51 protein-coding genes and 1 riboswitch (1 of these 52 cut by a window edge) are annotated in these 55,528 nt (G+C 65.0%); of the genes, 24 read left to right on the top strand and 27 right to left on the bottom strand.

All coding sequences use genetic code 11. The annotated features are described in order from the left end of the window. A protein-coding gene (gene ppa, locus ACIQ3B_RS06145) for an inorganic diphosphatase (protein WP_397400665.1) crosses the window boundary here: on the top strand, nucleotides 1-44 show its end. The gene continues 490 nt to the left of window position 1, outside the view; the window shows 44 of its 534 coding nt (coding positions 491-534); the start codon falls outside the window, past its left edge; its stop codon occupies nucleotides 42-44. Here the strand turns inward: ppa and trmB are convergent. The 7 genes from trmB to miaB form a co-directional block, all read right to left on the bottom strand. Next, nucleotides 41-715 carry a tRNA (guanosine(46)-N7)-methyltransferase TrmB gene (gene trmB / locus ACIQ3B_RS06140; protein ID WP_397400663.1) on the bottom strand — a complete coding sequence of 225 codons (675 nt, stop codon included), beginning with the start codon at nucleotides 713-715 and terminating at the stop codon, nucleotides 41-43. The two genes, ppa and trmB, sit on opposite strands and share 4 nt — an antisense overlap. A gap of 156 nt (nucleotides 716-871) precedes the next feature. Beyond that, the gene (gene metK, locus ACIQ3B_RS06135; RefSeq protein ID WP_397400661.1) at nucleotides 872-2,092 is read right to left on the bottom strand and encodes a methionine adenosyltransferase; all 1,221 of its coding nucleotides are present in this window, start codon (nucleotides 2,090-2,092) and stop codon (nucleotides 872-874) included. 80 nt (nucleotides 2,093-2,172) lie between these two features. Beyond that, on the bottom strand, nucleotides 2,173-3,771 hold the full coding sequence (lnt, locus tag ACIQ3B_RS06130) for an apolipoprotein N-acyltransferase (RefSeq protein WP_397400659.1): 1,599 nt from the start codon (nucleotides 3,769-3,771) through the stop codon (nucleotides 2,173-2,175). A 7-nt stretch (nucleotides 3,772-3,778) separates the two neighbouring features. After that, complete coding sequence (locus ACIQ3B_RS06125; protein WP_397400657.1) at nucleotides 3,779-4,672, bottom strand: hemolysin family protein; 894 nt, start codon at nucleotides 4,670-4,672, stop codon at nucleotides 3,779-3,781. Next, the gene (gene ybeY / locus ACIQ3B_RS06120; protein WP_397400655.1) at nucleotides 4,659-5,135 is read right to left on the bottom strand and encodes an rRNA maturation RNase YbeY; all 477 of its coding nucleotides are present in this window, start codon (nucleotides 5,133-5,135) and stop codon (nucleotides 4,659-4,661) included. Before ybeY ends, ACIQ3B_RS06125 begins: the two co-directional genes overlap by 14 nt. Continuing rightward, the gene (locus ACIQ3B_RS06115; RefSeq protein WP_397400653.1) at nucleotides 5,132-6,094 is read right to left on the bottom strand and encodes a PhoH family protein; all 963 of its coding nucleotides are present in this window, start codon (nucleotides 6,092-6,094) and stop codon (nucleotides 5,132-5,134) included. Before ACIQ3B_RS06115 ends, ybeY begins: the two co-directional genes overlap by 4 nt. After that, nucleotides 6,091-7,449: a tRNA (N6-isopentenyl adenosine(37)-C2)-methylthiotransferase MiaB gene (miaB, locus tag ACIQ3B_RS06110; RefSeq protein ID WP_397400651.1), complete on the bottom strand. Its 1,359-nt coding sequence runs from the start codon at nucleotides 7,447-7,449 to the stop codon at nucleotides 6,091-6,093. Before miaB ends, ACIQ3B_RS06115 begins: the two co-directional genes overlap by 4 nt. 129 nt (nucleotides 7,450-7,578) lie before the next feature. On the opposite strand from miaB, the gene ACIQ3B_RS06105 reads away from it, so the two are divergent. The 3 genes from ACIQ3B_RS06105 (at nucleotide 7,579) to ACIQ3B_RS06095 (ending at nucleotide 10,150) form a co-directional block, all read left to right on the top strand. Then, entirely contained in the window at nucleotides 7,579-8,445 is an 867-nt protein-coding gene (locus ACIQ3B_RS06105) for an acyl-CoA thioesterase (protein ID WP_397400649.1), read from the top strand. A 206-nt stretch (nucleotides 8,446-8,651) separates the two neighbouring features. Next, a complete protein-coding gene (locus tag ACIQ3B_RS06100) occupies nucleotides 8,652-9,710 on the top strand; it encodes a hypothetical protein (protein WP_397400647.1) in 1,059 nt (352 codons plus the stop codon). Beyond that, a complete protein-coding gene (locus ACIQ3B_RS06095; RefSeq protein WP_397400645.1) occupies nucleotides 9,707-10,150 on the top strand; it encodes a hypothetical protein in 444 nt (147 codons plus the stop codon). The genes ACIQ3B_RS06100 and ACIQ3B_RS06095 overlap by 4 nt, the downstream gene beginning before the upstream one ends. A 50-nt stretch (nucleotides 10,151-10,200) precedes the next feature. On the opposite strand, the gene rimM is transcribed toward ACIQ3B_RS06095, so the two are convergent. From rimM to ACIQ3B_RS06070, 5 genes are all read right to left on the bottom strand, one after another. Continuing rightward, nucleotides 10,201-10,707, bottom strand: a complete 507-nt coding sequence (gene rimM, locus ACIQ3B_RS06090) for a ribosome maturation factor RimM (protein ID WP_397400643.1) — start codon at nucleotides 10,705-10,707, stop codon at nucleotides 10,201-10,203. A gap of 11 nt (nucleotides 10,708-10,718) precedes the next feature. Further along, complete coding sequence (rpsP, locus tag ACIQ3B_RS06085) at nucleotides 10,719-11,321, bottom strand: 30S ribosomal protein S16 (protein ID WP_397400641.1); 603 nt, start codon at nucleotides 11,319-11,321, stop codon at nucleotides 10,719-10,721. A 23-nt stretch (nucleotides 11,322-11,344) separates the two neighbouring features. Then, nucleotides 11,345-12,859 (bottom strand): signal recognition particle protein, encoded by a 1,515-nt coding sequence (ffh, locus tag ACIQ3B_RS06080; protein WP_397400639.1) that lies wholly within the window; start codon nucleotides 12,857-12,859, stop codon nucleotides 11,345-11,347. A 232-nt stretch (nucleotides 12,860-13,091) separates the two neighbouring features. After that, nucleotides 13,092-13,499, bottom strand: a complete 408-nt coding sequence (locus ACIQ3B_RS06075; protein ID WP_397400637.1) for a metallopeptidase family protein — start codon at nucleotides 13,497-13,499, stop codon at nucleotides 13,092-13,094. Then, nucleotides 13,492-14,058, bottom strand: coding sequence for a hypothetical protein (locus ACIQ3B_RS06070; protein WP_397400635.1), 567 nt, complete (start codon nucleotides 14,056-14,058; stop codon nucleotides 13,492-13,494). The genes ACIQ3B_RS06075 and ACIQ3B_RS06070 overlap by 8 nt, the downstream gene beginning before the upstream one ends. 103 nt (nucleotides 14,059-14,161) lie before the next feature. On the opposite strand from ACIQ3B_RS06070, the gene ACIQ3B_RS06065 reads away from it, so the two are divergent. Then, nucleotides 14,162-16,480, top strand: coding sequence for an ATP-binding protein (locus ACIQ3B_RS06065; protein WP_397400633.1), 2,319 nt, complete (start codon nucleotides 14,162-14,164; stop codon nucleotides 16,478-16,480). A 127-nt stretch (nucleotides 16,481-16,607) separates the two neighbouring features. On the opposite strand, the gene ACIQ3B_RS06060 is transcribed toward ACIQ3B_RS06065, so the two are convergent. Further along, nucleotides 16,608-17,378, bottom strand: a complete 771-nt coding sequence (locus ACIQ3B_RS06060; protein ID WP_397400631.1) for an SDR family NAD(P)-dependent oxidoreductase — start codon at nucleotides 17,376-17,378, stop codon at nucleotides 16,608-16,610. Between the two features lie 182 nt (nucleotides 17,379-17,560). Here ACIQ3B_RS06060 and ACIQ3B_RS06055 point away from each other — a divergent pair, with 182 nt between their 5' ends. The 4 genes from ACIQ3B_RS06055 to ACIQ3B_RS06040 all read left to right on the top strand — a co-directional run bounded on the left by ACIQ3B_RS06055 (nucleotide 17,561) and on the right by ACIQ3B_RS06040 (nucleotide 22,130). Continuing rightward, the gene (locus ACIQ3B_RS06055; RefSeq protein ID WP_397400629.1) at nucleotides 17,561-18,259 is read left to right on the top strand and encodes a DUF4386 family protein; all 699 of its coding nucleotides are present in this window, start codon (nucleotides 17,561-17,563) and stop codon (nucleotides 18,257-18,259) included. Nucleotides 18,260-18,314: 55 nt separating this feature from the next. Further along, nucleotides 18,315-18,538, top strand: a riboswitch (cobalamin riboswitch). Between the two features lie 174 nt (nucleotides 18,539-18,712). Continuing rightward, entirely contained in the window at nucleotides 18,713-20,632 is a 1,920-nt protein-coding gene (locus tag ACIQ3B_RS06050; RefSeq protein WP_397400627.1) for a TonB-dependent receptor plug domain-containing protein, read from the top strand. Further along, nucleotides 20,632-21,213, top strand: a complete 582-nt coding sequence (locus ACIQ3B_RS06045; RefSeq protein WP_397400625.1) for a hypothetical protein — start codon at nucleotides 20,632-20,634, stop codon at nucleotides 21,211-21,213. Before ACIQ3B_RS06050 ends, ACIQ3B_RS06045 begins: the two co-directional genes overlap by 1 nt. Beyond that, nucleotides 21,210-22,130, top strand: a complete 921-nt coding sequence (locus ACIQ3B_RS06040) for a cobalamin-binding protein (RefSeq protein WP_397400624.1) — start codon at nucleotides 21,210-21,212, stop codon at nucleotides 22,128-22,130. The genes ACIQ3B_RS06045 and ACIQ3B_RS06040 overlap by 4 nt, the downstream gene beginning before the upstream one ends. On the opposite strand, the gene ACIQ3B_RS06035 is transcribed toward ACIQ3B_RS06040, so the two are convergent. From ACIQ3B_RS06035 to ACIQ3B_RS05995, 9 genes are all read right to left on the bottom strand, one after another. Further along, nucleotides 22,127-23,395 carry an alpha/beta hydrolase family protein gene (locus ACIQ3B_RS06035; protein WP_397400622.1) on the bottom strand — a complete coding sequence of 423 codons (1,269 nt, stop codon included), beginning with the start codon at nucleotides 23,393-23,395 and terminating at the stop codon, nucleotides 22,127-22,129. The genes ACIQ3B_RS06040 and ACIQ3B_RS06035 overlap by 4 nt on opposite strands. Nucleotides 23,396-23,569: 174 nt before the next feature. Further along, nucleotides 23,570-23,731 (bottom strand): hypothetical protein, encoded by a 162-nt coding sequence (locus tag ACIQ3B_RS06030; protein WP_397400620.1) that lies wholly within the window; start codon nucleotides 23,729-23,731, stop codon nucleotides 23,570-23,572. Nucleotides 23,732-23,830: 99 nt separating this feature from the next. Further along, the gene (locus ACIQ3B_RS06025; protein ID WP_397400618.1) at nucleotides 23,831-24,151 is read right to left on the bottom strand and encodes a 2Fe-2S iron-sulfur cluster-binding protein; all 321 of its coding nucleotides are present in this window, start codon (nucleotides 24,149-24,151) and stop codon (nucleotides 23,831-23,833) included. Nucleotides 24,152-24,171: 20 nt separating this feature from the next. Beyond that, entirely contained in the window at nucleotides 24,172-25,395 is a 1,224-nt protein-coding gene (locus ACIQ3B_RS06020) for an NAD(P)/FAD-dependent oxidoreductase (protein WP_397400616.1), read from the bottom strand. 521 nt (nucleotides 25,396-25,916) lie between these two features. Beyond that, nucleotides 25,917-27,950 (bottom strand): TonB-dependent receptor, encoded by a 2,034-nt coding sequence (locus tag ACIQ3B_RS06015; RefSeq protein WP_397400614.1) that lies wholly within the window; start codon nucleotides 27,948-27,950, stop codon nucleotides 25,917-25,919. 370 nt (nucleotides 27,951-28,320) lie between these two features. After that, a complete protein-coding gene (locus ACIQ3B_RS06010; RefSeq protein WP_397400612.1) occupies nucleotides 28,321-29,271 on the bottom strand; it encodes a FecR family protein in 951 nt (316 codons plus the stop codon). Between the two features lie 130 nt (nucleotides 29,272-29,401). Then, nucleotides 29,402-29,947, bottom strand: a complete 546-nt coding sequence (locus ACIQ3B_RS06005; protein ID WP_397400611.1) for an RNA polymerase sigma factor — start codon at nucleotides 29,945-29,947, stop codon at nucleotides 29,402-29,404. A gap of 114 nt (nucleotides 29,948-30,061) precedes the next feature. Further along, the gene (mhpT, locus tag ACIQ3B_RS06000; RefSeq protein WP_397400609.1) at nucleotides 30,062-31,255 is read right to left on the bottom strand and encodes a 3-(3-hydroxy-phenyl)propionate transporter MhpT; all 1,194 of its coding nucleotides are present in this window, start codon (nucleotides 31,253-31,255) and stop codon (nucleotides 30,062-30,064) included. Nucleotides 31,256-31,533: 278 nt separating this feature from the next. Then, nucleotides 31,534-33,168, bottom strand: coding sequence for a peptide ABC transporter substrate-binding protein (locus ACIQ3B_RS05995; protein ID WP_397400607.1), 1,635 nt, complete (start codon nucleotides 33,166-33,168; stop codon nucleotides 31,534-31,536). 160 nt (nucleotides 33,169-33,328) lie between these two features. Here ACIQ3B_RS05995 and ACIQ3B_RS05990 point away from each other — a divergent pair, with 160 nt between their 5' ends. Both ACIQ3B_RS05990 and ACIQ3B_RS05985 read left to right on the top strand, forming a co-directional pair. Further along, nucleotides 33,329-34,519 carry an ImmA/IrrE family metallo-endopeptidase gene (locus ACIQ3B_RS05990; RefSeq protein ID WP_397400605.1) on the top strand — a complete coding sequence of 397 codons (1,191 nt, stop codon included), beginning with the start codon at nucleotides 33,329-33,331 and terminating at the stop codon, nucleotides 34,517-34,519. Beyond that, nucleotides 34,519-34,995, top strand: a complete 477-nt coding sequence (locus ACIQ3B_RS05985; protein ID WP_397400603.1) for a DUF4411 family protein — start codon at nucleotides 34,519-34,521, stop codon at nucleotides 34,993-34,995. Before ACIQ3B_RS05990 ends, ACIQ3B_RS05985 begins: the two co-directional genes overlap by 1 nt. Nucleotides 34,996-35,294: 299 nt before the next feature. On the opposite strand, the gene ACIQ3B_RS05980 is transcribed toward ACIQ3B_RS05985, so the two are convergent. After that, nucleotides 35,295-36,035, bottom strand: coding sequence for a hypothetical protein (locus tag ACIQ3B_RS05980; RefSeq protein ID WP_397400601.1), 741 nt, complete (start codon nucleotides 36,033-36,035; stop codon nucleotides 35,295-35,297). Nucleotides 36,036-36,097: 62 nt separating this feature from the next. Then, the gene (locus tag ACIQ3B_RS05975; protein ID WP_397400599.1) at nucleotides 36,098-36,532 is read right to left on the bottom strand and encodes a Dps family protein; all 435 of its coding nucleotides are present in this window, start codon (nucleotides 36,530-36,532) and stop codon (nucleotides 36,098-36,100) included. Between the two features lie 181 nt (nucleotides 36,533-36,713). Between ACIQ3B_RS05975 and ACIQ3B_RS05970 the strand changes: the two genes are divergently transcribed. Beyond that, nucleotides 36,714-36,917, top strand: a complete 204-nt coding sequence (locus tag ACIQ3B_RS05970; RefSeq protein ID WP_397400597.1) for a hypothetical protein — start codon at nucleotides 36,714-36,716, stop codon at nucleotides 36,915-36,917. Between the two features lie 33 nt (nucleotides 36,918-36,950). After that, on the top strand, nucleotides 36,951-37,727 hold the full coding sequence (locus tag ACIQ3B_RS05965; RefSeq protein ID WP_397400596.1) for an alpha/beta fold hydrolase: 777 nt from the start codon (nucleotides 36,951-36,953) through the stop codon (nucleotides 37,725-37,727). Between the two features lie 10 nt (nucleotides 37,728-37,737). Here the strand turns inward: ACIQ3B_RS05965 and ACIQ3B_RS05960 are convergent, their stop codons facing one another. Beyond that, on the bottom strand, nucleotides 37,738-38,175 hold the full coding sequence (locus tag ACIQ3B_RS05960; protein WP_397400594.1) for a PleD family two-component system response regulator: 438 nt from the start codon (nucleotides 38,173-38,175) through the stop codon (nucleotides 37,738-37,740). Between the two features lie 283 nt (nucleotides 38,176-38,458). On the opposite strand from ACIQ3B_RS05960, the gene ACIQ3B_RS05955 reads away from it, so the two are divergent. From ACIQ3B_RS05955 to ACIQ3B_RS05940, 4 genes are all read left to right on the top strand, one after another. Continuing rightward, nucleotides 38,459-38,875, top strand: a complete 417-nt coding sequence (locus tag ACIQ3B_RS05955) for a rubrerythrin family protein (protein WP_397400592.1) — start codon at nucleotides 38,459-38,461, stop codon at nucleotides 38,873-38,875. A gap of 111 nt (nucleotides 38,876-38,986) precedes the next feature. Beyond that, nucleotides 38,987-40,357 carry a (Fe-S)-binding protein gene (locus ACIQ3B_RS05950; RefSeq protein WP_397400590.1) on the top strand — a complete coding sequence of 457 codons (1,371 nt, stop codon included), beginning with the start codon at nucleotides 38,987-38,989 and terminating at the stop codon, nucleotides 40,355-40,357. A 17-nt stretch (nucleotides 40,358-40,374) separates the two neighbouring features. Beyond that, entirely contained in the window at nucleotides 40,375-40,950 is a 576-nt protein-coding gene (locus tag ACIQ3B_RS05945; protein WP_397400588.1) for a DUF3501 family protein, read from the top strand. 31 nt (nucleotides 40,951-40,981) lie between these two features. Then, on the top strand, nucleotides 40,982-41,590 hold the full coding sequence (locus ACIQ3B_RS05940) for a YceI family protein (RefSeq protein WP_397400586.1): 609 nt from the start codon (nucleotides 40,982-40,984) through the stop codon (nucleotides 41,588-41,590). 64 nt (nucleotides 41,591-41,654) lie between these two features. Here ACIQ3B_RS05940 and ACIQ3B_RS05935 read toward each other — a convergent pair whose 3' ends face one another. Beyond that, nucleotides 41,655-43,742 carry a 3-hydroxyacyl-CoA dehydrogenase NAD-binding domain-containing protein gene (locus tag ACIQ3B_RS05935; protein WP_397400584.1) on the bottom strand — a complete coding sequence of 696 codons (2,088 nt, stop codon included), beginning with the start codon at nucleotides 43,740-43,742 and terminating at the stop codon, nucleotides 41,655-41,657. 177 nt (nucleotides 43,743-43,919) lie between these two features. On the opposite strand from ACIQ3B_RS05935, the gene ACIQ3B_RS05930 reads away from it, so the two are divergent. From ACIQ3B_RS05930 to ACIQ3B_RS05905, 6 genes are all read left to right on the top strand, one after another. After that, nucleotides 43,920-44,699, top strand: coding sequence for an SDR family oxidoreductase (locus tag ACIQ3B_RS05930; RefSeq protein WP_397400582.1), 780 nt, complete (start codon nucleotides 43,920-43,922; stop codon nucleotides 44,697-44,699). 441 nt (nucleotides 44,700-45,140) lie between these two features. Then, nucleotides 45,141-50,675, top strand: coding sequence for a DUF3320 domain-containing protein (locus ACIQ3B_RS05925; protein ID WP_397400580.1), 5,535 nt, complete (start codon nucleotides 45,141-45,143; stop codon nucleotides 50,673-50,675). Between the two features lie 133 nt (nucleotides 50,676-50,808). Next, the gene (locus ACIQ3B_RS05920; protein WP_397400578.1) at nucleotides 50,809-53,010 is read left to right on the top strand and encodes a hypothetical protein; all 2,202 of its coding nucleotides are present in this window, start codon (nucleotides 50,809-50,811) and stop codon (nucleotides 53,008-53,010) included. A gap of 51 nt (nucleotides 53,011-53,061) precedes the next feature. Then, complete coding sequence (locus ACIQ3B_RS05915) at nucleotides 53,062-53,784, top strand: YdbH domain-containing protein (protein WP_397400576.1); 723 nt, start codon at nucleotides 53,062-53,064, stop codon at nucleotides 53,782-53,784. 53 nt (nucleotides 53,785-53,837) lie between these two features. Continuing rightward, the gene (locus tag ACIQ3B_RS05910; RefSeq protein ID WP_397400574.1) at nucleotides 53,838-54,017 is read left to right on the top strand and encodes a YnbE family lipoprotein; all 180 of its coding nucleotides are present in this window, start codon (nucleotides 53,838-53,840) and stop codon (nucleotides 54,015-54,017) included. 12 nt (nucleotides 54,018-54,029) lie between these two features. Further along, nucleotides 54,030-54,389 (top strand): YdbL family protein, encoded by a 360-nt coding sequence (locus tag ACIQ3B_RS05905; RefSeq protein ID WP_397400572.1) that lies wholly within the window; start codon nucleotides 54,030-54,032, stop codon nucleotides 54,387-54,389. A gap of 48 nt (nucleotides 54,390-54,437) precedes the next feature. Here ACIQ3B_RS05905 and ACIQ3B_RS05900 read toward each other — a convergent pair whose 3' ends face one another. Continuing rightward, nucleotides 54,438-55,079 (bottom strand): SOUL family heme-binding protein, encoded by a 642-nt coding sequence (locus tag ACIQ3B_RS05900; protein ID WP_397400570.1) that lies wholly within the window; start codon nucleotides 55,077-55,079, stop codon nucleotides 54,438-54,440. 115 nt (nucleotides 55,080-55,194) lie between these two features. On the opposite strand from ACIQ3B_RS05900, the gene ACIQ3B_RS05895 reads away from it, so the two are divergent. Then, nucleotides 55,195-55,395, top strand: coding sequence for a hypothetical protein (locus ACIQ3B_RS05895; protein WP_397400568.1), 201 nt, complete (start codon nucleotides 55,195-55,197; stop codon nucleotides 55,393-55,395). The last annotated feature ends 133 nt before the right edge of the window (nucleotides 55,396-55,528 follow it).

The following is a 55,528-nucleotide window of genomic DNA, read 5'->3' as shown; positions in this document are numbered from 1 at the left end:
AGCTGATCCGTCAGTCCATCGAGCGCTACAAGGCAGCAGGCTAGGTTTTCAGGAAATCCAGGAACACTGGCGCACAATCGCCCAGGCGCTTTTCCTCATAGCGGGTGGTTATGTGGTCGGCGGGCGGTCTGCGCCAGTCGCTGGCCTGATCGGCGGTCCAGACAAAGGCGGGGTTGGCAGAAATGACCTCCAGCGCCCAGTCCACATAGTGGGCGACGTCACTGGCGAACCGCAGCCGTCCGCCCCGCTTCAGCAGGCGCGCGAAGTCCGCGACTGTATCGGTCTGAACCAGACGGCGCTTGTGGTGCCGGGCTTTGGGCCAGGGGTCCGGGAACAGGATGAACACGCGATCCAGGCAGGCGTCGGGTAACCGCGCGATCAGCTCGCGGACATCGCCATCCTGGAGGCGCACGTTGTTCAGCACTTGCTCATCGATGTGACGCACGGCGCTGGCCACGCCGTTCAGGAAGGGTTCTGCGCCCAGGATCAACACGTCCGGCGAACGCGCGGCCTGGGCGGCCATGTGCTCACCGCCGCCGAACCCGATTTCCAGCCAGACCTCGCGGGCGTCAGGTTTCAGCGCCTGAAGGTTGACGGTCCCCGCCGGTATTCGAAGGCCCGGCAGGCGGCTTTCCACCAGAGCGGCCTGTCGCGGCTTGATGGGGCGCGACTTCAGCCGTCCATAGGATCGAAGCAGAGGGTGGGCGTCGGACATGGCGCCGTCTAGCTCATCACGCCGACGGCGTGAACAGCCAGAGTCCGACAGCACCTGAAAGTCCCGGCCAGGTCAGGATCACGACAGCCGCGGCGACCAGGCCGCATGGGCGCCGCGTTTCAGCGGCTGCGCCCACGCGCCCAGGCTCATGGTGGGTTACGCCAGCGCCTTCAGGGCATCGACCAGATCGGTCTTTTCCCAGGAGAAACCACCTTCGTTGTCCGGCTGGCGTCCGAAGTGGCCATAGGCCGCCGAGCGCGCGTAGATCGGACGGTTCAGCTTCAGGTGTTCGCGGATCGCGCGCGGAGTTGCGCCGCCGATCATACCCGGCAGGGCCAGTTCCAGCTTCGCCGGATCAATCTCGCCCGTGTCGTGCAGGTCGACATAGAAGCTCAAGGGGTTGGCCACACCGATCGCGTAGCTGATCTGGATGGTGCATTTGCGCGCGAGGCCAGCGGCCACGACATTCTTGGCCAGGTAGCGACAGGCATAGGCCGCCGAGCGGTCAACCTTGGTAGGATCCTTGCCTGAGAACGCGCCGCCGCCGTGCGGCGAGGCGCCGCCGTAGGTGTCGACGATGATCTTGCGGCCGGTCAGGCCGGCGTCGCCGTCCGGCCCGCCAATCTCGAAGCGGCCGGTGGGGTTGACGTGCCACTTGGTCTTCTTGGTGATCAAGCCGGCAGGGATCACGCTCTCGACGTAGGGGCGGATTACCGCCTCCAGGCGCTTGGGGGTGGCCATGTGCGTGCCGATGCGCTTCTTGTGCTGGGTGGAGACCACGATCTGCAGGATCTCGACCGGGCGGCCGTCCTCGTAGCGAACGGTGACCTGGCTCTTGGCGTCCGGCTCCAGTACCGGGCACTCGCCCGAGTGCCGTACATCAGCCAGCTTCTTGAGGATGTCGTGGCTGTATTGCAGCGTGGCCGGCATCAAGGCCGGGGTCTCGTCGCAGGCGTAGCCGAACATGATGCCCTGGTCGCCGGCGCCCTCGTCCTTCTTTTCGGTGGCATCGACACCCTGGGCGATATGGGCGGACTGCTCATGCAGGTGGCAGGCGTACTTGGCCTTGTTCCAGTGGAAGCCTTTCTGCTCGTAGCCGATGTCCTTGATCGCGGCGCGAACCTTGGGCTCGAGCGACTTCACGATCTCCTTGGTGAAAGCCTTGTTCTCGGACTTGGACCCGCCCGGTTTACTCGCGCGGACTTCCCCGGCCAGGACAATGCGGTTGGTGGTCACCAGGGTTTCGCAAGCGACCCGGGCTTCGGGGTCGGCGCTCAGGAAGGCGTCGACGACGGTGTCGGAGATCCGGTCGGCGACCTTGTCGGGGTGTCCCTCGGACACGCTTTCACTCGTGAAGATGTAGTTGGAACGGCTCAAGGGGTCGGGCTCCGGAATCTGGGGGAACAGGAATGCTGGCAGGAACCAATTTGGCGCAAGCCTATAAAGAAATCCTTATATCATGCCAAGGGCGAGCCTGAACCCAGGTCGGGACGCGCCGATCGACGACGTCGGCGGCCTGCAAGCCCGGCGCCAATCGACAGCACCACCATTCCAAAAAAGAGACCGTCGCCAATGCGGCTATAAAGGGTGGGCACCGCCGGCGCAGGCAGGCGCGCATCGATCACGCCGGCTCGACCCAACTCCAGGCTCAACCCGGGAAGAAGCCGGCCATGAGCATCAATGACCGCCGATACTCCGGTTGGCGTGGATCGAACCATAGGCAGGCCCTGTTCGATGGCCCGATAGCTTGCAATGTTGAGATGTTGCCAGGGGCCGCTGGTGGCGCCGAACCAGGCATCGTTCGAGATGTTGAGTATCCAGGCGGGTCTGGTTGCGCCGGACCCTAGCCCGGGAAACAACGCTTCATAGCAGATCAGGGGCTGCATCGCCGGGATCCCCGGGATCAGAAGCGGGCGCGGCCGGGGACCCGGCGTAAAATCCTCCGGCATGCGAACGAGGCTGCGAATGCCCAGGCGCCCTGCCAGATCACCCAGCGGCAGAAACTCGCCAAACGGCACCAGTCGATGTTTGTCATAGTAGCCAGTGACCCGAAGCGCTTCCCCATCACGCTGAAACGCCATCAGAGTGTTGAAGTAGCGATAACCCCCGTCCGCCGTCGGCTCGACGCGGTTTGCGCCCATCACCAGGCGCTGGCCTGGCTTGAGGGCGTCGCGCAGGCGAGGAGCATATGGCGATTCCGGCCCGATCAAGTCGTTGATAACCGCTGGCAGGGCGCCCTCGGGCCAGATGATCAGGTCCGGGACACCGGACGCCGGGCGCTGGGACAGGTCGACATAGTCCTGGAAGACCTGATCGAGGTTCTCGGCTCTCCACTTTTCCTTCTGGTCGATATCGGCCTGCACGATGCGGATCAGTGGTGCGTCGGGCGTGTAGAGCGTACGCGCGGAGGCCGCCAGTCTGCCGGCCCCTCCGGCGAAGAGGCCAATCATCGCCACGCCCGTCGCCATTATTGCCCCTGCCTGGGCCAGGCGCGGGATTGGCAACATCAGAAGCGCTGGCGCTGCGCTGATCGCCAGCGTGATCCAGGTCAGGCCATAGGCCCCGACCAGCGCGGCCGCCTGTGACGGCGCGCTGCCCGCCCGCCAGCTCTCACCTACGAGGTTCCAGGGGAACCCTGTGAGCACATGGCCGCGTAGCCACTCGACCACGGCGAAAACACCGGCGAAGACCAGAACCTTCCAGACACCATCCGGTCGAGCCAGCCGGTAAGCCAGACCAGCCAACCCCCAGAACAGCGAAAGTCCGCTCGCCATAAGGACGACTGCGAAGGGGGCCATCCACCCGTAGACCCGCGGGTCCACCAGAAAAGGTTCGGCGATCCACCAGGTGGAGATCCCGAAGTAGCCCAGCCCGGCGAGCCACCCTAGCCAGAAGCTTGTCCTCAGCGGCCGTGCGCTGGCGATTGTTTCCAGCCTGAGCAGTATCAGGCTGTAGCCGAGAAGGCCCACGGCGACCCCGAACGGCGGATGCGCCAGGCCGGCTGCGAGACCGCCAAGCAGGGCCGTGAACGGCGCATACCAGGTGGGGCGGGGCACCGGGAGCTCAGCCGGCGATCGTTGGGCGGGCTGTCGAACGGTGCACGCGAACACGGGTCACCCGCCGCGGGGAGGCGGCGAGAACTTCCAGAACATAGCCGTCCGGATGCTCGATCCGCTCGCGTCGCTTCGGCACACGACCGGCCAAAGCATTGATCAGACCGGCCACCGTATCAATTTCCTCGTCCAGATCCTCCGGCGCCAGATCGACGCCCTCTCCGATGGCCTGTTCCAGCTCTTCCAGTGGCGCGCGGCCATCGACAATCCAGCCATCGTCGTCTTCGGCCACCGGCATGTAGGCCTGATCGCTCTCGTCGTCGTGCTCGTCTTCGATATCGCCGACCAGCGTTTCCAGCAGGTCCTCCAGCGTCACCAGACCGTCGACGCCGCCGAACTCGTCCATCACCAAAGCCATATGGCTGCGCTTGGCCCGCATGGTGGTCAGCAGCCGCGTTGCGGCCATCGAGGGCGGCACATAGAGCACCTCGCGGACCAGGTTATGGCGGCCAATCAGGATTCGGTCCGTGGGCTTGGGCTTTCGGGTCGTGCGGGCCAGAAGCTTGAAAACGTCCTTGACGTGGACCACACCGACCGGGTCGTCGAGCGTGTCGCGATAAACCGGCATGCGGCTGTGTTCGGCGTCCACGAAGCGGGCCACCAGTTCGGCGAAGGTGCTGCTGCGGTCCACGCCAACGATGTCCGTGCGCGGCTTCATCACATCCTCGACCCGGAGGGCCTGGAATGCGCGCGCCTGGGTGACCAGCTCACCGCCGGTTTCCAGCATAGGGTCCGGCCCATCATCAGCGGCATGTTCGGTTGTCCGGCGAAAGGCGTCGAACAGCCCCGCCAGGCCCCGCCAGAGGCGCGAGCCATTTCGACGGGATCGATCAGGATCGGTCATGCTCTCCCTCGCCGGCACCATAGGGGTCGGAAACCCCCAGTCTGCCCAGCACCGCACGCTCGAGGTCTTCCATGACCCCGGCTTCATCATCGCTCATGTGGTCGTATCCGAGAAGGTGCAGAACGCCATGCACCGTCAGATGTTGTAAATGGTCCGAGAGCGATTTGCCCTGCTCGGCGGCCTCGCGGGCGCAGACGCCATAGGCCAGGGCGATGTCGCCCAGCAGGTTTTCAGGATTTGGACCCGCCGGGAACGACAGCACGTTGGTGGGGGCCGCCTTGTCGCGGAAGCGGGCATTCAGGTCCTGAACCGAGGCGTCATCGGTCAGCAGCACGGAGATGCTTTCTCCCCCTGCGGGTTGATCCCTGGCCGACAGCGCCGCCTCCGCCGCCGACCGCACCAGCGTTTCGGCCTCGGGCAGGGCGTCAGTCCAGGCAGAATCCTCGACTTCGATGTCGATCAAACTGTGCGCCCGCGCCTGGCCGCATCGTCGTCGTAAGCGCGCACGATACGCTCGACCAACGGATGTCGCACCACGTCCTCGGCTTCGAACCGGGTGAAACCGATCCCTTTCACGCCCTCCAGCAGGCCGACGGCGTGAGCCAGGCCGGAATCGTTCGGGTGCGGCAGATCGATCTGGGTGGGGTCGCCCGTGACCGCCATGCGCGAACCCTCGCCCAGTCGGGTCAGCACCATCTTCATCTGGGCGCGGGAGGCGTTCTGGGCCTCGTCGACGATCACGAAGGCCTGACTCAGCGTACGGCCGCGGAGGAAGGCGATGGGCGCGACCTCGATCTCGCCCTTCTCGCGGCGGCGGCGTAGTTGCTCGGCGCCCAGGATATCGGTCAGCGCCTCCCAGACCGGCGCCATATAGGGATCGACCTTCTCGTTGAGATCGCCGGGCAGGAAACCCAGCCGCTCGCCCGCTTCAACGGCCGGTCGCGAGACGATCAGGCGGTCCACATCACCGCGCAACAGCATGCCCGCGCCATGGGCCACCGCCAGAAATGTCTTGCCGGTTCCTGCCGGACCGAGCCCGAACACCAGATCACAGCGCCCCAGCGCCTCAAGGTAGCGAGCCTGGTTTGGCGTCTTGGGCGCCACCTGGCCGCGACGGCCCACCGGCAGGGACTGGCCCGCCGCGCCGCGCGCGCCGGTTCCGCCGCGGGCCTGCCCGATGGCCACCCGCACATCAGCATCACCGACCTCAAGACCCTGGTCGGCGCGATCGGCGATAGCCTGGACGGCCTTCTTCGCCTGGCCGCGGGCCTTGGTGTCGCCGCTGAGCGACACGCCGCCGCCAGGTGTTTCCACCAGCACGCCGAAAGCGTCCTCGATCAGGGCCACATGACGGCTGTTGGTTCCGGCCACCGCGCGGACTGCGACGTCGGACAGCGGAATGAACTCCGGCGTGCGGCTCATGCGGGCGTCAGGGCCTCGGCCAGCACGCCAGACAGGCTCATGCGGGCTGCGGCCTCGATCCTCACCGGCACGATCTGGCCGATCATATGCGGCGGCGCGATGGCATGGACCGCCTGCAGATAGGGGCTGCGGCCGATCAGCTGACCCTCATGGCGGCCCGGGCGCTCGAACAACACCGGCAGGATCCGGCCCACCTGGCTCTGGTTGAACGCGCGCGCCTGTTCGTCCAGCAGGGCGTTGAGGCGCGCCAGCCGTTCGTCCTTGACCTCTTCGGCCACCTGGCCCGGCATGGCCGCAGCCGGGGTGCCGGGACGCCGGGAGTATTTGAACGTGAAGGCCGAGGCGTAGTTCACATCGCGGACCAGCTGCAGTGTCGCCTCGAAGTCGGAATCCCGCTCGCCCGGAAAGCCTACGATAAAGTCGCCGGAGATCGCCATGTCGGCCCGGCTCGCGCGGATCTTCTCGATCAATCGCACATAGCTTTCCGCCGTATGGGCGCGGTTCATCGCTTTCAGAATCTTGTCCGATCCCGACTGCACCGGCAGGTGCAGATAGGGCATCAGTGCGTCCAGATCACCGTGCGCGGCGATCAGGGTATCGTCCATGTCGCGCGGATGGCTCGTGGTGTAGCGAATGCGGTCGACGCCCGGGATTTCTGCCAGCCGTCGGGCCAGGCCGGCCAGACCCTCGCCCGCGTCGTTTGCGCCGTTGTAGGCGTTGACGTTCTGGCCCAGCAGGGTGATCTCGCGCACGCCCTGCGCCGCCAGGGACCGGGCCTCGGCCTCGATGTCGGCGGCCGGCCGCGACCACTCCCCGCCGCGCGTATAGGGTACGACGCAGAAGGTGCAGAACTTGTCGCAGCCTTCCTGCACCGTCAGGAATGCGGTCACGCCGGTCGGCCTGCGGGTCGCCGACAGGACGTCGAACTTCTCCTCCGGCGCAAATTCCGCCGACAGCCGTTCGCCCCGGGCGCGGTGGCTTCGTGCTATCAACTCCGGAAGCTGGTGGTAGGCCTGCGGCCCGACCACCAGATCCACAGCGGGCTGGCGGCGCATGATCTCTTCGCCCTCGGCCTGGGCGACACAGCCGGCGACGGCGATCGTCATCGTCTGACCTTCGGCCCGGCGAGCGTCCTTCATTTCGCGGATCTTGCCGAGCTCGGAATAGACCTTCTCGGTGGCCTTCTCGCGGATGTGGCAGGTGTTCAGCACCACCAGGTCGGCGTTCGCCGGATCATCGGTCATGCCATAGCCCAGGGGGCTGAGGACATCAGCCATCCGCTCGCTGTCATAGACGTTCATCTGACAGCCGTAGGTCTTGATGTAGAGGCGCTTGGGCGGCGCGGGCGCGGACATTCCGGGGTTATGGGGGCGCGGCCGCCGGGGCGCAAGTTTCGCGCTGCCCATCTGGCGGAACGGGCCTTCTCACAGACCCGTCGAAAGCGTATGCCGCCCCTTCGCAAATGCAGCATCACGGGACCGCGCATGGACACCCAGACCCTGGTCGAGACGCTTCAGCTTGAACGGCTCGAGGTCAATCTGTTCCGCGGCACCACGTCGGACGAGGAAGCCCGCGAACGCATCTATGGCGGTCAGGTGATCGCCCAGGCATTGCTTGCGGCTTATGAGACCGTCGAGGATCGGGTCTGCCATTCCCTGCACTGCTATTTCATCCGGCCCGGCGATCCCAATGTGCCGATCGTCTTCGACGTGGATCGTTCGCGGGACGGCGGCAGCTTCACCACTCGCCGGGTGGTGGCGATCCAGCATGGTCAGCAGATCTTCAATCTCGCAGCCTCGTTCCAGGTGGAGGAAAAGGGCTTTGAACACCAGACCGAGATGCCTTTCGCTCCGGGCTGGGACACCGTCGAAGACGACACAGAAGTCCAGCGCCGCCGACTGAAGGACGCCCCGCCCGAGGCCCGGGCCTGGCTGGATCGGCCACAACCCATCGAGATGCGGACAGTAGACGAACGTTTCGACGTCGCCGCGCCCGGGCCGCGCGAGCCGTTACAGCAGGTCTGGTTCCGCGCCAAGGACACGATCGGCGCCGACCCGCACATGCACCAGGTGATCATGGCCTATGCCTCCGACATGAGCCTGCTCGGCACTTCGGTCCGGCCGCACGGGGTTAGCTGGCAAACGCCGGGCTTTCAGTCGGCCAGCCTGGATCACGCCATGTGGTTCCATCAGCCCACGGACTTCAACGAATGGCACCTCTATCACCAGGAGAGCCCGTCGGCTTCCGGTGGGCGGGGCTTCAATCTGGGCTCGATCTACCGGGCGTCGGACGGCGTGCTGGTGGCGAGCTGCGCCCAGGAAGGGCTCATGCGGATGCGGGGTGTGAAGTAGTTTGTTCTTGATTTGTTCTTGACCTGACTTCGAACTCGAGTTATCGTCGCAAAACTCGGGGTGGCGTGACGGCGCGGGCCCGTATTGTGGGAGGGTTGGGGATGGCTGGAAAACAGCCGGATCGCGGGGCTGCGCGTCGAGAGACGATGCCCGAGTTTGTGGCTCGGCGGGCGCGGGAAGTCGCAAATCGAGGCTTGGCGGCTGAGATGGCTGCCTACGATGCCGTTAAGGCGGCCATTCGAACCGGGCAGGGCTATCGCCTGATGACGCCGGGAGAGGTGGTTACCTTTGGAGCAGGCCTGATTCAGCGCTCCAAACCTAGGCCCGCCGCGCCGCCGGCGCCGTCCGCGCGCTCAAAACCAAGCAGTCTCGACGACAGCCCAACCGCAAAAGCTGTAGGGGGTACGCTGGCGTATGCCGCTGGACTCGCTCCAGGCGCCGTCCGGGGGGCGGTGCATACAGGCCAAGGCGCCGTTGATGCCGCCCTATTCGCGCAGCGTTTGGCGAATCCCCTCGATCTGTTGCTCAGTCCATCCGGTCAGTCAGCGGTCGCCCAGGCGTCCAATGCGGGCCGATTGTTCGCCGACTACGCGGTGGAGGGCGTGCAGAACCCATCGAAGGTCCGTAACGACTTGACGTCTGCTTTCCAGGATTTCCGCATCAAACACGATCCGACTGTCACGCCGGCTGCCGATACCTTGGGCGGCGAGATGAAGCGGACATTCGCGCTTGGCATGAACGGCGGTGAATTGCTGTTCGATGGCGTATCCTTGGCCGCGGGCGGAGGCGCCATTCGCGGAGCCGCCGGTTTAGGTCGGGTCGCAAAGGCCGCCAACGCGACCGAGCGCGCCTATCTGGCCGCGAACCCTGGTATCGAAGCGAGTTTTGCGCGGCCATACTCTAAGAAGCTCATGAGCCATCATATTCTGAACCGCGGCGCGAAACTGCCGAAGGTGCTAGGCGGCGGACCCTACCCGGAGTGGCTCATCGAGAGCGAACTCAACAAAATCCGCCATGACCCGGGTGTGACATATCGCGATCTCTACCGAAATCACCGCGGTGTAGGCGGAGATCGGCATTTCTCTGGCGGAAAGATTCCTGACAAGTTTGGCGGAGGTCGGTGGAGAACCGAGGACTTGGGTTGGGACACCTATGGTCCGCTTGATCGGTTGAACTATGGGACCTCACCGTACACAAAAGGGGTAGTCGGACCCGTCCTTGTCGGAGGTGTAGTCGACAAGCGCACCCGCGGAGAGGCACCATGATCGTGCGGGAGTTTGCAGAGTTCAAGACCACAATCCCCGAAGATGGCGACCACTACGCCGAAGGCGGGAAGGCTTACGCTACCGACGTCGCCATCGCGATCAGCGAGATCCTGAACGATATTGGATACGACGCCGATCCGCCGGAGAATGCGGGCGATCACGGCTGGGACTTCGAGGTCCGGATCAAGGGGTATCCGGAAGGAAGCCGCGTCTGGTGCACGATCACCTTGATCGGAGACTACGTTCTACGGTTTGAAAACAAGACCTGGGGATGGCGGGGAAGGGCGCGAAAACGCTATCCGCAACCCTATGTCGACGCTCTGCGCGATCTGAGTCAGGCGATCAGGGCCGACCCGAGGTTCTATGATTTACGCTGGGCGGATCATTTCGACGACCTCGAGACCGACAAAGCCGCACCCGACCCTGTGGGCGAAGGGTAGCTGGTGACCAGCGACGCCCGCGATCTCGGACAGTCTGGAAAGTCCGATGCCTACTCCACCTCGTGCGGCTTCACAGCCACCACCTCGCCTGCGTCGATCCGCACTTCGGGCACGGCCTCGCGGGTGAACGGCAGGTACCAGGTTGCGCCGCCTTCGGCGGGTAGCACCTCCAACAAGTCGCCGGCGCCGAAGTCCTGCACCGCCTTCACCTTGCCCAGCGGCTCGCCATCCGGCGACACGACCGCCAGTCCGATCAGGTCGGTGACATAGAACTCGTCGTCGTCGGGTTCGGGCAGATCGGCGCGGGCGATGTAGAGTTTCAGGCCGCGCAGGGCCTCGGCCTGATCGCGGGTCTGGACCTCGCGGGTCCAGACCACGACGCTGCCCTTGGAGGCGCGGCCTGACGTGATGGTAAGGCCGGGCGACCCGTCCTCACGCAGCAACGCACCATAGTCCACCAGAGCCAGCGGCTCGGCGGTAAAGCTGGTGATGCGGATCTCGCCGCGGACCCCGAAGGCGCCCGCGACACGACCCACCTGGATGAGATCCTGGCTCATCCAGTCGCTCCCTAGGCCTTGGGTTCGCCTTCGGGGGCGGCCTCAGCAGCAGCCGACTCTTCGGCCGGAGCCTCGGCAGCGGGGGCTTCTTCGGCGGCGGCAGGTTCAGCGGCGACTTCTTCCGCAGCCACAGGTTCAGCGGCGGCTTCAGCCGGAGCCTGTTCAGCGGGTGCAGCTTCGGGAGCAGCTTCCTCGACGACGGCCGGGGCTTCCTCGGCCACCGGCTCCTCGACCACCGGCGGCGGGTTGGCGGCGGCTTCAGCGGCGGCGGCGGCGCGATCAGCCTCCTTCTGAGCCTTCTCCTCAGCGCGCTCATTGGCCTTGCGGCCCGGCTTGCCCTTGGTCGGGTTGTTGCTGGCGGTCCATTTCACAACGCCGACCTTGCCGAGCTCACGTGCCACGCGGTCGGTGGGCTGGGCGCCCTTGGCCATCCACTCCTGGATGCGCTCGACCTTCAGGACCACGCGGTTCGGATCGTCCTTCTTGAGCAGCGGGTTGTAGGTTCCGACCTTCTCGATGAAGCGGCCATCGCGGGGCGAGTGGCTGTCAGCGATCACGACGGAGTAGTAGGGGCGCTTCTTGGTGCCGCCACGGGCGAGACGAATTTTCAACATGGGATAGGTCCTTGGTTTTCTGTCTATTTCTTGAAGGGATTAAAGCCTTGCGGCAGGCCGCTGCCGCCGAGGCCGGGGAGTTTCGGCATGCCGCCGGGCATGGATTTCAGCTTGGCGGCCATCTCTTCCATCTGCTCGGGCGTTGGCGCCTGGCCACCGCCCATCTGGGCCAGTTTAGACATATCCATGCCGCCGCCGCCCAGCATCTTGGCCATCTGGCCAAAGCCCTTGCCGCCGTTCTTGCTCAGCGACTTGAAGGTGTCAGCCATCTGCCGGTGCTGTTTCAGCAGGCGGTTGATCTCGGCCACGTCGACCCCGGCGCCCTTGGCCACGCGGCGTTTGCGTGAGGCGGCCAGGATGTCCGGCTTTGAACGTTCCTGCTTCGTCATCGACGAGATGATCGCCAGCTGACGATCAAAGGTCTTGTCGGACAGACCGCTCTGGGCGATCTGTTGCTTCATCTTCTGTACGCCGGGCAGCAGGCCCATCATGCCTTCCATGCCGCCCATACGCTTCATCTGGCTGAGCTGGTCGGCCATCATGTCGAGGTCAAACTGGCCCTTGGCCAGCTTGCGCGCCGTGGCTTCCGCCTTGGCCATGTCGAGTTCTTGCGTCGCCTTCTCGACCAGGGCGACCACGTCGCCCTGACCCAGGATACGGCCCGCGATCCGCTGGGCGTCGAAGACGTCGAGGCCATCGATCTTTTCCGATACGCCGAGGAACTTGATCGGCAGACCGGTGACGGCGCGCATGGAGAGGGCTGCGCCGCCCCGGCCATCGCCATCGGCCCGGGTCAGCACCAGGCCCGTCAGCGGCAGGCGCTCATGGAAGGCCTTGGCGGTGCGCACCGCGTCCTGACCGGTCAGGGCGTCGGCGACCAGCAGGGTTTCGGCGGGGCTGGAGATCTTCGCGATCTCGGCCGCCTCGCTCATCATCGCCTCGTCCAGCGTGGTGCGGCCGGCGGTGTCGAGGATCAGGATATCGAAGCCCTGGAGGCGGGCCGACTGCATGGCGCGGCGGGCGATGTCGGGCGCAGCCTGGCCGGCGACGATGGGCAGGAAGCTGGCGCCGGCCTGCTCGGCCAGCATGCCCAGCTGCTCCATCGCGGCGGGGCGCCGCGTGTCCAGCGAGGCCATCAGGACCTTCTTGCGCTCGCGCACCAGCCGCAGCGCCAGCTTGCCCGCGGTGGTGGTCTTGCCCGAGCCCTGTAGGCCGGCCATCAGGATCACCGACGGCGGGTTCAGCGAGATGTTGAGACCCTCGGCCTCGCCGGTCCCGCCCAGCATCTCGACCAGGCCGTCGTAGGTGATCTTGACCACCTGATCGGCGGGGCGCACCGAGCGGATCACGGCCTCGCCGGTGGCGGCCTCGGTCGCCTTGGCGATGAAGTCGCGCACCACCGGCAGGGCGACATCGGCCTCGAGCAAGGCGACGCGGATCTCGCGCATCACCTCGGTGACGTCCTTTTCGGACAGCACGCCGCGGCCCGAGAGCCGGTCAAATACCGAAGACAGCCGATCTGTCAGCGCGTCGAACAAACTCGTCTCCTATAGCCCAAACGCAGTCGACCCCCGTGGACGATCACGTCGACGGGGGGCCTCGCCGCCCTCGTCTCAGATAAGTCCTGAGGGTCGTGGCGGTAGAGGGCGCTGACCAAGGTTGGCGCCGGAAGGAGCGGCTTATGCGCCGAAGAGGGTGTTCAGGTCAAGGAAGGGGGCTTTTGCAAGCTAACGTCGGCTCTTCCTGTCGCCTGCCGCGTCAGGGTTGGCTTCATTCTGTCGCCGCCTCAATCGCATCGATATCCGGGTCGGACAGCCCGAAATGGTGGCCGATCTCGTGGATCAGCACGTGGGTGACCAGTTCCTCCAGGGTCACCTCGCCATTCTCAGCCCACTCGTCGAGGATGGGTCGACGATAGAGGAAGATCCGGCTCGGCTCGGGCTCCGCGCCGAAGCCGGAGCGCTCGGCCAGGCTGACCCCGGAATAGAGACCGGTCAGTCCGAACGGGTCCTCTATGCCCAGGTCGGCAAGAACGTCTTCTTCCGGAAAATCATCGACCCTGATCACCACCTCACCGGCCAGCCTGCGAAAGGCCTCGGGAAGGCCGGTGAAGGCGTGACCCGCGATCTCGGCCAGATCGTCGAGGCTGGGCGCATGGCCGGTCACGGGGTTACTCATCAGGCATAACAATATGTGGCGCCTCTGGCGGCCGGATTTCAAACAGGCCGATATCCAGCGGCTGTTGCGGTTTGACGGGGCGCAACGGCGTGCGCGCAATCGCCTGCAATGTTTCAGGCGTCAGTCCCTGTTTTGACTTGCGCGCCTGCCGGGCCTGCGGCGCCTCCAGCGGTCGCTCGGCGGTGGCGATGCGCCAGTAGGAGATGCTGAGCCGCCAGACCGTCTGCGGCGGCCGGGGCGGCGTCGGCCAGCGTTGGCCGTCCACGAAGGTGGGCTCGACCGATCGGGCGCGGGGTGTTCCCTCGGCCACCTGCTCAATCAGGCGGCAAAAGCGCTCTTCCGGGTCTGGCGTAGAACCCGTTCGCTCGTCGTCCACGCGACCAGCATAGGCGTCGAGCGCAGCAGTGCGGGTCGCGAAGGCCGGGCCAACGGCGTCGGTGGTGAAGACGACATCCACTCCAGCCCGACGGCGCGCGTCGCTCATTCGGCCGGCGCGGCCGAGCGGGCGCAGAAGGGCCTGCTCGGCGTTGGCGGCCAACGGGTAGAGGATCGCGGTCATCGGGGCATTCTGGCGGAAAAACCTTTCCGAATGAACGCCCGCCGCGCGTGCGAGCGATCAAACCCCGGCCTAAGGTGTGCGAGACTGATTCGCCGGGGCGTTCATGAGTGCGCACGAACTGATGCTGGCGGCGGCGGCGGGTGCGGTATGCCTGGCGCTTTCCACCGTCCTCTGGGCCTTTGCCCAGCGTCGCGCTGCGGATCGTCGCGTGGCGGACCTGATGACCCGCATCCGTCGCCTGGAGGCCGGGGCCGAGACCGCCCAGGCCTCGGCAGAAGCTTTCGATTCCGCTCTGCTGGCCGTGGAGGATGGCCATTGTCTGCTGGCCTCAGGCGAAGAGAGTCTGGGTGTTTGCTGCGAAGCCCTTGGCCTGGTTGGCGGCGATCCGCAGGCCATGCTCAACGCCCTTATGCGGGCCGATCCCGACCACGCACGACGGCTCCGCGCTCTCTTCGAGCGTGGCGAACCCTGCGCCTTCGAGGTCAAGGGGCCGGGCGGTGTCTGTACTGTGGAGGGTCGCGCCGCCGGGGCGCTGGCCTGGCTGCGGGTTTCGGCCGTGCTCGGAGAGGACCCGGGCTTGCCCACCGCGCCGCGTTTCGCCGCCTTCCTCGACGCTCGTGTCAGCCCGGCCTGGATCGCGGCCGCCGACGGCTCGCCGGTATGGGTCAACGCCGCCTGGCTCAGGGCCGTGGACGCCGTCAGCCTCGATGACGCCGCGCGCCGCGGTGCGGCTTTTGATCGCGGCGCAGACGCCATCGCCAGCGAGGCGGCCAACCTTGGCCAGCGACGCGAGGCCATGCGCTGGCTGAGCCTCGGGGGCCGTCGCCGTGCCTTCCATATCGCCGCTCAGCCGCTGGAAGGCGGGGGCGTCGGGGTCTGGACCGAGGACCTCACCGATCTCGAGGAGGCCCGGGAGGACGCCAGACGCAATGTCGAGGCCCACGACGAGACGCTGAACCGCATCGATGATGCGGTGGTGATCTTCGACCAGGCCAAGCGGCTGAAGTTCCACAATACCGCTTTTGCCGAACTCTGGAACCTGGAGCCGGCCTGGCTGACCGAGCGGCCTACCCATGGCGAAGTACTGGATCGCCTGCGCCAGCGCCGCCGCATTCCCGAGACGGCCGACTACGCCAAATGGAAGGCCGCCGAGCTCGAGCACTACGAACATCTCGACGCGGCTCCCGACGACATGTGGAGCACGCCGGACGGGCGGACGTTGCGCGTGGCCCGCCAGCCGCATCCGATGGGCGGGCTACTGCTGCTGTTTTCCGACATCACCGGCGAGTTGAAGATGAAGGCCCAGTACAACGCCTTGATCCAGGTCCAGCAGGCCACGCTCGACAAGCTCTCCGATGCGGTGGCGGTGTTCGGGTCCGACGGCCGGATCCGCCTCCATAACGAGAGCTTCGAGAAGTACTGGAACATCACGCCGCTCCAGCTGGAGGCCGCAGGCGACTTCGAGGGCGTGGTTGAGCTCTGCGTCCACAAGCTGCATGACATGGCGTTCTGGAAGGAACTCAAGGGCCGAGTCGCCGACCCCGACCCATCCGCCCGCATGCCGATCACCGGCGAGGCCCAGACCTCCGATGACCGCACCCTGGAGTATCGCTCGCGGCCATTACCCGACGGCGCCACCCTGATCGCCTTCACCGACGTCACCGACGCACGTCGGCTGGAAAGTGCGCTGGCGGACCGCGAGCAGGCCTTGAGCGAAGCCGAGCGGTTGAAGCGGGATTTCGTCGGCAACGTCTCCTACGAGCTGCGCACGCCGCTCACGACCATCATCGGCTATTCCGAGATGCTGGAACACGCCGGAGATGCGCTGCCGGCGCGCTCGCGCAGCCACGCGGCCGCCGTGAAGGCCGCCGCCATCCAGCTGGCCCGCTCCATCGACGACGTCCTCGACATGGCCCAGATTGACGCCGACGAGATGGCGCTCAACCTGAGTGAGGTGAACGTGGCCGATCTCCTGAGCGAGGTGATCGCCCGCTGGCGCGATGACACTGCCGTCGGCGGCATCCAGTATGTGCTGCAGAGGGCCGATGGTGTGGGCGTGATCCGTGGCGACCGGCGCCGTCTGGCCCAGATCCTCGACCATCTGATTGAAAACGCCGTCGCGCAGACACCCGCCGGCGGTACGGTGACCGTGGCGGCCCGCAAGACATCCGGAGAGGTTCAGCTCAAGGTTTCGGACACCGGGCGCGGGATCCCCTTCCACGTGCAGGCGCATATCTTCGACCGCTTCATCGGCCGCGAGCGTGGCGGGCCAGGGCTTGGCCTGGCGCTGGTCAAGGCCTTGACCGAACTTCACGGCGGCTGGGTGGCGCTCGAGAGCGAACCCGGCGCCGGCGCTACCTTCACCTGCCACCTGCCCGAGGAAACCCAGACTGTGAGCCAGCCCCGGCTAGGCTTTGGTTGAGCGGGTCAAACACACGGAACTGACATGCGGATCATCGGCATAGCGGCCGCCCCGGCCCTGGCGCTGCTCCAGTGCCTGGACGCCAACACCGTCAAGGAACTGCGCAACGTCGCACCATGATGGGGCCTCAGATCGCCGTGTAGCCGCCGCCGATGACCAGTTCGGCGCCGGTCATGAAGCTGCTCTCGTCCGAGGCCAGGAAGACAATCCCGTCCGCGATCTCGCGCGCGACACCCAGGCGGCCCATGGCATGCCGCGAGATGATGCCGTCGCGCATCTCGTTGCCATTATCCGACCGCTGAATCGCGTTGATCACCATCGGGGTCTCGATGAAGCCCGGATGTACGGAGTTCACCCGCACGCCCAAGGGGGCCAGCTCAAGCGCGGTGGACTTGGTCAACATCAGGACTCCGCCCTTGGATGCGCAATAGGCCGGCGCACCGGCCAGGCCGACTTTCCCCAGGATTGAGGACAGATTGATGATCGAGCCGCGGCCGGCTTCGACCATCGCCGGCGCGACGGCCTTCATGCCCAGGAAGGTGCCATCGAGGTTGATGGAGATCATGTTGCGCCAGGCTTCAAACGTCACCTGAAGCAATGGCCCCCCGCCGCTGGCGATGCCGGCGCTGTTGACCAGAATATCCAGGCGACCGAACCGGGCCATGACGGCAGCGACCACCTCGGACCATCTAGCTTCGTCGGTCACATCCTGCGCCATGAAGACGGCTGTGTGGCCTTTTGCCGTGATATCATCGGCCACCGCCTGTCCTGCCTTGGCGGACATGTCGGTCAGTACGATGGCCGCACCCTCGCGCGCCAACCTGCGCGCTCTCTCCGCGCCGAGTCCCGACGCGCCACCCGTGATCAGCGCCACCTTGTCCTGAACCCGCCCCGCCATTGCTCCGCTCCCTCGTGCTGCTGTTTGAAACACTTTAGCCACTGCATGAGGGCCGAGTCCCGTGCTCCAACGCCCACCGGCAATTCCGGGATTGATTATAGTTTAGTACTAAACCATAGTGGCCGCAGGCGACGGGCCGCCATCGGGGCGCAACCATCCGCGCCGGTGGAGCCAGACACATCATGCGCCCGTTCTATCTTGCAGGCGCCGTCCTGCTGCTGTTCCAGGCCTTCGGGATTTTCCTGCCGATGAGCGTCCTCGGCGCCGCCATCGACTGGCCGGCCAGTCTCGATTTCCCAGCGGCCCAGGTTTTGCCGCTGATTCACGCCCAGGAGGAGGCCGTCCGCCTGGGTTATGGCCTGTATCTCGGCTGGTCGCTGACCTTCGCCGCCAGCGCCGCCCTGATTGTCGGCCTGGCCAGGGGTGAAAAGCCCATGAGCGCACTGGCCACCCTGGCCATCGGGCTTGGCGTCGCCTCGGCGCTTGCGCGCGCGATCGGTATCGTGCGCTGGCTGACGGGCTCCAGCGCCCTGGCAGACGCCTATGCTCTTGCCCCCGCAGGGTCATCCGAACGCCTCGCCATCGAAACGACCCAGATGGCGATCAACGCCTATGGCGGCTCCGTCGGCGAGGATCTGGGCGTGTCGGCCTTCGCCGCCCTCTGGTTGATTTTCGCTGGCGCCGTGATCCTGAAGGACAGGGGCCTCCCGGCCTGGCTGGGCTGGCTCGCCTTCCCCGTCGCCGCCGTCTCGGCCATGCCCGCTGTCGCTCTCGTAGGTCTGCAGTCGCCCGTCGATGTGGTGATCGCCACCACCGCCATGCTGCTCTGGATCGCCGCCGCGGCGGGCGTGCTGGGCCTGCGGAGTTTGAAAAGGGTTTGAGCCAGACCGGCTCATCGCCTATCCACGGCTGGTGAAGTCGCCCCTCGGGGCGGTGTTGCAATGACATCGCGTCGGTAACGGGAATTGAGTGCGGTCGCCTGCGCGTCCAAATCTCAGGCTGTCCCTGCAACTGTAAGCGGCGAGCGTGATGCGCATGCGGTCTCTCATTCGGGACTGCAGCCACTGGGACTGACCCGTCCATGCGGGAACGTCCTGGGAAGGCGCGCATCGGGCGTTGACCCGTGAGCCAGGAGACCGACCGGCGCGGGTCGCTCTTGCCGGGCTCAGGGATTGGCCAGGCGCGAAAAGACTTCGTCTGAGCGACGAACGTGCGGTCGGGGCCGCATCGGTGTTTGCCGGGGGATGCTCACGCGTCCGTCCGCCGGCGACATCGACCGTTCGCGCGGACGCCCTGGCCATTCCTCGCTCGACGCCCGGAATGTGATTCTGGTCATGAAAATTCTGATCTCTCTTATCGCCTTGGCTGTTGCGCTCGCTCCCGACGCGGTCTCCGCCCAGACCCCGAAACCCACCGTGGTGGACACCCTGGTGGTCACCGCCACCCGCTCGGGCCAGGCTCAAACCACGGTGCAGATTGGCGGCTCCGTCACCCTGCTTTCACCCGAGGTTCTGGAACGCCGCCAGTTGCGCGACGTCTCCGACATCCTGCGCGATGTGCCGGGCGTCGCCGTCAGTCGCATCCCCGGCCAGGTCCAGGTCCGCCTGCGCGGGACCGAGGGCAACCACACCCTGGTCCTGATCGACGGCATCGAGGTGTCGGACCCCTTCGCCGGGGAGTTCGACTTCGGCTCTTTGATCGCCGATGACGCCGCCCGCGTTGAGGTGCTGCGCGGCCAGCAGAGCGCCCTCTATGGCTCCGACGCCATCGGCGGGGTGATCCACTACATCACCGCGACAGGTCGCGAGGCGCAAGGCGCCAGCGCCCGCACCGAAGGCGGCTCATTTGGTAGCCTGAACGCCGCCGGCCGCATCGCTGGCGTCGTGGGCGACCTCGACGCCGCCCTGACAGCCTCGCTCGTCACGACCGAAGGCTCCCCCGGAGCCCGGGGCGGCACGCGGAATCTGGGCCGCCAGAGCGGCGCGATTTCCCTCAAGTCCACCTGGTCGCCCGCGCCAAACCTGCGTCTGACCGCCGTGGGCCGCTTTGCCCTCACTGAAGGCGACAACAACAACAGTGATTCCCGCACCGCCAGCCCCACCTTTGGCTTCATCATCGACAGCCCAGGGGTCCGCTTTGAACAACGTTCTGTGAACGGATCCCTGCGCGGCGAACTCGACCTGCTGGACGGCCGGTGGACCCACGCCCTCTCGGCCCAGGTCGCCGACTACCAGCGCGATGGCTTCAACCTGCGCGGCCGTAGTTCCGGCAACGAGGGCCGCCGCAGCAAGGCTGCTTACGAGACCACCTTCCGGTTCGGCCAGGAGACTGCCCGCCAGCACCTGACCTTTGCCGCCGACGCCGAGCGCGAGACCTTCCGCAACACCGACCCTTCCGGCTTCGCCTCAAGAGGCCGCCGCAATGCCGGCAACCTGGGGCTCGTCGGTGAGTACGGTCTCGACCTCAACGGTAACGCCGCTTTCGGCGCGTCGTTACGCCACGACGTCAACGACCGGTTCGCCGACGCCACCACCTGGCGGGTCCAGGGCAGTTACCGCCTCGCCAACGGCCTGCGCCTGCGCACCGCCGCGGGGTCCGGTGTCAAGAATCCTGGCTTCTATGAACTCTACGGCTTCGCTGACGGCCGCTTCATCGGCAATCCAGACCTCAAACCCGAGCGCTCCGAAGGCTGGGAGGCCGGCGTTGAGCGGGCGTTTGCCGATGACGCCATTCTGGTGGGGGCGACGTACTTCGACAGCCGCCTGAAGGACGAGATCTTCACCACCTTCCCGCCGCCGCGCTTCATCGCCTCGCCCGCAAACCGCGCTACCCTCTCAAAGCAGCGCGGGGTCGAGACCTTTGTCCGGGCCCAGCTGACCCCGGCCTGGCGTATCGATGCGTCCTATACCTACCTGCGCGCCCGCGAGAACGGTGTCGAGGAAGTCAGGCGTCCGGATCACATCGCCAGCGCTGCGCTCGACTGGCGCGCACCGGGCGACCGGGGCGGGGTCAACCTTGTCGTCCGCTATACGGGCCGCCAGACCGACCTGGCCTTCATCAACCGCAACTTCGTGCCGTCCCGCGTGACCCTGGAAGACTACACCCTGGTCAACCTGAACGGTGATCTGAAGATCAACCAACGCCTTGCCCTGTTCGGACGCGTCGAGAACCTGTTCAACGCCGATTACGAGGACGTCTTCTCCTTCGCCACGCCCGGTCGTGCGGCCTATGTCGGCCTGCGGGCGCGGTTCTGATGGGCTCGGTCACATCGCCCCCCGCCCCCTCCCTGAACAGGACCCAGCGAGAGTCGGACATATGGGTCGGCGTCCTCGCGGTCTCCACGCTAGTGGGAACCCTGGCGGCCTCCTGCCTGATGCCCTTTGTGGCGCTGGCGGTCACGGCGGCGGCGACCCTGCCGATCCGCAAGGCGGTCATGGCGGTCGTGGTCATCTGGCTGGCCAACCAGGTTCTGGGTTTCACATTGCTGGGTTTTCCACTCACACCCCCGACGTTCGCGTCGGGGGTCGTGTTGGGCCTTGGAAGCCTGACCGCCCTGGCCATTGCCCGCTCGGTGGTGGGCAAGGGTGAAGTCCTTGTCGTAACGCGCCTGGTCTCGGCCTTCGCCCTGGCATTCCTTGCCTACGAACTTCTGTTGTTCGCATTCGCCTACGCCGGCCTCGCGGGATCAACCGACATGTTCACCCCGCAGATCGTTGCCCAGGTGGGTGTGAGCGACGCGATCTGGCTTGCCGTCCTGACAGCGCTTCGGCTGGGCCTCTCCCACGCCGCGCCGGATCAATTCGGTCCCGTCCCCGCGGTGAGGTTTGCGGGATGACGGTCGCGCCGAGGCTGGTCTCCCTTCTGCCAAGCGCCACGGAAATCGCCGTGGCGCTGGGTTTCGGCCCCGAAATCCTGGGTCGCTCGCATGAGTGCGACTTTCCGCCCTGGATCCGCGCCCTGCCGGTCTGCACCGCCACCAAGCTGCAGAAAGGGCTGACGTCGCTGGAGATCGACAATCGGGTTCAGGAGATCGTCCGCCAGGGCCTTTCCGTCTACGAGGTCGACGCTCCACTGCTGCGATCCCTTGCCCCGGATGTAATCCTCACCCAGTCGCAGTGTGCCGTCTGCGCCGTCACGCCGCGCGATCTCGAGGAGGCGCTAGGCGCGTGGATGGGCGATCAGCCGCAGTTGCTGTCGCTCGCTCCGGACACCCTTTCCGATGTCTGGGATGATCTGCGTCGCGTCGGCGCCGCCACCCACGCTGAAGCCGCAGCCGAACGGGCTGTAGATGAACTTCAGACTCGACTTGAGGTCCTGCGAAACCGGCATCGTCCCGATGTCAGCCGTCCTACGGTCGCGGCTATCGAATGGATCGATCCTTTGATGGCGGCGGGCAACTGGGTCCCGGAACTGATCGAGATCGCCGGGGGCCAACCCCTGTTTGCCGCGGTCGGGCAACACTCACCCTGGCTGGCGTGGGAGGCTTTCGTCGAAGCCGACCCCGATGTCATCATCATGATGCCCTGCGGCTATCAGATCGCCCAAACGATCGGTGATTTGGCGCCGCTTTCGAGCAGACCCGGCTGGTCTGAGCTATCCGCCGTCCGGCGGGGGCGGGTGTTTGCTGCCGACGGCCATCACTTCTTCAATCGTCCTGGCCCACGCCTGGTGGAGTCTGCCGGGATCATCGCGGAAATTCTCGATTCAACGCCTGCCGGGACAGGGAGTCCCGGCCGCTGGATTCGGCTTTAGGGCGCCGCCGTGGCGTGATGCAGTTCAAGGCCGACGGCGTGGTTGCGGGGAAACCCCTTCCACGTCGCGCCCGGCCCGCCGGGGCTGATGGCCCCGTAGCCTGCGGGCCCGCCCGCCGGCCATCTCGTGGCGTTGGAGAATGCTGTATCAGTGGCCAGGTACGCCAGACGGCTCGCATCACCTTTGACCCAATAGTCCAGGAAGGCGGTGATCATGTGCTGCTGGATCGCCGCCGTGCGCGCCTTGCTCCAGACCGGGTCCTCGAACCAGTCCTGATCCCAGATCTGAGTTCGCATCTGATCCGGCGCGCCGTTCATGCCGATGTTGTGACCGCCGTTCTGGAACACCAGCAGATAGCGGTCGGCCCTCACCGCCTGCTCAAAGATCGTCCGCACCCCGTCGGCGAAACCCACCGTGCGGTCGCGGTCCCCGCCGATCACCAGCAAGGGGGTTTTGAGCTCGGCAAGGCCAACCGGCCCCCAGGCCCTGAAGCTCCCGCCCCCCGCGGGGGCCATCACCGCCACGGCTTTCAGCTCGGGAATCGCAAAGACGCCCGCCAGTTCCCCACCGCGCGCATAGGGCTTCATCTGGCCCCCCGGCACAGCCAGCGCGGCCCGTCCGGTGGGGTCAAGGCTGGCCCCGGCCACGGTCAGGGCGCCGTAGCCGCCCATGGAATAGCCGACCACCGCCACCCGATCAGGATCGAGGTTGGCGAGGCTACCATCCCGCGCCTGGGCAATCAGGGTTCGTGCGACAAAGCTGATGTCCAGCGGTCGCCGCATCAACGGTTGTCCAGCCCTGGACAGGTCGCTGATATCTGGATCGCGGTGGTGGATCGCGGCCACCACATAGCCCTTGGAGGCCAGGTTCTCGGTCAGCCAGGTCATGGCCGCCGGCGTCCCGCTGTAGCCGTGCGAGACGATCACCAGCGGAAACCGCCCCGCGACCGGCGACGCGCCGCGCACCGCCAGTCCCTCGACTGTAAATGCCGCCGGCTTGCGCGGCGGCTCGCTGGGCAGGGTGTCAGCATAGGTGACCGTCCTGGCGCCCGCCCGCACCATTGCCGGATACCAGATGTCCACCGGCAAAGGCCGCTCCGCCCCGCCCGGCTGGTTGCGGTCGATGAGGGTGATTGCGCGCAGACCTACCCCATGTGGCCCCAGTCGGGCCAACTCCGGCGCATCGATACCCGGCCGGCTCAGCGGCGCCGCCGTCGCCCCGGCGCACCAGAGGGCCAGCGCCAGCCCGATCCAGACTCTCAGCATTCTCCGCCCTCCGCTGTACCCTGCGCCCGCTGTCGGCGGACGGCGAGGGTCACGCCACATGGCCTCCAACGACTTTGGATCCCGTCGTCCCTCAGACCCGGTCGAATTGCGGGCTCCGGAGATCAGAAGGCCTGGCTGGGTGTGCCGATCAAGGCGGCGAAACTCCAGCATGCCCTACCGCGAAACCCACGGCGCCCGTTTGCCGGAGCCGCCCTTCGCCGCCGCCTGCTCGCGCTGGAACCGTCCGCCCCTGGGCGGCCTGGGCCGCGCGGCCAGCGCCGCCTGTTTCAGGCGGAGCACCCGCTGGAGCGGGGTCTCGTCGGGATCATCGGACATGGCGGAACGATCGGGCCACGAACGCGCCGGCGCAAGGCAAAAAGCGGCGGCCAACCTCTTCTCCCGCGCGATGTGGGGGGAGCCTGTCAGGCAGTCTTTCTAGTGCTGGCTTTCCGGCAGATTGACGACCAGGCCGTCAAGCGCGTCGCTCATCTTGATCTGGCAGGCCAGGCGACTATTGGGCTCAACGCCCTCGGCAAAGTCCAGCATGGACTCTTCCATGGCCGACTTTGTACCGGTCTTGGCCAGCCATTCGTCCTTCACATAGACGTGGCAGGTGGCGCAGGCGCACGCCCCGCCGCAGTCGGCGTCGATGCCGGGGATGTTGTTCTTCACGGCGCCTTCCATGACGGTCAGGCCGGTCTTGACGTCGATGACGGTTTCGGTGCCGTCGTGCTGGATATAGGTGACTTTAGCCATACGCCCCTCATACGCCGCGTTCAGGCGGCGACCTCTTTCATGGAAATGGTTGGGTCCGCAAGTCTGGCTTTGTCCACCGGCTTGCGATTCAGGATCAGAAGCTTGCCCATCATGAACTCGGGCGGCGAGTTGATCGCCTCCACGGATTGCACCTGGTCACCCTTCAGATGGAAGATTGCGAACTTCGCGGTCGCGGGATCGCCGCGCAGGATCACGCTGTCCGCGTCGAACGCGTAGCCGGCGATCTGGAGCTTCAGGTCAAACTGGTCCGACCACTGCCAGGGGCACTCCCCGGCCGGGCGCGGGCGGCCCATGATGGCGCAAGCGACCTGCTTGGCCTGTTCCAGGGCGTTGGGCACGCTTTCCATACGGAACATGCGATCGTAGATCGGCATCGGCCGGTAGGCCACGTCGCCGATGGCGAAGATGGCGGGGTCAGAGGTGCGCGCGTCCAGGTCCACGACCACGCCGCGCGAGGTTTCCAGGCCGGCAGCCCTGGCCAGTTCATCGTTGGGGTGCGCGCCGACCCCCACCACCGCAGCGTCGCAGGCGATCGTACGGCCGTCGGCCAGAGCAACGCCGGTGACCTTGCCGTCCTGGCCTTCGAACCCGGTCACGCTGGCGCCCAGTTCGAAGTGAACGCCGTGCTTTTCGTGATAAGCCTTGAAGAAGGTCGAGAGTGGCTCGGCCGCAACGCGGGCCAGCAGGCGGGCCTCACGCTCGATCACCACCACCTGGGCGCCCAGGGCGCGACCGGAGGCGGCGACTTCGAGGCCGATATAGCCGCCCCCCACCACGGCCAGGGTCTTGCCCGGTCCCAAGGCGGCCTTGAGCGCCTCGGCGTGGGCCGCCGTGCGCAGGAACATGATGCCCGCCAGGTCCGCGCCAGGGATCGGCAGGGCGATGGCTCGCGCGCCGGTTGCCAGGATCAGGGTGTCGTAGCTGAGCGTATCGCCGTTCGACAGTGCCACCGTCCGGGCCGCGCGGTCGATCGCTGTCGCCGTCACATCGGATCGGAAGTCGATTTTGTTCTCGGCGTAGAATTCCAGCGGCTTCAGGGCCAGCGAGTCGGCGTCGGCCTCACCCTTCAACCAGGCCTTGCTGAGTGGCGGCCGCTGATACGGCGGGATCGGTTCATCGCCGATCAGGGTGATCGCACCCTCATGGCCATACTGGCGCAACAGAGCCGCAGCGGTTCCCCCTGCATGCCCCGCGCCCAGGATCACCACATGTGCATCGCTCATACCCTACCCGATGCCCAAAAGTGACGGTGGCGTCAACTTAAGCCTCCTCGCTCCGACATATCAATGCCGCCGCTGATGGCCCGGACCCGGACGGTCGGCCAGCCTGCAGCGCGTCGATTCCAGGAGCCAGCTGGCGCCTATGCGCCGGAATCAAGAAGCCCCGACCGAGGTGTGACGTCCTCGTGCCGGGGCGATGGTCTTGACGAGCACCGTGACTGGAGATCCGGCACGTCGCCTGCCGCAGTCCGAGCTGGCTGCGATTAGCCTGCGGACCTTAACACCAACATTCCCGTCGGCCAAATCACTTTCATTTGTGAGTCATGGGGGAAGGCGCGGTCCTGACGCTCTCCATCGTCAGGACCGCCCAGCCCTCTGCAACGCGACCTTGGGCTCGGAACACGCGCTGCATCTGACTGCTGCGCCCGGTCAGAGGCGCAATATCCGACCTGAACTTCTCCAGAAAGCCCAGGATCTTGGAAGAGACGTCACGCGGTAGAGCTTTCCCTACGCGCGCCCGAAAATTAAATTGCGGCGGAAAGGGTGATCCCCACCGTCACCGGCCGTTGCGGGGTGATCTGGCGAACGAGGCCAGGATTGAAGGGGTTGCCGAACGCGAAAGTGTCGCTGAAAGAATCCAGCGGATTCAAAGCGTAAACCTGCAGGCCCACCGGTCGCCCGGCCAGAGCGCCGAAGACTTCGGCGGAAAGTTTGGTGCGAACGAACCCCCCGGTTTTCGGCTGGCTGGCATCGAAGGTGACACGCGACGGCCCCACATAGGTGAACTGGCCGACCAGCCGCAGGGTCCAGTCGCCGATCAGCGCCTGCTCGTAGCTGAGCAGGGCGCCTCCGGAAAATGCGGGCGCGCCGGGCAAGGCGTTCACGACCCTGGCGGTGAAGTCTGAATTGGCGTCCGAGATCCTGACCGTCGAAACGCGACCGTTGATCTGGGCCGTGAAGCCTCCCGCCCGCGCCGCGATCTCGGTCTCCATGCCCAGCACCCGGGCGTCGCCAGCATTGATGGTGTAGGGCACGCCGGACGGGCGATACTGGTCGGTCTGGATGTTGTTCCACAAGTCATAGAATACCGACGAGTTCATCGACAGCGCCCGCGACAGTCCCTCCAGCTTCAGTCCGGCCTCAAGGTTGATCAGGCGGTCAGGCCTGAATGTTGAGCGTTTCTCCGCCAACGGCACCGCGCCACCGGAATTGATCCCCCCGGACCGATAGCCTTCCGAGGCGACTGCATAGGCCATGTTCCCGGGGCTGATCGCCCAGGTCATCGAAATCTTCGGCGACACGCCCCGGAAGTCCACCGACCGGTCCAGCGAGCGGGGCGCGAAGTTTTCGGAATCCACATCGGAAAGGGTCCGGGTGTGGACGGCGAAGACGCGTGCGCCAAGGGCCAGGGTGACATCCGGCGTCAGTCGATAGGATCCCTCTCCATAGGCGGCGAGCTCACGGATGCGGTCGCGCCGATCATCGCCGTACACCGGAATGAGCGGCACCCGGGGCAGCTGGACCGAGTATTCTGTCGGCGACTCCACGGCCGTGTAGGAACCGTAGATCCCGGCCAGCCACTCCAGCGGCCCCGCGCCCCGGGAGGTCACATAGAGGTCCTGCACCAGCATCCGCGTTCGCGTCCGCTCGGAATAGGCCGAGGTCACCCCGGTCCGGGTGTAGAGGTCCTTGGTGGCGGTGGCGTCGAAAATGCTGCCGTAGCGATGCTGCACCACGCCGGTCGAGGAGACCAGATCACCCCAGCCCCAGGATCCCTTGATCGTCGCCGTCGCCAGTTCGATATCGTTCACGTGCGGCTCGCGGATGCGGACCGCGCGCTTCAGCCCCATGCCAGGGGCCGTGTAGTGCGTATCGCGCGAGCGCAGGTGCTGGCCCGCCACCGTAAGCGTCGCCGACCAGGTGTCATTGGGTTCGAAGGCCACCATCAGGCGGCCGCCGCGCCGGACCGTCTGATCGACGTTGCGGCGTTGCTGCAGGATGTCGTCCAGATAACCGCCCTGAACCTCATCGTAGGCCGACAGCCGGATGCCCAGGTTGAGGGCCTCAATGGGCACATTTACATGTCCCTCCACCGCGCCGCTGGGGGCGCCGCCCCGGGTGATGGCGCCTGTGGCGCGAACCTCGGCCGAGAAGTCCACGAGGTCGGGCTTGCGGGTGACAATCCGATAGACGCCGCTGAGTGAGCCCGCTCCGAACAGGGCCCCCTGGGGCCCCCGGGCCACCTCCAGTCGCTCCACATCAACCAGGCGAAGGTCTGGATCCGGCGCATTGTAGTTTACCGGGATCTCATCGAGGTAGGTGGCCACGGTCGATCGCGTTCGACCGGTGTGGGCGCCGTCCGAAAGGCCCCGCAGCAACAGCTTGTTGCGTCCGGGACCGAGATTCGTCACCAGCACGCCGGCGAACTGGCTGGCCGCCTGGCCCGCGTCCGACGCGCCGGTCGCCTCCAGCCCCACGCGCGGGATGGTGGTGATGGCCACGGCCAGTTCGCGTGCATTGCGAACCCGCTTGGTGGCGGTGACCAGAACGTCGGTCAAGGTGACGGGGGGATCCGGCTTCGGCGGCTCAATCCGGGGGATCGGAGAGATCTCCACTGCGCCGGGGGCGATCATGCGCCAGGTGCAGCGCGCGCCGGTCAGTGTCCTGGTGAGCGCCTGCTCCAGCGTCAGGGCGCCGGAAAGGCGGGTTGCCGAGTAGCCGTCGCAGGACGCCGCACCGATCAGGGTGACGTTGGCCTGCTGGGCGATATCCAGCAGCGCCTCGGCGTAGGTCTGGGGTTCGATCTCGAAGCGGATACGCGCCGATGCAGCCTCGGCGGAGTCGCCGATTCCGAATGCCGTCGCCAGAAAGGCAGCGGCTACCAGATGCCGACGATCAAGGATATTCCGCTCCGACCTGACGCGCGCCCTACTTCCGGAGAAGCAGCAGCTTCTCGCCAGAAGGTATCGATCTTATAGGCAGCATCAAGCTCAGGCGCGCAACAACCGAAGCTTGGTCGTCCAGCACAATTACGCCGGTGACCGGCGTCCGGCCGAGCTCGGGATCGGAAACTTCGATCTGTTCGACAAACTGGCGGTTCAGGTCGGCCACCACATTGGCCAGCGGTTCGGCGCGATAAACCAGCCGACCAGAGCGCCAGCTGAAGGTTTCCTGCGGATCGACCGCGCTCAGCCTTTCAAGACCCGTCCCGTCAATCTCCAGCCTCTGGCCCGCCGTGAGCAGGAAAGCGCGACCTGATGTCGCAGCCTTGGCCGGACGGACATCCACCTTCCCGCGGGCCACCGTCACGCTCAGCCCGTCATGGCGATTGCGGACGTCGAACTGGGTTCCGACGACGCGGACGACGTGGTTCGACGCCGCCACGGTGAACGGACGACCCGCGTCATGCGCGACGTCGAAGATCGCCTCGCCGTCGGCCAGGGTGACGCGCCGCGCGCCCCGGCTGAAGCTCACGCTGAGTTTGGTCTCGGCATCGAGGTCGACCACCGAGCCGTCGGCCAGGGTGATCCGCTGATGCTGTCCCTTGCCCGTCGCATAACTCTGGATCGCGGGTCCGGCCAGCAGCGAGGGCATGACCGCAATCGCCAGCCCGGCCGCAACGGCGAACCCGCCGCCGCCCACCAGCCAGCGACGCGAGAGCCCGGGCCGGGCTAGCGTCCGTACAGGCCGGTTTGCCGCCGAAAGTTCGACGAGCACAGCATCTGCTGCGGCTTCATATTCGTGCCAGAGCGCAAGGGTGCGACGGTAGGCGACTGCGTTGGCCGGCGATTCCGCCAGCCAGCTTTCGAATTCAAGGGCGTCGGCTTCGGAGACATCGTCGCGCTGCAGGCGCGCGAGCCAGGCGCTGGCGTTCGCCATCGTCCCTTCCTCGTCGCTTACAATGCCAATCATCAGCCAGCCTGCTCGATCTGCGCGGTCTGCGCCGAACAGCGGAAGAGACGGCGCCGCGCGGCTCTACCCCTAGGTCGGGCGAAAGATTCATCCGTCCTCACGTACGCAACCTCTGCGCCAGGTTGGCGATCGCGGCCTGGATGTGCTTCTCGACCATTTTGACGGACACCCCCATGGCGCGCGCCGTCTCGGCCTGGCTCTGTCCCTCAAGCTTGTGAAGCCGGAACGCCTGGCCCATCTTGGGGGGCAGGGCGGCCACCGCTTCGGCCAACAGATGCACCCGCTCTTTCGCCACCAGCACCTCGTCGGCCGCCGGTTCGCCGGCGACGTCCTCCCCGCCCACGGTGGCATGGGTGTCCATCCGCCATTGCCCGTTGCGTCGTGACGCACGCTGCGTACTGCGGACATGGTCCACCATCAGGTTTGCAGCCATCCGATAGAGCATGGCCACCGGCGCCCGGACATCCGCTCCGGCGTCCACGGCCGCGACCTTGATGTAGAGATCCTGGATCAGGTCCTCGGCGGTCGCCATGCAGCGGGTCCGCGACGCCAGGAACAGCAGAAGGCTCTCGCGCTTCTCGATCAGCGCGTCGAGGAGCGGGCCGTGCTCTCCCGCCTGTTCCGTCGACCCCGCCGGCGCCAAGACTATTCCCCAGGACCGTCGCGGCATACGCGACCCTTCGTTGAGCGTTGAATGGCGAAAGTTAGCGCCTGAGCCAAGTGCTTTCACCCGACGGAAGGCGAATGTGATCCCTGGCTAGGCCTGATCCCGAGCCGTCCGCGCCAGAGCCGCCAGCGCCACAGCGGCGATCAGGGCGACCGGGGCCATCGAGAGGATCACCGCATCGGCGGTCACCCCGGCATTGCGCAATTCCCCCGCAATCAGAGGCCCGATGATCGACCCGAAACGGCCCACGGCTACTGCCGTACCGGCGCCGGCGGCCCGGACGTGGGCGGGGTAAAGCCGGGGCGCCACGGCATAGAGCGAGAACTGGGCGCCCATCACCAGAAACCCGGCGGCGGCCGAGAGGATCAGGATCATCGGCGCGGCCCCGGCCGACGCCAGCCCGGCCATGGCTGCGGCCAGTCCCAGATAGACCCCCACCAGCGGCCAGCGCCATCCGGCCCTGTCGGTCAGGGCGGCGATCCCCAGCGATCCGACCACCCCGGCCAGGTTGAACGCCATGGCCGCGGCAAACCCCTCGGCGGGCGCCTGGCCCTTGGCGATCACCAAGGTCGGCAGCCAGTTGAGCGCCAGGTAGAGCACCACCAGCGTCATCATGAAGACCAGCCACAACAGCACCGTCGGCAAGGCGCGACCTTCGCCGAACAGGGCGCGCGGCAGGCTGTGATCCGCCCCGGCCTGGGGCTCGGGCCGCGTCTCCGGCAGCCAGCGCGCGATCAGCGGCAGCAGCAGCAACGGGATCACCCCGCCGGCGATGAAGATCATCCGCCAGTCCAGCGCCTCGCCCGCCACCCGGCCCACCAGCGCGGCAATGGCGCCGCCCGTCGGCATGCCGCAGAACATCGCCGCCACCGTGCCGGCTCTGCGCTCTGGCCGGGCGATCTCGGTGGCGATGGCGATCAGGTTCGGCATCGCCCCGCCAAAGCCGATTCCGGTGGCGAACCGGGCCCAGAGTAGGGTGTCGTAGGTGGGGCTGAACGCCGTCGCCAGCGAGAACAGGCCGAAGGCGGCGACCGAGGCCATCAGCACCGGCTTGCGGCCGATCCGGTCCGCGAACCAGCCGCCCGCAAAGGCGCCGATCACCAGACCCACCATGGCCACGCTGGCGGCCCAGCCCTGCTGCGCCGGCGTCAGCCCCAGATCGGCCACCAGCTGCGGCGCAGCGATCCCGAACGCCTGGATGTCATAACCCTCGATGGCGGCGATCAGAAAGCAGATCAGCACCACCAGGCCGGCGCGGTTTGCGGGTTTTGTCTGTTGGCTCATGGTTCTCCCCCTTCCGGGACCGTAGCGTCATTTACGTTGGTCGTAGAATTGGCTCACCCGCCCCTTCGCCCCTTGTGGGAGAAGGTGGCCTCGCGAAGCGAGGTCGGATGAGGGGTCGATAGTCCTCTCCGATAAGGCATTGAAATCATTTCGATAGGGCGGCGCGACCCCTCATCCGTCAGGCTTCGCCTGCCACCTTCTCCCACAAGGGGCGAAGGCACTCAGCACTGAGCGCGTTACTCCGGAATTGCGCATCGATCCCCTCGGCGCCCGCAACCTCAGCCCTTCAGGCACATCCACCGCGTCCGGTGGAAATTGGGGGGGTTGGCGACCCAGCCGGTGACGCGAGGGCTGACCAGATTGCGGTTCACCACATAGAAGATCGGCGCGATGGCTTCCTCGTCCAGCATCAGCTGTTCGGCCTCGGCCAGGATCCGCGCGCGCTTGCCGATGTCCGGCTCCTGATCGGCGCGAGCCAGCAGGGCGTCGTAGGTCGGGCTCTTGTAGTCGCCATAGTTCTGCCCGCCGGTGTCGGATTTCAGCAGGCCCAGGAAGGTCACCGGATCGTTGAAGTCGGCGAACCAGCTCATGGAGCCCACCTCGAAGGCGCGGTTGCGATAGGCCGCAAAGGCGACCGCGCCCTCGTTCTGCTGCAGCGTCACCTCCACCCCGATGGCCCGCCAGTCGGCCTGCACCGCCTCCATCAACAGCAGGGTGTTGGAGTTGTTGGCCGACAGGATGGTGATCTTCAGTGGCCGCCTGGCTGTATAGCCGGCTTCGGCCAGCAGGGCGCGCGCCTCCGCCTGCCTCTGGGCGAACGGCTTGTCGGCCCAGCGCAGCCTTGGACCCTTTACATAGTTGGCGGTGATCGGCGGCACGAAGGCATAGGCCGGCTCCTGCCCGGCGCGCAGCAGCTCCCGCGTGATGAACTCCCGGTCGATGGTCATGGACAGGGCCCGGCGCACCCGCCGATCCTTGAAAGCCGCCACATCGCGCGTGTTGAACGAGAGGTATGAGGTCGCGGTGCCCACATCCACGCGCACCGTATCGGGCATCTCGGCCTTCAGGCGCTGATAGCGGTTGGACTGGAAGCTGGTGTTGATGTCCAGCTCGCCCCGCGCCACCTGGCGCTCGGCGCTCACCACATCGGGCGTGGGGTAATAGTTGATGCGGTCCAGGCACACGTTCTTCGCGTCCCAGAACAGGGGGTTCTTCTCCACGGTGATCTTGTCGCCCAGCTTCCAGGCGGTCAGCTTGAAGGGCCCGTTGGACACATAGTTCCCCGGTTGCACCCAGGCGTCGCCCAGCTTCTCCACCACATGCCGGGGCGCCGGGAAGAAGCTCTGGTGCTTGGTCAGTTCCGGCAGATAGGGCGCGGGGTGCGCCAGCGTGATCTCCAGCGTCAGCGGGTCGATGGCCCGCACGCCCAGCGAGGTGAGCGGCGCCTTGCCCTCATTCACCGCCTGCCCGCCTTTGATCACATAGAGCAGGTAGGCGTAGATCGAGGCGGTCTTCGGATCCAGCGTGCGGCGCAGGCCAAACACGAAGTCATCCGCCGTCACCCGCGCCCCATCCGACCACGTCGAGGGCCGCAGATGAAACGTCCAGACCAGCCCGTCGGCGCTGGTCTCCCAGTGGGTGGCGGCGCCGGGCATGGGCGAGGCGTCCGGCGCATCGGTGGTCAGACCCATGATCAGATCACCGATGATCGAGGCCTCATCCACCAGATTGGCCTTGCCCGGATCCAGCGTCTGCGGCTCGGCATTGTTGCCATACTCCAGACAGACCTTGCCCGGCGGGCACGCGGGCCGCTGGACCGTATCCTGACAACCGGCCAGGGCGAGGGCGGCGAGGGCAGCGGCGAGGGGCAGGAGTCTGGGCAAGGCGGCGTCCGAAGCGAAGCGATGCGCCATAAGTCTACGCCGCAGGGGGCGATGTCGAGATGTGGTGTGGGGGATGGGGGATTGGGGGCGGATTGCATTTGAACGCCTGACTACCGCCACCTCACTACTATAGGATGGCGTTAACCCATCGTGTAAGATGGTTGTCCGCGTTTTCACCAGGGAGGGGAGCATGGCGAAGCGATTCAAAGCCACGATAAACCCCGCCCTACTGACATGGGCGCGTGACACCGCTGGCTATGATCTGCCAGTGGCCGCCGAGAGGTTGAAGATCGCTGACTATGTCCTAGCGTCTTGGGAAGCCGGTGACGACCAGCCTTCTATTTCTCAGCTCCGGAAAATGGCGGCGCTCTACAAGCGGCCTCTTGCGGTTTTGTATCTCCCCGAGCCGCCCACCGATTTCCAGGCTATGCACGACTTCCGACGGCTGCCGGACTTCGGACCCCGCCGATTCTCGCCAGGACTCAGCCTCGAGGTGCGACGCGCGCAGCAACGCCGTCAATTGGCGATCGAACTCTACGAAGAAAACTTGGCGAAGCCGGCATCATTCACTTTGACTACGACCCTCCGTGCTGATCCGGAAGCGGTGGGTGAACAGATAAGGGCGGCGTTTCGCGTTCGGCGAGACCAACAGTCGCGCTGGGGAAACCAACTTCACGCATTCCGCGAGTGGCGGACCAAGATCGAAGAGGCTGGCGTGCTCGTCTTCCAGGCCTCGCGAATCGAGAGCGACGAAGCGTCCGGCTTTGCCTTGTGGGCGGAAAAGTTCCCGCTGATCGTCGTCAATCGGAAGGATGTATATCCTCGGCGCACCTTCAGTCTCCTGCATGAGCTCGCGCACCTAATGCTGCGCCAGTCGGGTGTGTCTGAACTGGATGTGGATGCACCCCGCCCGGCCGCCGATGCCGCGGTGGAGGTGTTTTGCAATCATGTTGCAGCCGCCACATTGATTCCGCGTGCAGCCTTCTTGGCGGAGCCGCTGTTGACACAACGTCCCGGGGTCCAGGAATGGCCTGACGATGCAATCGAAGTCTTGTCGGGTTCGTACAATACGAGCCGCGAAGGTGTTGTTCGACGGCTGCTAACCTTTGGTCGAGTAACTCAGGATTTCTACAATCGGAAGCGCGCGCAATACGCCGCCGAGTTTCGGGCCCAGCGCCAGCGTGAGCGGGAAGGTCGCGGGGATCAAGGCATTCCTCGGAACATGCCGCTCGAGACGATCGCGGATTTTGGCCGTCCCTTCATTCGGGCGGTCATTGAGAACTACCACCAGGACCGCATTACACTGTCTGACGTGTCGGGGTACCTTGGCGTTAAGGTGCGGCATATTCCCGTCATCGCGTCCCAGGTCGGCATGGCCTGATGCCGGCAACGGTGTACAGCATCGACACGAGTTGCCTCGTTCATGGCTGGCACCGCGCCTATCCGCCGAAGCGATTCCCGGGCCTTTGGAAGCGCATCGACGAGCTGATCGATGAGGAGCGGTTGGTCGCTTCAATCGAGGTCTTCAATGAACTGGAAAGAAAGGACGATGAGCTCCGCGCCTGGGCGAAGGATCGAAAAGCCGCGCTATTCCGCGAAATCGACGACGATGTGCAAGGTGCTGTGGTCCACGTGATGGCCGCTTATCCCAAGCTTGTCGACACCGGGAAAGGAAAGTCCGGTGGCGACCCGTTTGTGATCGCTCAGGCGCTCGCGGGCGATCCAGTGCTCACTGTTGTCACCGAAGAGCAGGGCGGATCTGCGGAGAAGCCGCGCATCCCCTTCGTGTGCCAGGCCGAGGGCGTTCCCTGCATTAATCTTTTGGCGCTCATCGACGCGGAAGATTGGACATTCTGAGTCAGTCGCGGCGCGTCGCTGCCCTAGCCTCCGGTCCGGCTTAGATTGCGGCCAGCACCGCGGCCAGCAGCATGTGAGTCAGCTTGTAGCACGAAGTGAAACTATGGCCCGGCGACGGCGATTGCCGCCTGACAATCTCTCGCAGTCTAGCTGTCCTCGGCAGGATAGATATTGAGGTGACTTGATAGCTATCCACTCATTCTAGCCGAATGCGTGCGATAGGTCACATGAGGATAGTTATGGTATCATCGAAAGTCGGCCCGGTGCATTCATCGTGATGACGCCTCTCAGCCCTTGTCTCAAGCCTTCACGCTGAAGGTCCGCTCTCCAACCTTTATGATGAAGTCTCCCGTGGCAGCATCCCAGCCTGGTTGATCCCCGAAGAACGTCGGGCCATCGAATACGCACTCTTTGATCGTGGCGACAAATTCTTCGTCTCGGCCGAGCGACAGGAGCGTGGTCGATAATACCTCTCTGAACTTGACCTCAAGTTCGGCGCACTGTGCGAGCGCGGCGGTGGTCACACTGTCGAGGGCGACCATGACGTCCTTGCTCGTGTTGAGGCGGATGTATACGCCCCGGACACGGATGAGCGTTTCCGTGACCCTGAAGACGAGGGCATCGCGCAACCACGGCGTCTCAGGATGAAATTCTCCGTATCCGTGGTGGGCCAAGACTTTGTTCCGCAGGTCGACAACCAGCTTGTGTTGCGCTTTTCTATCGCCCTTGAGGTGTCGATCTCCCAGCATGGAAAACCGTTCAGATGCCGCATCGGAGACCGCCGCGCGGCAATAGCTGATAACCGCATTGACCAAGAGGGAGTCGAAGATGGCAGCTTCGGCCTCGCTGGTAGCTTGTCGATGCCCGTCTTCCGAGGGCCCTATTTTCATCAATTGAGTGATCGCGCCGCGTGCGAAGTCGAGGTCGGCTTGGATGGCGTAAAGACTCCAGAGCTGCTGAATCTGGATGCACACTCCAGCATACTGCTTTTCTGTCTTCAGGCGTTCATAGACGGCCTTGAGGTCGATCCATGGCATCATCGCGCCAGTGTAGAGGCAACCTTGGGCAGCTACCACTGGGGCCTGAATGAGCCCACCACCCCCTAACCCAGCGTCGCCCGGATCATCCAGGCATGCTTCTGATGCGCATCCACCCGCGCGTCGATCACCGCGGCGGTGACGTCGTCGGCGCCTTCGCGGGCGGCCTTGGCGGTGGCGATCAGGGTGGCGTGGTCGGCCAGGAGTTCCTGCAGCATGGCCTCGGCGTTGCGCGCGGGGTCGCCGTCCTGGATGCCCGAGAGCTTGCCGAAGGCGCCGTAGCCCTGCGGCGCGGTCTCGCCCAGGGCGCGGATGCGCTCGGCGATCAGGTCGATGGCGGTCCACATCTCGGTGTATTGCGTCATGAACAGGGTGTGCAGACTGGAGAAATTCGGGCCGCGAACGTTCCAGTGATAGCCGTGGGTCTTCAGATAGACCGCATAGGTGTCGGCCAGCAGGCCCGACAGGCCGGCGGCGATGGTCTTGTCAGGGCTGGACATGGGGCTCACTCCTTGAGGTCGGTTTGAAAATACGTCCGCAGGCAATTTGGTTCCAATCGATCTTTGTTTCGTTTTGCATAGAACAGATCGATGACAGCGTGATGTCGCTTGGCGCCCGGCCCCCTTGGGCTATCGTCATCCCATGACAGCCCATCAGAGGCTGCGCCCGGAGGGGATCCCCATGAAATTCACCTGGTTCAACCTGATGCCCTGGCCCTATCTGCCGGATGATTTCCGGGAGAAGAACCGCTCGGTCTGGGTGGCTAGCTCCTTGAGCGGAGCTTTCGATCGCTGTATCGCCGCTCGGACGGCGTACGTGGTCGTGGCGCTGCCATGGAGTATCTGGCCCATAGGTCCTCCCGGAATGAAGGATCAGCTTGGCTGATTCCCCCACACTCCGGGACCAGACACCTAGACCATGGAGCTGAAAGCCGTATCGACCCACCACGTTCCGGTCCGCTACCTCGAGGGCGGATCCGGCCCGCCTCTGGTCTTCCTGCATGGCGCCGGCGGCGTCACTGCCGATGATCCGTTGCTGGCCGAGCTGGCGAAGACCCACCACGTCTACGCCCCGCTGATCCCCGGCTATGGCGACAGCGAGGAATGCCCTGAGATCCGCGACATGCTGGATTTCACGCTGCACACCTGGGACGTGGTGGCGGCGCTGGGCCTGAAGGATCCTGTCCTTGTGGGTCACTCCATGGGCGGCATGATCGCCGCCGAGATGGCCGCTGTGGCCCCCAACGATGTCTCGCGCCTGGCCCTGATCTGCCCGGCGGGCCTTTGGGATGACGAACACCCCATCGCCGACCTGTTCGCCACCCTTCCCTATGAGATGCCGGCGCTACTGTTCCACGACGCCGCAGCCGGCGCCGCCATGTTGACCGCCGGGCGCAATGTCACGGACCCCAATTTCCTGCAGACCTATCTGGTCACCAACGCCCGCCAGCTGGGCATGGCAGGACGCCTGCTGTTCCCGATCCCCGAGCGTGGGCTCCAGCCGCGGATGTACCGGATCACGGCGAAGACAGTGGTGATCTGGGGGGACTCAGACCGACTGATCCCGCCGGTCTATGCCCACGGGTTCAAGAAGGGCATCGCTGGCTCGGATCTGGTATCGATTCCAGAGGCCGGCCACATGGTGACCCTGGAGCACCCGGCGTTGGTGGCCGACGCCATCCGCCGATTGGGCTAGATGTGGAGCCTCAGGCGACTTTCGCGCGGCCAACGACGTCTCCTGGAGACGGCTTGTTCCTGCTGCGGTTATCCTGAAGGCACCAGGCGATCCGGCTCGCCAGCGCTTCGATGGTGAACGGCTTGATCAGAAATCCTACGATGCCAAGGCTCGTGCACGCGCCCACGTAGCGTGCGTCCGACATGGCTGACATCATGATGACCGGCAACTTCACAAGCTCCGGGTCAGCCCGGATGGCGCGCAGGACGCCCAGACCATCCAGTCTGGGCATCAGGGAGTCGAGCACGACAACCGAAGGGCGTGTCCTGGATAGCATCTCTAGCGCTTCCAGGCCGTCTTCCGCCTCCCGGATATCCAGATATCCCAGGGCGCGCAGGCCTGTGCGCTGCACTTGTCTGAACGGCGCCTGATCGTCGACGATCAGAATTTTCGCCTTCGCGTTTCGCATGCCAGATCGCGCCTCAATCAAGTACGCAAATGGATATCAATGTTCGTTTAAAACCGACGCCCGTTAAGATCGCGTTATCGACACTGCGTATCGCAGGTAGCATGTTCCGTCCTAAATCCGGCGCGTCAGGGTGATTATGTTCCGGGGCCTGGGGGCATAGAGCGGCTCTATGAGCAGTATAGAGGATATCATGTTGTCGTCCTCCTGATCGGAGGTCCATAACCCACGCGTCAGACGCGCAGCGAAGGCTCGGAGCCTCGCGCACCCCAACAGGAGATGATCCATGTCGCTTGCCACCAGCAAGACTATCGAGAACCTGAAGGCCGCCTTCGCCGGCGAGAGCCAGGCTAACCGTCGCTACCTCTATTTCGCCCAGAAGGCCGACGTTGAAGGCTACAATGACGTGGCCGCCGTGTTCCGCTCCACCGCCGAGGGCGAGACCGGCCACGCGCACGGTCATCTCGAGTTCATGGAAAGCGTCGGCGATCCGGCCACCGGCCTGCCGATCGGCCCCACCGGCGACAACCTGAAAGCCGCCATCGCCGGAGAGACCCACGAGTACACCGACATGTACCCGGGCATGGCCCGCACGGCCCGTGAAGAAGGCTACGACGAGATCGCCGACTGGTTCGAGACCCTGGCCAAGGCCGAGAAGTCCCACGCCGGTCGCTTCCAGCGCGCCCTGGACACGATGGAATAGGCGAAAACTTACAGGCTTCCCTTCTCCCCTTGTGTGAGAAGGGAAGCGGTCGCCTCCGCCAGCATAGCGTGATCTGGCGAACGCCTTTGGGAGAGGAGAAGGACAAATTCCATGGCCGATAGTCCGACCTCAACGCCGCCCCGCGAAGGCAGCCTCGACGCGCCGTTCCGCCGTCCGATCCTCTGGCAGGATGAGGATTACTACGACCTGGCCAAGGTCGAGGCCGAGATGGAGCGGGTGTTCGACATCTGTCACGGCTGCCGGCGCTGTTTCAATCTGTGTGACAGCTTCCCCAAGTTGTTCGACATGGTCGATGAGAGCCCGACCGGCGAGCTCGATAGCGTCGACAAGAAAGACTACGCCAAGGTCGCCGACGCCTGCACGCTCTGCGACATGTGCTTCCTGACCAAGTGTCCCTATGTGCCGCCGCACGAGTTCGACCTGGATTTCCCGCACCTGATCCTGCGCTATCGGGCGGCCAAACGCCGGGCGGGTGAAAAGGACTTCGTGCGCGAGCAACTGGGCCTGACGGATCGCAACGGCAAGTTGGCCAGGCCGGTTGCCGGCCTCGCCAACTGGGCCAGCGCCCGCGAGAACACGCCGCTCCGCAAGATGCTGGACGCCGTGGCCGGGATCGACGCCGAGGCCAGCCTGCCTCAGTACCATTCGAAGACGGCGGCAGACCGCCTGAAAACGCCCCTGGCGCCGAACCCTGAGGGCCCGGCATTCGGACTGCGCAAGGTCGCGCTCTATGCCACCTGTTTCGTGGACTACAACGCCCCGGACACCGCTGTCGCCGCAGCGAAGGTGCTGGCGCTGCAAGGGGTTGAGGTCAAGCTGGTCTATCCGGAATGCTGCGGCATGCCCCAGCTGGAGGCCGGCGATGTGGCCGACGTGGCCGGCAAGGCCCGGCGGGTAGCCGCCGTCTTCGCCCCCCTGATTGACGAGGGCTATCAGGTGGTCGCGCTGACTGCCTCCTGCGGGCTGATGATGAAGTTCGAGTGGCCGCTGATCCTGCCTGAGGACGCCGCCGTGAAACAGTTGTCTGCCGCCACGCGGGACGTTTCCGAGTATGTGGTCGAATTGTCGAAGTCGCTGGGTCTCGCCCCCGGCCTGACGCCGGTCGAGGGCGGCGTCACCTTCCACCACTCCTGCCATTCCCGGGCCCAGAATATGGGCGCCAAGTCGGCGGAGATGCTGCGCCTGATTCCGGAGACCAAAGTCGACATCGTCGAGCGCTGCTCCGGCCACGGCGGCACCTTCGGCGTGATGAAAGACACACGTCCGATGGCGCTGAAGGTCGGGCGGCCGGCGGCGCGCCAGGTTGCGACCAAGGCGAACGCAATCCTTTGCTCCGACTGTCCGCTGGCCTGCAAACACCTCGGCCAGATCCTGGCCGACGAGGCCAAACCGGACAGCCCGAAAGCCCCCCGCGAAGCTCACCCTGTCGAGATTTTCGCCCAAGCCTATGGGATCCGCTGATGCCGCTGGAAAGCCGTATGATCAAAAAAGAAGACCTGTTGCCTGACGCAGAGTTCGCAAAGCGTCGGAAGGAATGGCGGGCCGAGTTGCTGCCGTCCAAGCGGCTGCGCCGGGTGGCGCTGGGCCCCTATTGCACCTTCTATTTCGAGAGCTACGACACCATGCTCTTCCAGATCCAGGAGATGCTGCTGGTGGAAAAGGGTGGCGCGGCCCAGGTTCCCGACGAACTGGCCGCCTACAACCCGTTGATCCCCAATGGGTCCGAGCTGGTGGCCACGGTGATGTTCGAAATCGATGACCCGGTCCGGCGTGAAGCGCTGCTGGGGCGTCTCGGCGGCGCCGAGGACTGCTTCTTCCTGCAGGTTGGCGCCGACAAGGTGATGGGCGTTCCCGAAGGCGATGTCGAGCGCACCCGCGAGGATGGCAAGACCTCTGCGGTCCACTTCCTGAGGTTCCCGCTCAGCCCCGCCCATATCGCCGTGTTCCGCGATCCGGCCACCCAGATCATGGTGGGCTGCGAACATGAGCGGTACGGTCACCTGGCCGCACTTTCGCCGGCCAGTCGCGCAGAACTGACGCGGGATTTCGCGTAGGGTCAGACCCCGCAACCTCGAAAGGCCCCCCATGCGCCGCTCACCCCTGATCCTCGGCCTCACCGCCGCGTTCTGCCTTGCCTCCGTCGCCCAGGCCCAGATGACCAAGGTGCCCGCCGAGGTGAAGGCGGGCGCGTACAAACTCGACGCCAGCCATTCGAAAGTGACCTGGGCCGTCACCCACTTCGGCTTCTCCAGCTATGTGGGCCAGTTTCCGGATGTGAACGGGACGATGAAGCTCGACCCCGCCAACCTGGGCGCAACCGAACTTCATGTGACGATCGACACCACCAAGATCGGCACGCTGAACGCCACCCTCGACAAGAACCTGAAGGCGCCGGGCTTCCTGGACACGGCGAAGTTTCCGACGGCCTCGTTCAAATCAACCAAGGTCACCCGGACCGGCGACACGACCGCCGACATCCAGGGCGAGCTTACGCTGAAGGACGTCACCAAGCCGGTGACACTCAAGGCGGTGTTCAATCAGGCGGGCGCGAACCCGCTGGACAAGGTTTACTCACTGGGGTTTGCCGCGACCACCACGATCAAGCGGTCTGACTTTGGCGTCTCCGCCTACGTGCCGGCGATCGGTGACAACGTGACGCTGACCATCGACGTGGAATTCAAGGCGGTCCCGTAGCGCTGCGTGAAACTCATCGCGGGCAGATCACAGACCCGCCCGCGACGTTTCTGACCCTGGAGCCTCAGCCCTTCAGGTCGGAGAACTTCTTGCCCTCGGCGACCAGCTTTTCCAGAAGGGCGGCCGGCTTGAACTGATCGCCCATCTTGGCCTCGAACTCCTGCATCTTCTTCAGCACCACAGCCGGGCCGCCGATCAGGTCCCCGTAGAACATCGGCCCGCCGCGATAGACCGGCCAGCCGTAGCCGTTCACCCAGACCACATCGATGTCTGACGCCCGGATGGCCTTGCCTTCCTCGAGGATCTTCACCGCCTCATTGATCATCGGATAGATGCAACGCTCCAGGATTTCCTCATCGTCGATCTTGCGCGGGTTGGCGCCGGACTTGACGATGAAGTCGTGGATCACCTTCTCGGTGAAGGCGCTGGGCTGAGCGTTGCGGTTCTCGTCGTAGTCGTAGTAACCGGCGCCCGTCTTCTGGCCGCGGCGGTCGGCTTCGCACAGCACGTCGCGGATCGTCTCGCCGTTGGACTTTTCCTTCACCCAGCCGATATCGAGACCGGCAAGATCGCTCATGGCGAACGGGCCCATGGGGAAGCCGAAGTCGTAGAGCACGCGATCCACGTCCCAGGGCATGGCGCCTTCCAGCACCAGCTTCTGGGCTTCACGCTGGCGTTGACCCAGGATCCGGTTGCCCACGAAGCCGGGGCAGACACCCACCAGGGCGGCGATCTTGCCAATCTGCTTCGAGAGCTTCATCGAGGTCATGATCACGTCGTCCGCCGTATGGTCGGCGCGGACGATTTCCAGCAGCTTCATCACATTGGCCGGTGAGAAGAAGTGAAGGCCGATCACGTCCTGAGGACGCTTCGTCACCGAGGCGATCTCGTCAATATTGAGCCCGGACGTGTTGGTCGCCAGGATCGCGCCCGGCTTGCAGATAGCGTCCAGCTTCGTGAAGATGTCCTTCTTGATGTCCATCCGCTCGAACACGGCTTCGATCACCAGATCGACGTCCGCAAACGCCTCTTCCATGGAGAGCGAGCCGGTGATCAGGCTGATCCGCTTGGCCGTCTCCTCGGGCTTGGCGGTGCGCGAGCGCTCATAGTTGCTACGGATGGTGGCCAGGCCCTTGTCCAGCGGCGCCTGTTGCTGCTCGACGATCACCACCGGGATGCCGACGTTGGCGAAGTTCATCGCGATCCCGCCGCCCATGGTGCCTGCACCGATCACGCCCACCTTCTTGATCGGCCTGAGCGGAATGTCATCGGCGATGCCGGGGATCTTCTGGGCCTGACGCTCGGCAAAGAAGTAGTAGCGCTGCGCCGCCGACTGGCTGCCCATCATCAGTTCGCCGAACAGCTTGCGCTCGGCCTTCAGGCCTTCGTCGAAGCTGGCCGAATTCACCGCCGCCTCGATGCACTTGATGTTGGCTTCCGGCGCGGCGAAGCCCCGGAACTTGCGGGCGTTAGCCTTGCGGAACGCCGCGAAGATCTCCGGCTTGCCCCTGGCGGCCTCGAGCTTCGTGTTGTTCTCGCTGATCTTCACCAGTGGCTTGTTCTCGGCAACGCACTTGTTGGCGAAGGCCAGGGCGGCTTCCTTAAGTTTGCCCTCTTCTGCCAGCTCATCGACCAGACCCAGCTTCGCAGCCTCCGGCGCCGGCACATGGCGGCCGGACGTCATCATCTCCAGCGCGGTCTCGACGCCGACCACCCGGGGCAGACGCTGGGTGCCGCCGGCGCCCGGCAGCAGACCAAGCGCCACTTCCGGCAGGCCCAGGCGGGCCGACGGAACAGCCACGCGGTAGTGGGCGCACAGCGCCACTTCCAGCCCGCCGCCCAGCGCCGTGCCGTGGATCGCAGCCACCACGGGAACCTTGGCGTTCTCCATCATGTCCTGAACGTCGAACAGCGAGGCGGTCGGCGTTCCCGCCGCCGCGCCAAACTCGCTGATGTCGGCGCCGGCGATGAAGGTGCGACCCTCGCAGATCAGCACGATGGCCTTGGCGTCGGACGCGCCCGCCGCCTTGAAGCCGTCATACAGGCCCTGACGGACATTGCCCGACAGCGCATTCACCGGCGGTGAGTTGAGGGTGATCACGGCGACATCGCCGTCGTGGGTGAGCGTGGTCACCGAATTGATCTCGGTCATGGGGCGTCCTCAATCTGGTTGCGGGCCGCACGTTGGAAACCCTGGCGGCCTCTGAATTCAAACGCTTGTTATAGGCCCCGCCGGGCGGGTCAAAGTCAAATGTGCAGCAAGGCTTTGCACGACGCGCCTATGGACTATGAAGGCGGTTCAAAGGGACGAAACAAAGAGGAACTGCGCATGGGCTCGAACCTGTTTTCACTGGACGGCAAGGTGGCGCTTGTCACCGGCGGCTCGCGCGGCATCGGCAAGATGATCGCCAAGGGCTACCTCGAGGCCGGCGCCGCCAAGGTCTATATCTCCTCACGCAAGGCGCCAGCTTGCCTTGAGACCGCCGAGGAGCTGGGACCCCGGTGCATCGCCCTGCCGCAGGATGTGTCCACCGTGGACGGCTGCAAGGCCCTGTCCACCGCCTACCTGGCCAGGGAGGACAAGCTCGACATCCTGCTCAACAACGCCGGCGCCGCCTGGGGCGCCGACTTTGATGAATTCCCCGAGAGCGGCTGGGACAAGGTCGTCGACCTGAACCTGAAGTCGCCTTTCTTCCTGACCCAGGCCCTGCACGGCGCCCTGACGAAGGCGGGTACGCATGAGCGTCCCTCCAAGGTGATCAATGTGGCCTCTATCGACGGCATCCGCCTGAACCCGCAGGAGACCTATTCCTACCACGCCTCCAAGGCCGGCCTGATCTACCTGACCCGCCGGATGGCGGCGCGGCTGATCCAGGACAACATCGTCATGAGCGCCATCGCGCCCGGCGCCTTCGCGTCCGAAATGAACAAGGTTGCCCGCGACCAGGGCGACGAGATCGCCAAGCGGATCCCCGGCCGCCGGATTGGCACGGACGAGGATATGCAGGGCGTGGCCATCTACCTGGCCAGCCGCGCCGGGGACTATGTGGTGGGAGAGACCATCGCTGTGGACGGCGGCGTCTCGATGGCAAGTTTCGGGGGGCTTTAGGGGGCCGGGAAGATCAACCCCGGACGACACCGAAAACACGGACGCGCGCCGGGTGGCGAATGTGTTCCGAGAACCCCAGGACTGTCGCCTGGCCCGGGGGACGTTATCCCTGATTTGTCAGGAGACACCGGACACGTTTGTCACAAGTGGCTGTGTAGCTGCTGTGTAGTTTGGTGGCCCGGAGGCCATCGCCCCACAGGCACCGGTTTCCTATGGATGCAGGGTGAACCCCGCGGGTGTAAGGACATCAACTGAGTATCGTCTCCTTGGGCACCCCCAAACCCCACTATCTCAACCGTACGGCGGTAAAGCAGGCAAAGACTATCAGATGGCGTTTTCCGTGCATAAGGTGTTGTCGGTCGCATGAGCCGCGATGCGTTCGAATGCGGAGCGTCGTTGGAAGGAATTTTGATTTGGGCAATCGAGTGGGTTGATTGAGGCATGGAACATGAGCGGGGGCGCCTCATTGACCTTATCGACTACGTCGAGGCCACTGAGAGAGACAAGCTGAAGACAGTCCTTGATGCGACGCAGCACAAAGGATTTTTCTACGCAGAGACCGACCTGGCCGACCTGCCGGGGGTCGCGCTGGACCGTGAACTTAGCGATGATGTGATCTGGCTTCAGGTCGATCGCCTTGCGAAAATTTCGCCGCCGTCGCCATCAGACGATGAGTTGAAGCTCTGGTTGTCCCTCCGCGACAACCCTGATCAGCCGCCAAAATTGACCTCGGAAATCCCCAGCGCGCCGCTTTTCGCAGCTGGCCTGATGGAAGGGGACGACGGTCCGGCATCGATCCGTCTCGAAGACTACGTACACGCAGTCCGCGTCAGGACAGCGTTCGAGACTTTTGTGAACGGCGTTTGGGAATTATGGGCGGTGGCGGAGCGCCCACGCCGAAAGTCGATCGCGCTTTACAACGCCCTGTTCGGGCTGCGCCAGATGCTTGAAGGCGGCACGGAGACCCCGGTTGAGCTAGTTTGCGGCATTGGCTTTTCAACCTTGTTCAAGGCCAATCAGAGGATGCGATACCCGCTGCTAACGGTGCAGCTTGAAATCGCGCTCAACGATTTTTCTCACGCGATCGAAGTCCGCCCGAGGATGGAGGCGATACCTGGCATCGAGGCGGACGTCCTCGACAAGCTTGAATTGGCCTCGGTGAATGAGTGGCAAAGCTTTGCGACCAAGAGTTTGGCGGCGCTCGAGGACGAGCCTCTGTCGCCCTTTGCGCCGGAAAGTTTTGAGCCCTGCCTACGACGTGCTGTCGCGCTCCTCGACCCCGATGCGGTCTATCTGCCAGACAGCAGAGATCCGGATGATCGATCGATCCCAGCTGTCGAGCCAACTCTGCAAGTCAGTGACGTTTTCGCATTCTTCCAACGCGAACGACGGGCCACCCAACTTATGGAGGATCTTCGTCGATTCCGGGTTCTGATCGAAGGCGCCGAGGATGATATCGACTTCCCGGAGGCCATTACCGCGGTCATCACTGAGCCGGCAAACGGTCCGAGCAGCGAAGATTACCCGACATTCAGGGGCATTTCGACGATCCCCGGTGTGACCTCATCGACGTCCGGCCAGGACCTATTTTTTCCTAAGCCTTTCAACCGCGAACAAGTCGAGGTCGTGCAGCGCTTGGCCCTAAGGCCTGGTGTCGTCGTTCAAGGCCCGCCCGGTACGGGTAAGACCCATACGATCGCCAACATCATCAGCCATTATCTGGCGCTTGGAAAACGGGTGCTAGTCACCTCGCAGAAGGCGCCTGCCCTCCGGGTGTTGCGGGATCAGCTGCCAGCCGCCGTAAGACCTCTGGCCGTGAGCCTGCTCGACAGCGATCGGGACGGCCTCAAACAATTCCAAGAGTCAGTCGATATTATCGCCGAGCGGCTGCAGCGCACGAAACGGCACGAATTGGCTCGAGAGATCCAGGACCTGGAAGTTCAAATTGACAATCTCCATCGCAAGCTGGCGCGGATCGACAAGGAGGTCGATGAGATTGGCCGCAGCGCTACGGCTACGATTGATCTGGACGGCGAGGCCGTCGATCCGCTGAACGCTGCGCGGGAAGTCGCTGCGAACGTCGAACGATCCGAGTGGATCGAGGATGCCATTGCGCCTGACCCCCAGTTCGCCCCGGCCTTCTCGGACAGTGACATCATCGCGCTTAGGCAAGCACGGCAGCAAATCGGTTCGGACCTAGGCTACCTCTCGGTCAAACTGCCGAGGCAAGAGGACTTCCCCGACGATAAGGCTCTGATCTCAGTTCACCGAGATCTTTCGAGATCAGAAAATTTGCGCCGGCAAATATCGACTGGCGAGCTGATGGAACTCGCGGATCAGGCATCCGAAACGCTTGCCCTTGCTTCGCAGCTCCTCGCAGATTTAAAAGCGCTCGCAAAAGGCCGGCACGCGATCACCTCGTCCAGCTTTGCCTGGTCTGACCAGGCGACCAGCGCCCTCCGCCGCAATCCTCTCGAAGAGGGCTATCAGGTTCTGGCTGCGATGGAGCCGGAAATTAGTGCGTTGTGCGAGGACGCCCGACACTTTCTATCCCGCCCAATCGACCTGCCGGAAGGGACGCTGGACGACCAAAAGCTGCTGGAAGCCATCGACCGTTGTGCGAAGGGCGAGCCGCCTGTGGGCGCGGTCGCCGGCTTATTTGCGTCGTCCCTGAAAGCTCGGCTTTCCGCCATTCGGATCGTTGGCGAAAAGCCTCGCACTGCGTCCGAATGGGCTGAGGTCATCCGATATATCGAGAGCCTCGCGCGCGCTAAGAAGCTCAAGCTAAGCTGGAACCACGCGGCGCCCCACACCTGTGCCGACATCGTGAGCATTGATGGCCTGGCTGTCCCGCGCCTGCTCAAGGGGCAACTCGATCAGTTTGCTGCGATCCGAACACTGATCGAGACCGAGGCCCAGCTTGAGTCTCTCGCCTCACGCCTCCTGCCGCGCTGGACGACACCCATTTCCGGCGATCCCGCAGCGACGACAGTACTGATTGAGACGATCGAAAGTCATCTTCTGCGCGAGCGACTGGCACAAGCGGAAGCGACGCGCCGACGTTTGATTGACGGCTTGAAGCCCTGCGGCGGCGAAGTCAGCGCTCTATTTCGCACCTGCTTGCTCGATCAACTTGGAAACCCGGAGATTGATGATGCGGCTCTGCGCAGAGAGTGGGGCGCACTCAGACTGACACTGGACAGTCTCGTAAAAAAGCAGCCGGCGTTTGAGACCGTTTCGCGGGTTTCCGCTCTGATCGAAGACTCTGGGGCGAGTCGTTGGGCCACGCTGGTGCGCAGCGAGGCAGTTGTCGGACAGACCGATCCATGGACGCCAGGGGATTGGGAGGAGCGCTGGCGCCTTAAGAGACTTGGAGCTTGGCTGGCTAAAATAGACCGGCACGGGCGTCTCCGGGCGCTGGGCGTCGAGCGGACGAGTAGTGAGACCACGCTTAAAGAGGCCTATGAGCGATCCATCGAGCTAAAAACCTGGCTTGAGCTGCGCACGAAGGCGACCGACAGCGTCCAATCGGCCCTAGCGGCCTATGCCGACGCTGTGCGCCGGATCGGCCGGGGCACAGGCAAGCGGGCCGCGCGATACCGGCGTGATGCGCGAGCAGCGTCCGATAGAGCTAAGTCGGCCCTCCCGTGCTGGATCATGCCCCACTACCGCGTATCGGAGTCCTTGCCTGCGGACCTGGGTCTGTTCGATCTGGTCATTGTCGATGAGGCGTCACAATCGACCGTCGCCGCCCTCCCCGCACTCCTTCGGGCAAAACAGATTCTCATCGTGGGCGATGATCGCCAAGTCAGCCCCGAACATGTCGGCCGCGATCAGGAGCGTGCGGATGAGCTGGCGCGTCGGCATCTTTCCGAGCAGGTGGTCGACTACCGGTCGGCCTTGCGTGAGGAACAATCGCTGTACGATCTCGGCAAAGTCGTCTTCGCCGGCGGCGCCATCATGCTTTCCGAGCATTTCCGGTGCGTGGCGCCAATCATCGAGTTTTCAAAGGCCCAGTTCTACAGCCACCGGCTGCTGCCCTTGAGGCTGCCGACAGCCTCTCAAAGGCTAGACCCGCCGCTGATCGATATTCTGGTTGAAGATGGATACCGCAAGGGGAAGACCAATCCGCCCGAGGCCGATTGCATCGTCAGCGAAATCCGCAAGATCGTCGATGACCCCGCGATGGCCAAGCGGACGATCGGGGTCACTACCCTTCTCGGGCAAGAGCAGGCGGCCCTCATCTACAGCCGTGTAGAGCAGGATATCGGCACGGAGTTGATGGAGAAGCATCACATCCGGGTGGGTGATCCAACGGCGTTTCAGGGCGACGAGCGTGACATCATGTTCGTGTCCCTCGTGGCTGAAAAGCAAGATTCACCCCTGTCAGGCACCGGGTACGAGCAGCGGTTCAATGTCGCGACCTCACGAGCCCGAGACCGAATGATTCTTGTTCGCTCCGTAGAGCTCGAAGACCTTCGCTCCAGTGACAAACTGCGGCGCGCGCTGCTCGAACATTTCAGGGCGCCGTTTGCCAGCGAGGGCAAGTCAGCGGTCAGCCGGCGTGAACGCTGCGAGTCTGGGTTTGAGACCGAAATGTTCGATATGTTGGCTGAACGCGGCTATCGGATCGACACCCAGGTTCCCGTGGGCAATTTCCGCATCGATCTGGTCGTCGAAGGCGAAAATGATCGCCGGCTCGCCATCGAATGCGACGGCGACCGCTACCACGGACCGGACAAATGGTCCGATGACATGGTTCGCCAACGAATTCTGGAGCGGGCTGGTTGGGAAATCTGGCGCTGTTTCGCGTCGCGCTTCGTTCGCGACCGCGACGGGGTCATCACAGAACTGCTCGCGTTGCTCCAGGAACGAGGGATTGAGCCCGTCGGCAGCGGCGATGGATGGGTGAGCCGCCACACGGAACTCCGTCGCTGGAGCACCCCGACCATTGGCTTTCAAGAAATTGAACCAGAGTCTGAATCGCCCGATACGACAGAGACGGAAGTCATTGCGGCCTCACCGGCTTCAGATGCTTCGGCCGATGACACCGTGCGGTCGAAACCGATCAGTCAGATCATCGATCAGCAACAATCCCGAGTGACGGAAGGTCTGGTCCAGCGAGAGATCCTTCACCTGCTCAGCGATGGCAAACCCTGGACGAATGCCGAAATCAAACGGGCGCTCTCAGAGAGTTTGCCGCTCTCTGACGCGGACCGAGCCAGGGCAAATTTCCGACCGAATGAAGAAAAATGGCAAGAGCTGGTCAACAACGCCCTGTCTGCTGCGCGTGGAAATTCGCTTCATGCCAAGGGCTTGATCCAGAGCGGCGGACGCGGCGTCCACATCCTTGCGGGCGTGCAAGCTGATGATGCTGGCGCTGATGAGCGGAGCAACCCTGTTGTTGTAACGTTTGGCGCGCCAGTGGAACGATCAGGCGGCGTTACGGTAACCCAACCATCAAACTTCGAGGTGTACCGCGCCGCCGACTTCCGCGCCTCGGGGCTGACGCCGGACCCGGAAAATCTCTACGACGAAGCCTATGCGCAGACGCTCCGCAAGCTTGTGTCGCACATCATTTCGGTCGAGGGGCCGATCTACGACGACGTCTTGGCAGTCCGTATCGCCCGGGCACACGGCAAAGATCGCACGGGAACGATCATCCGCAATCTTGCGCTGGAAGCCGTCGAAGACCGTTTTCCTAGAACCCGTGAGGATGACAGGGTCCTCTTCTGGCCGGAGGGTGCAGCGCCGGACGCTCCTGTTCCTTTCCGAAAGTCTATCGACGGAATGAGGAGCCATTCCGACATACCGTTTGCTGAACTCGCCAGCATCGCGGCGCCGGATATTCGGGCCGGGCTATCAAATGAGCTCATCCTGCAAAGGATGACCGATACGTTCGGCCTAGCTAGGCTGCGGCAGGCCACGCGAGCACGTTTCTTGGCCGCGATAGAGATTGCACGGCGGGATCGCTAGAGACGCGGGCAATAGCATCAAACCGCCTCGGAGCCAGATCTCATCCTCTCCACCAGGTTCTTTGCGGCGATAGCGCATCGTTTCGCCGCGTTGTGCGCTATCTTGGGTTCAACGTCCTCAGAGCCCCTCACGCTTGACCGAGCCCAAGCCCTGCCCGTTCCGCATCCTGAGATGGATTGCCGCACTGATCTGCGTCGGTCTGGTGCTGCTCGCCGGTGCGTTGTGGCTGAACCGGCGGGCGCTGGCGCGGGACGCGTTGACGGATTGGTTGCAGGCACGGGACCTTCCCTCCGAGGCCGAGGTCGAGGCGTTTGGGCCAAATACATTGGTTGCGCGGCTGCGGGTCGGCGATCCGCGCAATCCGGAGTTTTCCACCGAGCGGGCCGAGGTGCGGTTTCGCCCGACCCTGGCCGGGGTGAAGGTGGTTTCGGTCACGCTGCGCAAGCCCGTTTTGCGGGTCTCGGTGCGGGACGGTCGTCTGGCGTTCGGCCGGCTGGATCCCCTTGTCCAGGAGATCCTGCGCCAGCCACCCAGTGAGACCCTGCCCCGTTTCAGCGTTGATGACGGCATGCTGGTGCTGACCACGGAGTATGGCCCCGTCAGCCTGACCGGCGACGTTCTGTTTGACGGTAACCGGCTGAAGACGCTCACCGCTGGCGCCGGGCCGACCCGGCTCAGGGGGGCGGGGTTCGACGTCACGGCGCGGTCCGCTGCCCTCAGCCTGGTCACCGCGAACGCCGGTGTTGACCTGACCGTCTCGGCTGATGCCCCGCTGGTTACACTTGATGCGATCAGGATGTACAACTCCAGGATGACTCTAAGGGCGCGGGTCCCCTATCCGGATCGCAGGACCGGCCGCCTCGATGGCCCGGTGACGACGCGGGCGGAGATCATCAGCCTGCAGCTCGTCAGACCCGGGCAAAGCCTCGACCAGGGCGCGCTGTCGGCAGAGCTTGTCGGCCAGATGACGGGCGGCCTCGCAGACCTGGCCCTAAAGGGCGAGATTGGCGCCCGATTGACGGCGGCGTCCGCAAAGGCGGGCACGTCGGTGGCTAAGGGGGTTCAGGCCACGGCGAGCGCGCCTGACTTCAACTGGTCACGCAAGGGCGGCGACCGGCTGGCCGCCACAGTGAAGCTTGCAGGCGGCCTGGAGGCTATGTCGGCCGGCGACCTTGCGCTTGCGGCGGTCACGGTCCGGGGTTCCGGGCCCGTGACGCTGGCGGCGGCTGGACCCACGGCGCGGCTGGCGATCTCCGCGAACTTTCGTGGCGGCTGGCGCGGCGGCGGGGCGGTGACCGCCCTCGACAGCCCCCAGGTCGCCGCCGTCAAGCGCGCGGCGCGCGGCTTCCGGGTGAGCGCGCCGGATGTGGCGCTGACCTATGGCGACAGGCTGGGCGTGACCCTGGGACGGCCAGCCACCCTGATCCCGGATCGTGGCGGGCTGGTGCGCCTTTCGCCCGTCTCGGGTCGTCCGCTGATCGGGCCCCGGGGCGGGGCGTTCCGACTGCAGACGGATGGCGGCGGTCTGCCTTTGATCGATGCCGATGTCTCCCGGCTTGCCGTCACTGATGGCGTGGTCACAGCCGACGGGCGGCTGCGGGCCGGGGGGGCGGCCGGCCCGGTGGAGGGCGGCTCGCTCGATGCGGCCGGACGGCTGGTGCTTGCCTCGGGCGAACTGCGTTTCCAGCCGGATCGATGTGTCCTGCTGAAGGCGACCCGGCTGGAGTTCGGGGCCAACGACATTGACTCACCATCTGCCCGCCTGTGCGCCGCTGGTGGTCCCTTGTTCGCCGCCCGGGGCGGCAGCTGGCGTCTGGCGGGCCGCCTGGAGGCGGCCGCTGCGACCGCGACATTCGCCCAGGCCCAGGTCGACGGCGCCGCCGCCACCCTGGAGGCCACCTTCCTGAACGGTCGCGTCAACGTCCGGACCCGGGTCGCCTCCGCCATGATCCGCGACACCGCGCCCGAGGCGCGGTTTAACCCCCTTGTGCTTAGTGGCGACATCTCCTTGACCGACTTCGTCTGGCAAGCAAAGCTGGCCGCACGGTTGCCGGGCGGTCTGTCCATTGGTCATGTCGACTTGACGCATGACATGGGGCTGGGTTTCGGCCTTGCCGTGCTCGATACCGATGTGCTGCGCTTCGCGCCGGAGGGCCTGCAACCCATCCAGTTGTCGCCACTGGCGGCAGCCATCGGATCGCCTGCCGTGGGCTCGGCGCGATTCCAGGGGCGGTTCGAATGGGCTCGGCAGGGCGCCGGAAGCCAGGGCGTCCTGACGGTTCCGGGACTGGACTTCCAGAGCGCCGCCGGCGCGGTCACCGGCCTGAGAGGCTAGATCCTGTTCATTGGCCTCGCACCCCTGGTCGCGGCCCCGGGACAGGAACTGGTGATTGATCGGGTCGAGTCCGTTCTCGCGTTTACCGCCCTTCGCGCCCGTTTTGGACTGGCCGACAACCTGTTGAGGATCGCTGGCGGCGAGGCGACCGTGGGCGGCGGCAAGATCCGGGTTGAAAGCCTGGAGTACCCCCTTACGCCGGACGTCCCGACAAGGGGTGTCCTGATCTTCGAAGGGGTGCAGCTTCATGACCTCGTCGAGGCCTCTCCGTTCGGCGACAAGATGGAGCTGGACGCCAGGGTCAGCGGACGCATGGCGTTCGAGACCCGCGATGGACGGCTGCGCATTACCGGCGGGGAACTGAAGGCCGACCAGCCCGGCCGCATATCGATCGACCGTACAGCGCTGACCGGTATTCAGACCGCCGGCGCGGCGCCGGCCGTCGCCTCGGCCAACGACACCTTCACCGACTTCGCCTACCAGGCGATGGAGAACCTGGCCTTCGACAAACTGGACGCCACCCTGGCCAGCCGCGAGGACGGGCGGCTAGGCGTCCTGTTCCACATCGTCGGGCGCCACGACCCGCCGCAGAAGCAACGGATCCGGCTGAGCATCATGGACATCATCCAGAAGCGCTTCATTGGCCGAAAGTTGCCGCTTCCGTCTGGAACCGGCGTAAACCTCACGCTCGACACGTCCCTGAATCTGGACGACCTGCTGGCCGATTACGCAGAGTATCGGAACCTTCACGGTTCAGGTCCAGTTCAGCCCTAGACCGTCACACTGGAGGCCATGATGAGAGATTCGCCCACCAAGGGGACCGCCACATGAGAGCAAAGCTGATCGCGCTCGCCGGCCTGACACTCGTCGGCCTTACAGCGTGTACGCCCACTGTCCGGGTGGAGGTCGCCCCGATCACGATTTACGCCAAGCTGGATGCCAATGTCCGGCTGCAGCTGGACGAGGACGTCAAGGCCTTGATCAGCAAGAACCCGAACCTGTTTTAAGGAGACATGACCATGCAGGGACGTGACTTCTTCAATGTCGGCGCCGCCGTGATGGCCGCGCTGGCCCTGACACCCGCCGCCGCATTCGCGATGGACGCCAAGTCTGTCGTGGACGCCGCCAAGACGGCCGGCATCGTTGGCGAGCAGGCCGACGGTTTTCTGGGCTTTGTGAAGCCCTCTTCGGACCCCGCGCTGAAAGGCGCGGTGCAGGAGATCAATGAAGGCCGCGACGCGCTCTACCGCCAGGCGGCCGCAAAGAACGGCGTGTCCGTCGAGGTGGCCGGAGCGTCAGCCTACACCACGGTGGTCCAGGCCCGGATCAAACCGGGTGAGCACTACAAGCCCAATGGCGGCGGCTGGATGGTGAAATAGCGCGTTTCCCCGGCCGGCGCGTGGTCGGTCGGGGGGGCGGCCCCTCACTCAGCGAGGAGTAATGGGCAGCGCGACCTCATTGCGCCGCATTGGCGGCAGGGTCCAGGGCGGGTCATAGAACCAGGTGACCGGCGCGCCTGCCACGGTCCATCCCAGGGCCGCGACCTTCGCCTTCAGGTCATCCGTCTTGCTCGCGACCGTGCCGCGACCCGCGAGGCCCGAGAACCGCAGCACGGCGAACCGCTGCGCAGGCAGTTCGGTGATGCGGACGAGAGCGCTGTTGGGTTTGGGCAAGGTCGCCAGCGTGTACTTGGCCGGCATGAAGAACTGAACCTTCCACTCGCCGCCCTGGCCGGCGGACTGGGCGACCGGCGCCGTCATGGCGATTGTCTCGGCGCGAGCCGGGGACTGGGCGACCGGAGAGGTCATGGCGATGGCGGCGCGGCCCTGGTTGGCCCCGAAAATGTAACCGGCGATCACGCGAAATCCCTGGTTCCGCGCCGAAACCTCGTCGCCTTTCACCGTCGTTTCCGCGACCAGCCTCGGGCTGTACTGCCGAAGTTCAACGCCTCCGGATCGTTCCAGAACGGTGTAGGTCGGTTGCTCGGTGGCCGCTCGGGCCATACCGGACGGGAGCACCGTAGCCAGGGCGCCGGCCGTCAGAGCGCCAAGTCTTGTGAAATCCATCATCTCTCCGATTTCGGGATAGACCTCGAGCGCGGCCCGTGAGACCCAACGCAGCTATGATTGCGCCGGTTCCTGCCCAATGTAGATGGCTGCATCACGCCAGTCCAATGGTCGGGCGATGAGCTCCGTCGACACGGCCGCCATGGCGACCGCTCTGGCGCTGATGGGGCAATATGGCGATGACGCCGAAGTCATCGCCATGCTGAGGGCGGCCGAGTATGCCGCCATGGGCGATGTCGATGGTCTGGCCCAATGGGACCAGATCCTGGCGTGCCTGGCCAGGCTCTCGGACGGCGTTATGACCGATCAGCTGAACTGAAGCTCAGACGCCGCCGAGCTGGGCTTTCCGCTGGCGTCGCCGCCGCGTCAGGATGTGCTCGGTATAGCCGTTGGGCTGTTCGCGGCCCTCGAACACCAGTTCAAGCGCGGCCTGAAACGCCACGCTGTCCGGA

The organism is Phenylobacterium sp., from assembly GCF_044358365.1.
Lineage (GTDB): Bacteria > Pseudomonadota > Alphaproteobacteria > Caulobacterales > Caulobacteraceae > Phenylobacterium.
The sequence above is the reverse complement of the archived record's forward strand: the minus strand, read 5'-3'. Positions and strand labels throughout refer to the sequence as shown.

What these genes read in the sequence shown, in the direction of transcription:
- trmB (WP_397400663.1), bottom strand. Translation starts at nt 715, where the DNA reads ATGTCCGACGCCCACCCTCTGCTTCGATCCTATGGACGGCTGAAGTCG.
- ACIQ3B_RS06125 (WP_397400657.1), bottom strand. Translation starts at nt 4,672, where the DNA reads ATGACCGATCCTGATCGATCCCGTCGAAATGGCTCGCGCCTCTGGCGG.
- ACIQ3B_RS06115 (WP_397400653.1), bottom strand. Translation starts at nt 6,094, where the DNA reads ATGAGCCGCACGCCGGAGTTCATTCCGCTGTCCGACGTCGCAGTCCGC.
- miaB (WP_397400651.1), bottom strand. Translation starts at nt 7,449, where the DNA reads ATGTCCGCGCCCGCGCCGCCCAAGCGCCTCTACATCAAGACCTACGGC.
- ACIQ3B_RS06105 (WP_397400649.1), top strand. Translation starts at nt 7,579, where the DNA reads ATGGACACCCAGACCCTGGTCGAGACGCTTCAGCTTGAACGGCTCGAG.
- ACIQ3B_RS06100 (WP_397400647.1), top strand. Translation starts at nt 8,652, where the DNA reads ATGGCTGCCTACGATGCCGTTAAGGCGGCCATTCGAACCGGGCAGGGC.
- ACIQ3B_RS06095 (WP_397400645.1), top strand. Translation starts at nt 9,707, where the DNA reads ATGATCGTGCGGGAGTTTGCAGAGTTCAAGACCACAATCCCCGAAGAT.
- rimM (WP_397400643.1), bottom strand. Translation starts at nt 10,707, where the DNA reads ATGAGCCAGGATCTCATCCAGGTGGGTCGTGTCGCGGGCGCCTTCGGG.
- rpsP (WP_397400641.1), bottom strand. Translation starts at nt 11,321, where the DNA reads ATGTTGAAAATTCGTCTCGCCCGTGGCGGCACCAAGAAGCGCCCCTAC.
- ACIQ3B_RS06075 (WP_397400637.1), bottom strand. Translation starts at nt 13,499, where the DNA reads ATGAGTAACCCCGTGACCGGCCATGCGCCCAGCCTCGACGATCTGGCC.
- ACIQ3B_RS06070 (WP_397400635.1), bottom strand. Translation starts at nt 14,058, where the DNA reads ATGACCGCGATCCTCTACCCGTTGGCCGCCAACGCCGAGCAGGCCCTT.
- ACIQ3B_RS06065 (WP_397400633.1), top strand. Translation starts at nt 14,162, where the DNA reads ATGAGTGCGCACGAACTGATGCTGGCGGCGGCGGCGGGTGCGGTATGC.
- ACIQ3B_RS06060 (WP_397400631.1), bottom strand. Translation starts at nt 17,378, where the DNA reads ATGGCGGGGCGGGTTCAGGACAAGGTGGCGCTGATCACGGGTGGCGCG.
- ACIQ3B_RS06055 (WP_397400629.1), top strand. Translation starts at nt 17,561, where the DNA reads ATGCGCCCGTTCTATCTTGCAGGCGCCGTCCTGCTGCTGTTCCAGGCC.
- ACIQ3B_RS06050 (WP_397400627.1), top strand. Translation starts at nt 18,713, where the DNA reads ATGAAAATTCTGATCTCTCTTATCGCCTTGGCTGTTGCGCTCGCTCCC.
- ACIQ3B_RS06045 (WP_397400625.1), top strand. Translation starts at nt 20,632, where the DNA reads ATGGGCTCGGTCACATCGCCCCCCGCCCCCTCCCTGAACAGGACCCAG.
- ACIQ3B_RS06040 (WP_397400624.1), top strand. Translation starts at nt 21,210, where the DNA reads ATGACGGTCGCGCCGAGGCTGGTCTCCCTTCTGCCAAGCGCCACGGAA.
- ACIQ3B_RS06035 (WP_397400622.1), bottom strand. Translation starts at nt 23,395, where the DNA reads ATGCTGAGAGTCTGGATCGGGCTGGCGCTGGCCCTCTGGTGCGCCGGG.
- ACIQ3B_RS06030 (WP_397400620.1), bottom strand. Translation starts at nt 23,731, where the DNA reads ATGTCCGATGATCCCGACGAGACCCCGCTCCAGCGGGTGCTCCGCCTG.
- ACIQ3B_RS06025 (WP_397400618.1), bottom strand. Translation starts at nt 24,151, where the DNA reads ATGGCTAAAGTCACCTATATCCAGCACGACGGCACCGAAACCGTCATC.
- ACIQ3B_RS06020 (WP_397400616.1), bottom strand. Translation starts at nt 25,395, where the DNA reads ATGAGCGATGCACATGTGGTGATCCTGGGCGCGGGGCATGCAGGGGGA.
- ACIQ3B_RS06010 (WP_397400612.1), bottom strand. Translation starts at nt 29,271, where the DNA reads ATGGCGAACGCCAGCGCCTGGCTCGCGCGCCTGCAGCGCGACGATGTC.
- mhpT (WP_397400609.1), bottom strand. Translation starts at nt 31,255, where the DNA reads ATGAGCCAACAGACAAAACCCGCAAACCGCGCCGGCCTGGTGGTGCTG.
- ACIQ3B_RS05995 (WP_397400607.1), bottom strand. Translation starts at nt 33,168, where the DNA reads ATGGCGCATCGCTTCGCTTCGGACGCCGCCTTGCCCAGACTCCTGCCC.
- ACIQ3B_RS05990 (WP_397400605.1), top strand. Translation starts at nt 33,329, where the DNA reads ATGGCGAAGCGATTCAAAGCCACGATAAACCCCGCCCTACTGACATGG.
- ACIQ3B_RS05985 (WP_397400603.1), top strand. Translation starts at nt 34,519, where the DNA reads ATGCCGGCAACGGTGTACAGCATCGACACGAGTTGCCTCGTTCATGGC.
- ACIQ3B_RS05980 (WP_397400601.1), bottom strand. Translation starts at nt 36,035, where the DNA reads ATGATGCCATGGATCGACCTCAAGGCCGTCTATGAACGCCTGAAGACA.
- ACIQ3B_RS05975 (WP_397400599.1), bottom strand. Translation starts at nt 36,532, where the DNA reads ATGTCCAGCCCTGACAAGACCATCGCCGCCGGCCTGTCGGGCCTGCTG.
- ACIQ3B_RS05970 (WP_397400597.1), top strand. Translation starts at nt 36,714, where the DNA reads ATGAAATTCACCTGGTTCAACCTGATGCCCTGGCCCTATCTGCCGGAT.
- ACIQ3B_RS05965 (WP_397400596.1), top strand. Translation starts at nt 36,951, where the DNA reads ATGGAGCTGAAAGCCGTATCGACCCACCACGTTCCGGTCCGCTACCTC.
- ACIQ3B_RS05960 (WP_397400594.1), bottom strand. Translation starts at nt 38,175, where the DNA reads ATGCGAAACGCGAAGGCGAAAATTCTGATCGTCGACGATCAGGCGCCG.
- ACIQ3B_RS05955 (WP_397400592.1), top strand. Translation starts at nt 38,459, where the DNA reads ATGTCGCTTGCCACCAGCAAGACTATCGAGAACCTGAAGGCCGCCTTC.
- ACIQ3B_RS05950 (WP_397400590.1), top strand. Translation starts at nt 38,987, where the DNA reads ATGGCCGATAGTCCGACCTCAACGCCGCCCCGCGAAGGCAGCCTCGAC.
- ACIQ3B_RS05945 (WP_397400588.1), top strand. Translation starts at nt 40,375, where the DNA reads ATGATCAAAAAAGAAGACCTGTTGCCTGACGCAGAGTTCGCAAAGCGT.
- ACIQ3B_RS05940 (WP_397400586.1), top strand. Translation starts at nt 40,982, where the DNA reads ATGCGCCGCTCACCCCTGATCCTCGGCCTCACCGCCGCGTTCTGCCTT.
- ACIQ3B_RS05935 (WP_397400584.1), bottom strand. Translation starts at nt 43,742, where the DNA reads ATGACCGAGATCAATTCGGTGACCACGCTCACCCACGACGGCGATGTC.
- ACIQ3B_RS05930 (WP_397400582.1), top strand. Translation starts at nt 43,920, where the DNA reads ATGGGCTCGAACCTGTTTTCACTGGACGGCAAGGTGGCGCTTGTCACC.
- ACIQ3B_RS05925 (WP_397400580.1), top strand. Translation starts at nt 45,141, where the DNA reads ATGGAACATGAGCGGGGGCGCCTCATTGACCTTATCGACTACGTCGAG.
- ACIQ3B_RS05910 (WP_397400574.1), top strand. Translation starts at nt 53,838, where the DNA reads ATGAGAGCAAAGCTGATCGCGCTCGCCGGCCTGACACTCGTCGGCCTT.
- ACIQ3B_RS05905 (WP_397400572.1), top strand. Translation starts at nt 54,030, where the DNA reads ATGCAGGGACGTGACTTCTTCAATGTCGGCGCCGCCGTGATGGCCGCG.
- ACIQ3B_RS05900 (WP_397400570.1), bottom strand. Translation starts at nt 55,079, where the DNA reads ATGATGGATTTCACAAGACTTGGCGCTCTGACGGCCGGCGCCCTGGCT.
- ACIQ3B_RS05895 (WP_397400568.1), top strand. Translation starts at nt 55,195, where the DNA reads ATGAGCTCCGTCGACACGGCCGCCATGGCGACCGCTCTGGCGCTGATG.